Raw genomic sequence first — 57,671 nt, 5'->3', positions numbered from 1 at the left:
CCAAAGAAACAGGAACACCAGTTTTATTAATTGGGCATATTAATAAAGACGGGCATATCGCAGGACCCAAAATTTTAGAACACATGGTCGATGTTGTTTTACAATTTGAAGGCGATAGAAATCATACGTACAGAATTTTACGCTCTCAAAAAAACCGATTTGGTTCCACTGCCGAGTTAGGAATTTACGAAATGTTATCTACAGGATTGCGAGAAGTATCAAATCCATCAGAAATATTAATATCTAAAAAAGATGCCGATTTAAGCGGAACCGCAATTGCTTCAACCCTAGAGGGAATCCGCCCGTTAATGATTGAAATTCAAGCTTTGGTAAGCACCGCAGTTTATGGAGTTCCACAGCGTTCTACCACAGGATATAATTTAAAAAGATTACACATGATTTTGGCTGTTTTAGAAAAACGAGCAGGTTTTAAATTAGGCGCAAAAGATGTGTTTTTAAATGTTACCGGAGGAATCCGTGTCGATGATCCCGCAATTGATTTAGCCGTTGTTGCCGCAATTATTTCTTCCAATCAAGACATGGCAATAAACCCGAATGTGTGTTTTGCTGCCGAAGTTGGTTTATCAGGAGAAATAAGACCTGTTTCAAGAATCGACCAACGTATTTTAGAAGCCGAAAAATTAGGATATAAAACTTTAGTAGCATCAAAATATAACAAAATATCTTCAAAAAATCACTCTATAAAATTGCTTTTAGTCGGTAAAATTGAAGAAGCTTTTGCTACGTTGTTTGCGTAGAGGTTTGGTAACATACTTTTAATTTAGGATTGTAACTAGCAAGGTATCAGGTTTATTTACCTGTCTTAAATATTGAGAAAAGATTTCATGAATGATTTTATTTAAAATAATATCAAATTTGATATTATTTTTTTGTATATTTGTAGCAATAGAACTCGCCACGCTTCTTTAGCGCACCCAGGCGGGTCTTTTTTTTTACAAAGTGAATAGAGAAGGCTACCCTAAAAAAATATTGACTTTAGATAATCAAATTATACAGCTAAAAGAAAGAGGCTTAGTAATTGATGATGATGATATCGCTAAAGGCTATCTTAAGAATATTAGTTATTTTAGACTTCAAGGCTATTGGTGGGAATTTCAAATTGATAAACAAAATCATACATTTAAAGAAGGAACAAATTTTAATGATATAATTAATCTTTATACTTTTGATAGAAAATTACGTTTACTTCTCTTCGATGCAATAGAACGTGTAGAGATTGCTTTAAGAACCAAAATGGTTTATTACCCTTCTTTAGAATTAAATCAATGGTGGTTTGAAGATCAAAATAATTTTTTCAATGTAGATTATTTTAATAATTCAATCAGTGAAATTGAAAAAGAACTAGGAAGGACTAAAGAGTTTTTTATTCAAAAGCATTATCAAAACTATGGAAACAGACATAAACCACCAGCGTATAAAACATTAGAAATAGTATCTTTTGGATGTTTATCAAAATTATATAGTAATCTAAATAATAATATAAAATCTAAAAATAGAATTGCAACTGAATTTGATTTACCTAATTCTAGTTTTTTAAAAAGTTGGTTACAATCTTTTAATACAATAAGAAATATTATAGCTCATCATGGTCGGTTATGGAATAGAAAACTTCATTTTTCTCCAAAAATTTTAGGAAATCCAAAATCAGATTTTATAAGTGAACCAGAAGATAAACAATCAATGTATTATTTAATTTCTTGTTTGTTGTATGTATTGAATAAGGTTTCACCAGAGCATAGTCTAAAGAATAAAATAATAAATTTATTAGAGGAGAATAATTTTATTATTTTGAGTGAAATGGGTTTTCCAAATAATTGGAAAAAAGAATTTTTATGGAAAAAATAACTCAGAAAATAAGCCGAAAAATTAGGATATAAAACTTTAGTAGCATCAAAATATAACAAAATATCTTCAAAAAATCACTCTATAAAATTGCTTTTAGTCGGTAAAATTGAAGAAGCTTTTGCAACGTTGTTTGCGTAAGAATAAGGTTTTATTTTTTTACGATAAAATTAGTCTAAGTTCGGTTTTTTTCGGAGCGATTTTTTTAACTTTTGTCGTTTTTTATTTTCATGTTTTCTTAGTACCGAATTTCGACTAGGTTTGGTTGCACGTCTTATTTTAGGTCTTTTTAAACCGTCTTTGATAAGTGCTAAAAAACGTTTGATCGCTAATTCTTTATTTCTGTGTTGTGAGCGAGTTTCATCAGAAAAAAGTATTAAAACCTGTTCTTTTGTTAGGCGAGAAGCGAGTTTTGTACAAAGTATTTCTTTTTGATTTTCTGATAATTCCTTTGAATTTAAAACATCAAAAGAAAGTTCAATTTTAGAAGATACTTTATTTACATGTTGCCCGCCTGCACCAGAACTTCTAGTGGCTTTAAAATGTAATTCTTTAATTATTTCGGGGATATTCATCGTTTAAAAGAGTAGAAAAAGAATATAAATCTTTTTTATTAGCAAGTAATTTATCAATTATTTCAACGGCTTTTTTAAGACGTGTTTCTTTATCGCCTTTTAATAAAACATACGGACGTTTGTATTTTATCAACGTATTTTCAAAAGCGGTAAACATTTCTAAGCGTTCACCAGGTTTATCACGCAAATCATCGGCTTCCCAAGGTGTATCAATATAGGTTAAAAAATAGATGTCGTAGGTGTTTTTAATGGCTGCTTCATCTAAATTAGCATCTACAAAACCACCGTAATATTCTTCGGAATATACTTTTGTTTCAAGTAAATCGGTATCGCAAATTAATATTTTATCGGCTTTTTTTGATAATTCATTTTCTAGTTTTATCTGTCCTTCGGCAATGGGAATAATGTCTTTTTGTTCGCAAATTTTACGCTCGTTATTCCATTTATCTTGTAAATATTCACGGGCAAATTCAGGTGTCCAAACGGTATTGTAATGTCGTGCTAATTGACCAGAAAGAGTAGTTTTTCCAGTTGATTCAGGCCCAAATAAAACAACTTTTACAAGATTGCTTTTTTGTTGTTTAAGTCTTTTTTCCATGCTAAATAACCGCTAACGGCAATAAAAGTAAATATTAAATATTGAAAACTTGTAAATGTAAATCCTTTGTAAAAATAAAGGGGAACGGAAATAATATCGCCAATAATCCAATAAATCCAATTCTCGATTTTTCGCTTTGCCATAAGCCACATTCCTACAAAGAAAATTGCGGTCGTAAAAGTATCAACGTAAGCAGTCCAATTGTTCCATTTATCAAAATAAGTATAAACTGCATACACGAAAATTAATGTTGCTAAAAAGATGAAAATACTGGTTTTCTGCTCTTTTTTAGTCGTTTTTGAAATCGGGTTTACTACTGAATTATCTACAGTTCTTGTCCAAAGATACCAGCCGTAAATACTCATTATAAAATAGTAGGCGTTAATCATCATATCGCCTAATAATTGCCATTTTAAAAGTAAATAGACAAAAATAAGCGTGCTAATCATCCCTGTTGGAAACACCCAAATTTTATTCTTTTTAGAATACCAAACAGATAAAAAACCGAAAATAACAGCAATAATTTCAAGCCAAATATCTAAAGAATCATAACTGCTGTATTGGCTAAAAAGAAAATCAAAAACAGTATTAGAATTAAAAACTAGGCTCATACTTGCTACGGTCAGATTTTACAATTTTCAACAAAATTATTCCGCTGTCTATTAATTCAAAAGTATCTTTTATTTCCGAAGTTAATAATTGCATTACAGTATCATAATCGCCATAAACTTGTGTGCTTAATGGGTTTTCAAGAACTGTTAAACCTGAAGTTCTTAGTTTTTTTATAAAATTTATAATCGGTGCTTCAAATTCATTTTGAAGTGGCATTAAGGTAAGTTCTACTGATATTTTCATGTGTTTTTTGATGTTTTTCTGTGTTTTTGATATACTTTATAATAAAAATTTAAAAAAACAAAGATACTTTAAATAGCATAGACACAGGTAAAACCTTCGGTTTCTAAAAAGTGAATTTGATATTCATCAGTAATTCCCTCGTATAAAATTTTCCCTGTGGTTTTGTTAGTTTCGTTGCTTTCAAACGAGAAATCATCAATATAAATATTTTTTAAAAAGTGTAATTTCTTTTTTCCGTAAATTTTATATAAACTTTCTTTTGCCCCCCAAACAATGGTTAATTTACTAACCAAAGCACTATGATTTGCTATAGATTTATAGGCTTCAATCGGCGTAAATTTAGGGGCTATTTTTACAATTTTATCACGCTGTTTTTCAATATCAATTCCAACAGGTTTATCATCAGAAATAATAATAGCCGAAAAAATAAAGGAATGTGTAATTGAAATAAATTTTCCATCTTTTAAATGTGGCTTTCCAAATTCATCATAAATTAAATCATCATCAGTATAATTAGCCTGTTTTAATAACTGACGAACACTTAAAAAACCTTTACGATGTAAGTCTGATTTCATACTCTTAAGCCTGTTAATACTTCGTTTATTAAGGGTAATATTTTCAGATAATTCATCAAAAGATTCTTCAATCTTCCAAATCAATACGTTAGTGTTTGAATTTATTGTTATTGTTTTGTGAACAGGCATAAGTTAAAAAGTTATTTCGTAATTTTGCTAGATAAAAATTTAGATACATAAATATACATAAATATGAGCACAAAAACCGCTGCATACGTTCCTTTTAAGGTAAAAGATATTTCTTTAGCCGATTGGGGAAGAAAAGAAATTAGATTGGCAGAAGCTGAAATGCCAGGATTAATGAGTTTACGTGAAGAGTATAAAAACGAACAACCATTAAAAGGCGCAAGAATTGCAGGATGTTTACACATGACCATTCAAACTGCGGTTTTAATTGAAACTTTACAAGCTTTAGGTGCGGAGGTTACTTGGAGTTCTTGTAATATTTTTTCTACACAAGATCAGGCTGCTGCTGCAATTGCTGCTGCTGGAACTCCTGTGTATGCTTGGAAAGATATGACAGAAGAAGAATTCGACTGGTGTATTGAGCAAACATTATTTTTTGGTGAAGATAAAAAACCATTAAACTTAATTTTAGATGATGGTGGTGATTTAACCAACATGGTTTTAGATCGTTACCCTGAATTAGCTGCTGGAATCAATGGTTTATCTGAAGAAACTACTACAGGAGTTCACCGTTTATACGATAGAGTAAAAGCAGGAACGTTACCAATGCCAGCAATTAACGTAAACGATTCTGTAACAAAATCGAAATTTGATAACAAATACGGATGTAAAGAATCGGCAGTTGATGCAATTCGTCGTGCAACCGATATTATGTTAGCAGGAAAACGTGTAACTGTTTGTGGTTATGGTGATGTAGGTAAAGGTACAGCGGCTTCTTTTAAAGGTGCAGGTTCTATCGTTACGGTTACTGAAATTGACCCAATTTGTGCGTTACAAGCAGCAATGGACGGTTTTGAAGTTAAGCGTTTAGAAACTGTTGTTGGTAATTCTGATATTATTATTACCACTACTGGAAACAAAGATATTATTCAAGGGCGTCATTTTGAGGCAATGAAAGATAAAGTTATTGTATGTAATATTGGTCATTTCGACAACGAAATTGACATGGCTTGGTTAAATAAAAACCACGGAAATACAAAAGATACTATTAAGCCTCAGGTTGATAAATATATGATCGACGGGAAAGATATTATTGTTTTAGCAGAAGGACGTTTAGTAAACTTAGGATGTGCAACAGGTCACCCAAGTTTTGTAATGAGTAATTCATTTACAAACCAAACGTTAGCACAAATCGAACTTTGGACAAACAAAAAGGCTTACCAAAACGAAGTTTATATGTTACCAAAACATTTAGATGAAAAAGTAGCAAACTTACACTTAGCTAAAATAGGCGTAGAGCTTACTGAATTACGTGAAGACCAAGCTTCTTATATTGGTGTAACTGTTCAAGGGCCATTTAAGCCAGAGCACTACAGATACTAATAAATAGTATTTAATAGTTTTAAAAACAGAAAAGGTTGCTATGAAAATAGCAACCTTTTTTATGTATATATTATAAAACTATTTTTAAGCAGTAGGAATACGCTCGTCAATCATTTTTAAAGGCATATCACCCATTAAACTAATCATGTCTAAAATATCTCTTACTTTTTCTTCTTCTTCAGCTTGTTCGGTAATAAACCATTGTAAAAATATTTCTGAAGTAAAATCGCTGACTTTTCTAGCGGTTTTAAATGTGTGATGAATAGCGTTAGTTACTTCAATTTCAGCATCTAAAGAAGCTTCAAAAACAGCTTGTAAACTTTCATATTCATGAGTAATTTCTGATACCGTAGGAGACTGTGCGTTTCCTCCGTTATCATTAATAAACTTAAATATTTTCATCATATGAGTTCTTTCTTCTTCTGCCTGATTGTAAAAATAAGTAGCACTATTTCTAAGTTCTCTTTGATCGCACCATGATGCCATAGCTAAATATTTTGAAGAAGCTTGTTGCTCCATCATTACTTGATTATTTAGTAAATCGACAACTTCTAGATTCAAAATTATATCTCTTCTTACTGAAATTTCCATAGTGGTTTTTTTTATTTATTAGGTACTATAAAGATACTCAATAAAGCGATTCAAAAGCATTGAGGTTGTAATTTAAAAACAATCTTAGTAAACTGTTAAAGCTTATTTAAAGGTAGATAATAAAGCCTCTTTTAGTGCTAATATTTGAGGAACATCAAGTAATAATACATGGTTGTTATCTGCAACAAAAATTAGTATAAAATTATCTGTTGCTATGATGTTTTCTAGTGCTAGGCAAGAAGAATTGTCTAGTATTTTTTTTCGAAAGGCTAATAGTTGACAAAAAGTAAAATCAATTACTTTATAGCCCAAGTTTAACCGATAGCTATTCCTAGCTTTAGATACTAAAATTTGAGAGGAGGTATGTTTAATGGTACAATTCACGCTGCAAAGATACTTATTTTTAATCAATCTAAAGAAAAATAGTTTGTTTTTATGAAATTTAACCAAAAAATCCTGCAACTTAGTTACAGGATTTTAGCGGTAAATAATATTTTTTTTAGATGAAAAAAATTAAATTTTCAAAGAATCGAATAAGGTAATTAATTTAGGGTTAGAAGGTCTTGGTGCATTTGCATCTACAATATTTCCTTGTGGATCAATTAAAATAAAACGAGGAATACTGTTTACTTTATAAGCTACTGAAAAAGTTTTATCACCTTTTGCATACAATTGAATTCCGCTTAAATTTTTATCACTAACCATTTTTTTCCACTTTTCATAATCTCTTTGATCATCTACAGAAATACTTACAAACTCAATTTTTTTACCATGATATTTTTTCTCAACTTTTTGTAAAAAAGGAATTTCTTGTTTACAAGGATTACACCAAGTTGCCCACATATCAATATAGACATATTTTCCTTTTAAATCATCTAAAGATATATTTCCACCTTTATGATTTTCATATGTAACAAACTTAGGCGATACTGCTCCTTTTGCTAATTTTGTTGCCGAATATGATTTATCAGCATAGGTTTTGTTTAAATACTTTGTTAATCCTGTAATATTTTTTTCTTGAAAAGAAACAAATGCGCTATCTAAAGTTGTACTTTTCATGTTAGCGTTAAAATCATTGACAAAATTATTTACTTTGGTATCAAATTTTTCTTTAGATAAGTTATATAAGTTTTTATCTTTAAAAAAATCCTCTTGTAATAAAATTACTTTTGCTAAAAAATTATTTTCATTAGCACCTTCTCCTGTAAATTTAGCCGTCTTTAAAAAATCGTTAGCATCGATATTTAAGATAATATCGTCGCCATTTTTTAGGTATAAGGTTGTTATTTTTTGTCCGTTAGAAAGGCGGTAAAAATCACTTTTAACATTCATTGTATCGCTAAAAGCACCATTTTGGTCAAGTTGAATGATTTTTTTAAAATTGAATTGTGGATTAGAGAGCGTAATTGATTCGGCATTTTTATTGTCTATTTTTCCTGAAAAAGTAACAAAATTATTCGGTTCTTTTTTACAAGAAATCATGGTAATGGCAATTGCCATTAAGTAAATTATTTTTTTCATTTTGATTGTTTTGATTATTTTTTGGTAAAATTAATAATTTACTAAATTACTGTTTTTTTTTATCCTAGCCATCCATCTCTGTCTAAGCTTCGGTATTGTATTGCTTCTGTTAAGTGTTCCGATTTTATATTTTCTTCGGATGCTAAATCGGCAATAGTTCTTGAAACTTTTAAAATTCGATCATAGGCTCTTGCCGACAGGTTTAGTTTTTCCATGGCAATTTTGAGTAGGGCATAGCTTTGTTCTGAAAGTTTACAGTATTTACGTTGTTGTTTTACATTCATTTGTGCGTTATAATGAACTGTTTCGGAGTTGCTAAAACGAGCGGTTTGAATTTCACGAGCTTTGGTAACACGTTTTCTAATTTCAACACTTGATTCTCCTTTTCTTTCTTCGGATAATTTATCAAAAGGAACAGGAGTTACTTCAATATGAATATCAATTCTATCTAATAATGGCCCTGAAACTTTACTTAAATAGCGTTGCATTTCAGCAGGTGATGAGGTCATTGGTGAGTCAGGATCATTAAAAAAACCTGACGGACTAGGGTTCATACTTGCTACTAACATAAAGCTACTCGGGTAATTTACGGTGAATTTTGCTCTTGAAATTGTTACTTCTCTATCTTCTAAAGGCTGTCGCATTACTTCTAAAACCCCGCGTTTAAATTCGGGTAATTCATCTAAAAAAAGTACGCCATTATGGGCTAACGAAATTTCACCAGGCTGTGGTAAACTATTTCCGCCACCAATAAGTGCGATGTCTGAACAACTATGATGTGGTGCTCGAAAAGGACGAGAATATTGTAGCCCTGTATTTTTTACTTTACCAACAACCGAATGTATTTTGGTGGTTTCAAGTGCTTCTTCTAAGGTCATTGGAGGTAAAATAGAGGGGAGTCTTTTTGCTAGCATTGTTTTTCCAGCTCCAGGAGGACCAATTAAAATAATATTATGACCACCAGCGGCGGCAATTTCCATGCAGCGTTTAATGCTTTCTTGTCCTTTTACATCAGAAAAATCAAATTCAGGAAAATCTATATGTTTATAAAATTCTGCTCGGGTATCTACAATAGTAGGTTCAATTATTTTTTTACCTTCTAAATGATTAATAACGTCCATAATATTATTGACCGCCAATATATTTAGGTCGTTAACAATTGCGGCTTCTTTGGCATTTTCTTTAGGTAATATAAAATTTTTATAGCCTTCTTCGCGGGCTTTAATGGCAATTAGCAAAGCACCTTTAATGGGTTGCAGACTTCCGTCTAATGAAAGTTCGCCCATAATTACATATTCTTCAATATTTTTAGCGTCAATTTGTTTAGATGCCGATAAAATCCCAACAGCAATGGTTAAATCATAAGAAGCACCTTCTTTACGAATGTCAGCAGGTGCCATGTTTATAATTATTTTTTTACCAGGAAGTTTGTAGCCGTTATTATTAAGGGCGGCAGAAATTCGATAGGAACTTTCTCGAACCGCATTATCAGGTAAACCTACCAAATGATAACCAATTCCTTTATCTATATTTACCTCTACGGTAATTGTAGTTGCATCAATGCCAAAAACAGCAGATCCATACGTTTTTATCAACATAACTTTCTCTTTGTGTTAAAGATAGCTAAAAAAAACAGCTAATTATAAATTAGCTGAAAAATAGTTGGCGTTTTCTTTTAAGTTAAAACCAAAAAAAAGCCTCTTTATAAAAGAGGCTTTTTTTAATAGGGTATGCTTGTTTATTTTTTATTAAAATTATCTAATCCTGTTTTTAACCAATTAGAATATTCTGAATGACTGCTATATTGTTGAGGTGAATTTAGTAATTCTAAATTAGGGCTCATTAATACATAAAATGGCTGAGAAGCTGTTTTAAAGTTTGCAACTTGTAGTGTAACCCATTTATCACCATAGGTTCTAATTCTTTTTACTTTACCGTTTGGTTTAATAAAATCGAACTGTTCTTCTTCAGGCAATTGTCTTTGATGATCATCAACATATAATGAAATTAATACATAATCATTATTAATCATATTGTAAATTTCTGGTTTAACCCAAATGTTTTCTTCCATTTTACGACAGTTTACACATGCCCAACCTGTAAAGTCTAATAAAACAGGTTTGTTTACTGATTTTGCATGCGCAATACCTTCTTCAAAGTCTTTAAAACAATTTAAGCCTAACGGACATTGATTGTCTTTTACGTAAATACTATGAAATTTAGGCGGTGCAAAACCACTCAATAAATTATTTTGATTCCATGTAGGGTTTTTTAAAACCCCTGGTGCTAAATAGATTGATAAAGCTAAACAACTTCCTCCTAGTAAAACTCTAAAAAAAGATATTTTACCATATTTTTTACCCATCAGTCCTAGTAAATATAATGACATCAATAAGGCTATTACTGACCATATTCCGATAAAAATTTCTCTTTTGAAAAAGCCCCAATGCCCAACTAAATCAGCATTTGATAAAAATTTAAAAGCGAATGCTAATTCTAAGAATCCTAAAACAACTTTAACGGTATTTAACCATCCACCAGATTTTGGTAAAGTAGTTAACCAGCCAGGAAACATAGCAAATAAGGCAAAAGGCATAGCTAAAGCAAGCCCAAAACCAATCATACCTGCCGATAATTGCATAGCTCCACCATTAGCTCCTAATGATCCTGCAAGTAAAGAACCTAAAATAGGACCTGTACATGAAAAAGATACAATTGCTAAGGTTAACGCCATAAAAAATATCCCAATAATACCACCAATATTCGATGCGGTATCTGCTTTGTTACCCCAAGAACTAGGTAGGGTTAATTCGTAAAATCCGAAGAAAGACCCTGCAAAGAAAACCAAAATGGTAAAGAAAAATAAGTTCAACCACATGTTGGTAGAAATACTATTTAAAATTTCTGGATCTAAGGTGTCTAAATAATGAAAAGGTAAACTTAATAAACCGTAAATTAAAATGATAAAAGAACCATATAATATAGCACTTCCAATTCCTTTACCTTTTTTTTCGGTATGTTTTGTGAAAAAAGATACTGTTAAAGGCACCATTGGAAATACACAAGGTGTTAAAAAAGCTAATAAACCACCAACAAACCCAAGTAAAAATATACTTAATAAAGAGCTGTCTTCTTCTTGGTTATCTGCTTTTTTTGCGGTATTTTTTAATAGAACTGTGTTTTTTAAGTTTAAGTTTAATGATTGTGACATTGCTTGACTTTTATCATCAACTTCGGTAACGGTTTGTGATACTTTTTCACCAGTTAATGAAAAGGTGAAGTCTTCATCGAAAGGTAAACAGTATTCTTTACAAACTTGCGCGTCTAGGTTTAAGGTTATTTGTGTTAAACCAGTGTTTGAAACAGTAATTCTTTGGGTTAAAAGACCTTCTTCAGCAAAGAAAACTTCATCTTTTCCCCAAATTTCACTAAATTCAGTATGGGTTTCTCCTTCTTTGGCTTTTCCTTTAAGCGCATAACCACTTTGTCCTTCAGCAGGAGATATAGTCATTGGTAAAGAAGCGTCTTCAGGATTATATTGCGAATATAAATGCCAGTCTTCTGCAATTTCAATATTGAAAATTAAGTCGTATTCTGTCTCCGAAATTTTTTCAACGGTAGGTGTTATAACAATAGGATTGTCATCAGATTGAGAGAAGACCATTAAACTTAAGAATAATAAAAATAGCGTAAATAATTTTTTCATTCGATTTAGTTTATAAAGGGTTGTTTTTAATTAATTATTCTTAATAATTCTGTTGCTTCATTGCTTGGTAAAAAACGCCTGTCTTGACGCTTTCCAATAATCCATATAATTTTATTATCATTTGTACAAAGCAACCAAATGTTTTTTTTATCAAAAAGAGAAAGCTTTTCATCTTTAAAATATTTACTAACTTTTTTCTTACCTAGCATACCTGTTGGGTAAAAATAATCGCCAGTTTCCCATCTTCTGATAGTAAGGGGGTAATTTAATAAAATTTTATCAACAAAAATAGTGTTTTTATCAAAACTTGTTTTTTTACTAACTTGTGTAAGTTGCAGATTGATAGGGCTTGTTATTTTGTTATTTTCTTTATCTATGCTAAATTGTTCCTTTTCTAGAATTTCGGTTTTATCTATGTTTTGTAGCAATAAAAAACCCCTATTTTTTAATAAAACATGTGAATTACTGCTAATTTTTTTACCTGATTGTCCATATATTAACTGGTAAACATCGTCCCATTCTGTAAATTGATAGTCTTTTAAAAGTTGGTATAAATAAGCTTTTGGGTTTGATAATTTTAAGACTTCTGAAATGTCTATTTTAAGTAAATCCCCTTGCTTACAAACGGTTTTTAAAGCGATTTCATCGACTTTGTCAGTAATGATTTGTTGTGATTGCTTTAAAAAATCGGTTGTTTTTAGATGTGCTTTTAATAAACTAGGGTTTAATTCTTTTAAAATAGGAATTACTTGGTGCCTTATTTTATTTCGAAGATATTTTGTTTCGGCATTGCTAGCATCTTCTCGCCATTTTATATTATTTTCTAGGGCAAAATTTTCAATTTTTTCTCTTGAAAAAATTAACAACGGACGCACAATAGTTCCGTTTATAGCAGGAATTCCTGTTAAACCGTCCAAACCAGTTCCTCTTGTGAGGTTAATTAACACGGTTTCTAAGTTGTCATCGGCATGATGCCCTGTTAAAACATAATCAAAATGATGTTTTTTAAGCAATTCATCAAACCAATTATAGCGTAATTTTCGTGCAGCTAATTGCGTTGATAATTTATTTTGGTTAGCATATTTACTCGTTTCAAAACGTGTTGAAAAAACAGGAATTTCTAATTCTTTACCTAAATTTTTAACAGATTTTTCATCTAAATCACTTTGATCACTTCTTAATTGAAAATTACAATGCGCTAATGAAATATCGTATTTTAATTGATGCAATAAATGTGTTAAAACCACACTATCGACACCGCCAGAAATAGCAATTAAGAGTTTTTTATCTTTTAAAAATAAAAAATTACGGTCTATATGTTTTGCTAATTGTTGTAGCATTTTTATTTCTGTGCTTTTTTTAGTTGATTTTCTAACCAATGAATCACATCTTTTAGCATTTCATCTTTGCATAAATCATGTTGCAATTCATGATAAGCACCTTTGTAAAGCTTTAAATTTGCGTTTTTTGTTGCGTTTGCAAATTCTTGTGAACCTTTGTAATCAATAATTTTATCGGCAGTTCCGTGTAAAATGAACATTGGAATTTCTAAGGATTTTGCATTATCAATCGCCCATTTTCCAGCATCTATAAACGATAAAGAAAAATTAGGGCTAATTTTATCGTGAACTAGAGGATCGTTTAAATATTTTTGAACTTCAACTTCATCTCTAGAAATATCGGCGATATCTAGTTCATTACTCAAGGTAATTGACGGCGCAATTTTTTGCATAATTTTACCCAATTTAAGTTTCCAAGCAGGTGGATTAAAAGCTAATTTTAGCATTGGGCTTGTGGCAATAACACCTATTAGCTGCTTGTTTTTTTGCATATTTTTTTTGCGCAGCGCATAATTAACAACCGCATTTCCACCCATAGAATGTCCGTATAAAAACTGCGGTTTATCGCCAAAAACTGCGGATGCTTTTTCAATTAATTGAGAAATACTTGTTAAAACGGTATCAAAACCAGGATTATGCCCTCTTTTTCCTGTGGTTTTTCCGTGACCGAAATGATCAAAAGCAATCACACCAAAATTAGCATCCGTTAAATTTTTTGCAACCGATTGATAGCGCCCCGAATGTTCTCCCATTCCGTGAACAATAATCACGACAGCTTTCACTGAATTTGGGTTTTTAGGTTGCCAAAACTGCCCGAAAAAATTCGTATTATGATACTTAAAATGGAACTCTTGATGTGTCATTTTTGATTATTTTATTGTTTTTGCAACCACTGTCTGATATCTTTACGTAAAGAAACTTCAGGTTTTGGTAAAGGTATTGTTTTTCCAAATTGTTTACTTCTTTTAAATTTAGAAAAGGTAATTTTATGTTGTTTCCAAGCCTCAGGATATAAGTCTAAAAAAGCATTAAAAAAGCTTTGTTCATTCACGTTTCCTTCTATAGTTGGAAGTACTGCTTTAAATTTTTCTTCTTGGTCGATAATCATTAATTCTATTGTTTTAGGTATGTTTTTGTAAGCGTTTTGTTCTTGATTTATTGAAATATAAGCAACTATTTTGAATGAAGTAACACATATTTCATTGCTTTTGCTTTTAGCAAACATTCTTCATATTCTTTTTCAGGAATTGATTTTGCAGTAATTGCGCCACCCACCGAAAAAGACACATATTTACTGTCTGAATTGTATAAAATACTTCGGATAATTACATTAAAGTCAAAATCGCCGTTCGGTGTAAAATACCCTACAGTTCCTGAATATAAACCCCGTTTTGTTTGCTCTAAATTTTCCATTATTTTCATTGCCGATACCTTAGGAGCGCCCGTCATACTGCCCATTGGAAAGGTATCTTTTATAACATCAACAGGATGTGTATTTGGTGTAATTTCCGATACAATGGTCGAAATCATTTGATGTACCTGTTTAAAAGAATGGATTTTACAAAGTTCCGCTACCTGAACACTTCCTTTTTTAGCCGTTTTTGATAAATCATTGCGTACCAAATCGACAATCATAATGTTTTCGGCGCGTTCTTTTTCATCTCTAGCTAAATCGAAGGCAATTTTTTGATCTTCAATAGGATCAATTAAGCGTTTTGCAGTTCCTTTTATGGGTTGCGAAATTATTTTATCACCTTCTTTTTTTAAATATCTTTCAGGTGTTGCCGATAATAGATATAAATTTTCATGTCTGAAAAAAGTAGCAAATGGAGGTGTTGATATATCGTTTAAATGCGAATATATTTTATACGGATTGATGCGTGTATTTTCGGCATAAAATTCTTGACAAAAATTAGCTTCATAAATATCGCCTCTATGAATATGTTCTAAAACTTTTGTTACTTTTTGGTGATATTCTTCCTTGTGAATTCGAAGTTTTATTTTAATGTTATCTTCTTTTATTTCTTCGGATGTTTTTTCCGCTTCTTTTTTTAGAGCATCAGAAAGAGTAGTGGAATTATTAATATTACTGATAATATCTTCAAAATCTTCTTCAATTTCATCATCAATCATTTGCAAATACTCAAATTCAATGGTATTTCCTTTGATGAAAATTAATTTTTGAGGCTGAAAAAAGTACAAATCAGGAAAGTTTAAACCATCAAAATTAGTAGAAGTGAGCTTTTCAACGTCATTTTTTACATCATAAGAAATATAGCCAAAAATATAATCTTTGGTGTAAGATTGATATTCTTTTAGCTTTTCAAAAGCATTTTGATAATCTGTTTTTATTGCCGTAAATTCTTCGACAGCCAAGCAGGCATCAAAACAAGAATAGGCTTGTTCGTAATTATTAGAATCTAGCCAAATAGCGGTTTCAAACTGTTTTGCCCAAGCAAATAATTTTTGCTTAAAGCTTGTTGAATCGTCTATTTTAAAATTACGTTTGGTTCTTTTAAACATTTTACAAAAATAAGAAACCCAATATAAATACGAATATAAATACAGGTATTTGTACGGGTTTTAAAAATGAAAAAAGCCATTTTAGCATATACTAAATGGCTTTTTTTGATAAGAATTTTTTAAATTAAAACTTAAAATTAAGTTTAATTATATTTTAAAATCTCCTTTTGCTTTGTGCTCGCTATCTTCATAACGTTTGATACAAGTATCTAAAATTTGGTATGCTTGATCAGCATTTCCCCAATCTCCAATAATTACTTCTTTCTTTTCTAAGTCTTTATAAACTTTAAAGAAATGCGTAATTTCGTCTTGTAAATGAGCGTTTAAGTCCGATAAATCATTGTATTTATTCCAAATAGGATCTGAAACAGGTACACAAATAATTTTTTCATCTGGTCCTTTTTCATCCGACATATGGAAAACACCAATTGGTTTTACTTCCATAACACACATTGGAAATGTTGGTTCTGCACTTAAAACTAACACGTCTAAAGGATCATTATCTAAGGCTAAAGTTTCAGGAATGAAACCGTAATCACCAGGGTACATCATTGATGAAAACAACATTCTATCGAAACGGATTTTTCCTAAATCAAAATCGTATTCGTATTTATTTCTACTTCCTTTAGGTATTTCTATTAAAACATCAACTGTCTTTTTCTCTTTTGAAGTCATATATATATCTTTTCTTCGTTTCTAAAAATCGGATTGCAAAAGTAATAATTTATTGTCATTTTAAATAAAAAATAACGTTATCTTATTATTAAATCGATTTATAAAAGGTATTACTGTATGTTTTTAAAGGCTTGGTTTTATTGCCAAACGTATTGAAAATTTTGGTGTTGGGGCTATTATTGAACCCGCTGGTGGCGTGTAATTGCTTCTCCAAATAGCATCGATTCGTAAAAAACGTAAGTTTCCGTACCCAATATTGTCTAATCCAACGCCATATTCATAATACACTTTATTAGGAGCGTTGTAATTAATATTCGATTTGTTAGCGGCAATATTTTTATCAGAAATAGTTCCGTAAGCGGCTCTAAAAGTAAGTAAACTTCGAAGTTTTAATTTATTTAATAACGGAATTCTATTTAAAATAAAACCGTTAAAATTGTGTTCAAAATGCGATGCTACATATTTATCTGTCACAAAATCGTAGTAATTTAACAAAGCAAAGGTATTTTCAACCAAGGTAAAAGTTTGATTTGCCGGAATAACATTTAGCAAGGCGATTGGCACAGTTCCGAATGTTTTTCCAGCTTCAAAAGTAGCGTTAAAAATACCGAATTTACCTAACAATACAGGCTGATTGTATTTGAATTGCAGCTTGTCATAATTATGAGATCCGTTAAAAAAACCTTTATATCCTCGGCGATAATTTAGAATAAAAGTAGGGTAGATACTTCCTCCAAAACTCCTTTGAACACCTAGTCCGTACACATATCTTCCGGGTGTAAATGAAATATAAGGGCTTGAGGTTACGTCGGTTATTTGAGACTGTATGATGTTATTTTCATCCTTATAATTGATTGAAAAATCAACAGGAGAAGCCGATTGTATTTTCGAGTGGGCAAAATTAATACCGATATGCAGGTTTTTTTGTAGCTGATAATCAAAATTAGTGGCTATTTTTTCAACTTTAGATAAAAAGAAATTATCACCTCTTGAAAGCAATCCACCCGTCCCGATACTTCCTCCTAAGAGTTGCGAAGTATTTAGTAAAACGCTTCCTAATTGCTCAATATCTTTTTGATATGCCACTCCTACCGAAATTCGTGGTGTGTATGACAAAAGATAGCGTGCTTCTGCGCCGTATTTTATTTTTTTATCTTTAAAACCATAAGCTAAGTGTGCTTTTAAACGAAACCTATCTTCTCTTGATTTATAGGTTCTAAAGCCAAATTTTACTCGATATCCTTCCACCTGATTGTTTCCTAGAATGTTCCATAACGAACCGAACTGAATACCATATTTAGTATCAACATAGCCACTTGCAAGCATGTTAATAAGCCCTGTAATATTTTTTATTTGCTTTATTTCTTTAACCTCTTGAATTAGTTTATAGGTTGATTTTTTATCATCATTTTGTTTTGAATTCCAGTAACTAGCTTCCTTTTTATATTGATTTGGCTTTATTTTTAGGCGTTTTTGTAGGTAAAAACTTTCCGCTAACGGTTTATTTAATACGTGTTTATTTAGGATAGTGTTTTTTTTAACCGTTAATCCTTTATTTTTATCACTTTTATCGATGACCGTAAAATCACCTTCGTATCCATTTTTAGTGGAAATATAAATACTATCATTTTTTACTTTAAATTCTTTTTCAAAAGATAAACTTCGCACAAAATTAAGATTGATACTTTCGTGGACTTTCATTTTTATTTTGTTGATAGAAAAAGCGGTATCGGTAACCCAAAAATTTCCTTGAAAAGCCAAATCACCATCTCTAATAGGAAAGAAATAAATATTGTATAATTTTTTATTGTTTTTAACAATACTGTCGTATAAAACGTAATCGTAGGTAGCAAAACCATCGCTAGACAAAGGGCTAACAAATGATTTATCTAACAGAGTGATGTTATTTTTAAAGATGTCAATTTCTTCAAAAGTATTGGCAATTCGATTAAAAACAAAGCCTTCTGCGCCTAAGCCTTCTATTTTTTCGGCTTCAATATCTTCTCTAAGTGTTTTGTTTTTATTGTTTCCATAAACCTTTGAAACTTGTTCTTTGATATAAATAGGAATGTAGTAATTAACACCATCACTATCATATTTTACCTTATTTAGCGTTTCTTTATATTGTTTTTTAAAGATTCTTTTTAAAAAGGTGGTATCTAAATTATTCAGTCCAATTTCGGTGGTACTGTGTTTTTTATATTGATAATAATCGACTAAATCAAGCCCGTTTTTTCGTTTTCGTTTCCAAATTTCTTTTAAAATTTTATATGCAGGATTTTCTTTTTTCTTTAAGCGTTTTTTAGGTTTGGTAACAATAATGACCTCATCAAGTTCGTTAGCGTCTTCTTTGATGATAATTTTTAAGTTTTTTGTTTGCTGATTGACTGGTAAGGTTTGGGTTTGAAACCCAACAAAAGAAATTTCTAATACGCCTTTTTTCTTTTTTGTTTTCAGATAAAATTCACCGTTATTATTGGTTGTAGTTCCTTGAACAGTGTTTTTTAAATAAACACTAACAAAAGGCATCGGATTGTTAAATTCATCAATAACTGTACCTTGTAATGTAAGTTGTGCGTGTAAAATATTGGTTGCGAGTAGCAGTAGTAGTAATAGCTTTTTTTTCATCTTTTTCTTTACTAAAAAATCCTTTTGACAGCAGCCAAAAGGATTTATTTATTATTCAAATATACCTAAAAAGGTATTGAATTTATCAACAATTATTTGTTAATATATAATACATCTTTTACCGCTTTAATAACATCGTTAGCATTTGGCATCCATTCCGCTAATAAAACAGGAGAATATGGCGCTGGAGTATCAGCAGTGGTAATTCTTTTGATAGGCGCATCTAAATAATCAAATGCTTCATCTTGTATTCTAAAGGTAATTTCTGAAGAAATACTTCCAAAAGGCCATGCTTCTTCTAAAATAACCAATCTGTTAGTTTTCTTTACCGATTCTAAAATCGTTTTATGATCCATCGGACGAACGGTACGTAAATCAATAACTTCAACAGAAATACCTTCTTTTGCTAATTCATCAGCAGCTTTATATGCTTCTTTAATGATTTTTCCAAAAGAAACTACAGTAACATCAGTACCTACTCTTTTAACATCAGCAACACCAATAGGAATAATGTATTCTCCTTCAGGAACTTCCATTTTATCACCATACATTTGTTCTGATTCCATAAAAATTACAGGATCGTCATCACGAATTGCTGCTTTTAATAAACCTTTTGCATCGTAAGGATTCGAAGGAACAATTACTTTTAAACCAGGAGTGTTTGCAAACCAGTTTTCAAAAGCTTGTGAATGTGTTGCTCCTAATTGACCCGCAGCACCTGTTGGTCCACGAAAAACGATAGGACAATTAAATTGACCACCTGACATTTGACGAATTTTAGCTGCGTTATTGATAATTTGATCAATACCAACTAAAGAGAAATTGAAAGTCATGTATTCAACAATTGGGCGGTTTCCATTCATTGCCGATCCAACTGCAATACCTCCAAAACCTAACTCAGCAATAGGAGTATCAATAACTCTTTTTGCACCAAATTCATCTAGCATTCCTTTAGAAGCCTTGTAGGCTCCGTTATATTCAGCTACTTCTTCACCCATTAAGTAAATGCTTTCATCTCTTCGCATTTCTTCACTCATGGCCTCACAAATAGCCTCTCTAAATTGTATAGTTTTCATACCTTATATTCGTAGTTGTTTATCAATATAGCAAAAATAACAAAAATAGAAATAACAAATAGGTTTTTAAGGATAAACAAATCATTGTTCTATCTTTAACTTGTTATTTGAAATATACTATTTGTAATTTTTTATCTGAATATGATGATATATATATTCGTGTAAAATTTAATTATTCAAAAACATAATAATAAAACTGAAGCTTTTATAGTAAAATATGAATTACCAAAAAGTAATCTAAATGATTTTTCTTCTGTAAAACTAACAATTGATAAACTTAAAAATATTCCTTTTTTAGGTAATAAACATGCTCGTGTCCCCGAAGCTTGTATAATAATTACAACTATTACAGACACATATTGTAAAAATCATGGTGAAGCTCAATATGATAACAGTAGGTGTAAACATAATGGTTCAGGTCCTGATATTTCAACAGAATCATTATGTTCTGGTGGTGGAAGTTCTTCTAGTTATGGTTATTCATCAACAAATCAAAATTCTCCTTCTATTGGAGGAGGTGGAAGTGGTGGCAAATCGATTACCTCAGCAATACGTCCAGAATTATTAGAATGTGGCGATGGTTATGAAAGATATTTTGATAAAGATTTAGGTCCTAGAGGTATGAGTATTTGTGTACCGATAGAGGATGATATTGATGCAACTCAACTTACTGGTAAGGCGGATTGTTTTAATGGCAAGCTAACTGAAAATGGAAGTACATTTATTAAAAATATTCTTAAAAAATTTCAAGGAGTTTCTAAATTTGACATAAACATTAAATCAGTAGATAAAATATTTAGAAAGAATACAACTATAGAGCTTAATGGGAAAACAACATATACAAAAGGCTCTTCTTTAATTAACATTAAAATTAGCACAAATAAATTATCTGGTATGTCAGCTTTAGCCTCAGCAAGAACACTAATTCATGAATATATTCACGCAGATATGTTTAGAAAAATAAATACGACAAATTATGATGGTGATTTAGATTTTAAAACTACTTATGAAGAATATAAGCAAAGTGAATTTGAAGCTAGTCCACAACACAATACAATGGCTGATTTATATGTAAATTCAATTAGAGATGCTTTAAAAAGTTTTCATAAAAATGTATTAACTGACGATTACAATAAATTTGTTAATTATTTTGGAAGCTCACCTTCTGATACTTTTTACGAATCCTTAGCTTGGCAAGGATTAAAAGACGATAACGTAGAGGCTTACAATAACTTATCTGATCTTAAAAAAATATCACTTAATAACGAAGCAAATAAAATAGGTTTACTAACAAAAAAATGTCCTAATTAATTATGAAAAATATTTTATATATCCTAATGATTTTTTCAACTTTTTATTCTTTTTCTCAAAAAAAACAAGAAAGAGATACATTATTTATTAAATATGATAGTTCTCTATTAAGCAGAGAATACGACTCTATCGAAAAAAACTTCTTTTATATAATAAAAGGAACTGAAAATCAAGCTGATTTAACATACTTTGAAGAAGTAAAAAGATATACAAACTTAAAGCCCAAAAAAGTTTTATGTTTCAAAAATATTTTAAAAAACTCTAATTCATATTATAAAAGAAATAAAATAAGAAATGAAGTATTAGCAAATTATCTTGGGAAATATTTAGTTTTTCTAAAAAAAGAAAAGGAATACATTCAAGTAGATATTATACAAGAGATAGAATAAACACAATCACGTATATAAAAAATAACAGCAGTTAAGCACAAAACATAGTTCTTAACTGCTATTTTAAATTCAGTGTTTTTTTACTCCGCTACTTTTTAGCTAATAATTGCCATTATTATACCGACATTTATCTAAAATTTTTTAAACTAAGATAGAAATCAACTTAAAAATTTATTATGCACGCATAGTAAATTTTTAAAAAAAAAGTGTAACTTGTCAGCTCAAAATTAAGTTTCTTAAAAACAACGATATATGAAAATATTAGTTTGTATTAGCCATGTACCTGATACTACCTCGAAAATTAACTTTACTGATAACGATACAAAGTTTGATACAAACGGCGTTCAATATGTTATAAATCCTTACGATGAATTTAGTTTAACTCGTGCCATGTGGTTTAAAGAAAAACAAGGCGCAAGTGTAACGGTTGTAAACGTTGGAGAAGCTTCAAGCGAGCCAACCTTACGTAAAGCATTGGCAATTGGTGCCGATAATGCAATTCGTGTAAACGCAGTGCCAACCGATGGTTTTATGGTTGCTAAAGAATTAGCCGAAGTGGTTAAAAATGGAGCCTATGACTTGGTTTTAGCAGGAAAAGAATCTGCTGATTATAATGGGCAAATGGTACCGGGAATGTTAGCGGCTTTGCTTGATTTTAATTTCGTAAATTCTTGTGTAGGTGTTGAAATTGAAGGAACAAACGTAACTTTAAATAGAGAAATCGACGGAGGAGAAGAAAAAGTTTCTTCAGTATTACCAATGGTAATTGCTGGTCAAAAAATGGTCGAAGAAAAAGACTTACGTATTCCTAATATGCGTGGAATTATGATGGCTCGTAAAAAACCATTAACAGTCGTAGAAGCAACAGGAGCTGTGGCAAGTACAGTAACCAAAAACTTTGAAAAACCTGAAGCAAAAGGCGCTGTAAAATTAGTAGATACTGTAGATGCTTTAATTGATTTATTACACAACGAAGCAAAGGCAATTTAAATATCTATTTGAAGTAAAGAGTCATTTTAAAAATCAAGATTTAAAACCATATTGTTGCAAAATTATTTTTTGTGATAATTTAAAAAACATAAAAATATGTCTGTATTAGTTTTTGCCGATTCATCGGAAGGGAAATTTAAAAAAACTGCTTTTGAAGTAGTTTCATACGGAAAAAAAGTAGCCGAACAATTAGCTAGTGATTTGGTTGTTTTAACAATAAATGCAGGCGATGCTTCTGAATTATATACCTATGGAGCTGAAAAAGTTGTAGAGGTAAAAAATGATGTAGCATCATTCAATGCCAAAGCATACGCATCAATAATAACACAGGTTGCCCAAGCAAAAAATGCCGATACGGTAATTATAGATTCAAGTATTGACGGTTTTACCGTAGCGCCTTTAGTAGCGGTAGCCTTAGAAGCAGGATATGCTTCAAATGTAGTTGCTTTACCAAGTAGCACAAGTCCGTTTACAGTAAAAAGAATCGCTTTTTCGAACAAAGGATTTAATAATACTGAAATTTCTACGGATAAAAAAGTAGTTGGTGTTGCTAAAAATTCTTACGGAGCACACGAAAATCCAGTAAGCGGAGCTACCGAAAGTTTTGATGCTGTTGTACCCGAATTAACTGTAAAATCAGAAAGCATTAACAAAGCTAGCGGAACAGTAACCATTGCCGATGCTGATATTGTAGTTTCAGCAGGTAGAGGATTAAAAGGTCCTGAAAATTGGGGAATGATTGAAGAGTTATCAGCTGTTTTAGGAGCGGCAACCGCTTGTTCTAAGCCAGTTTCTGATTTAGGATGGCGTCCTCATAGTGAACACGTAGGGCAAACAGGAAAGCCGGTAGCCTCTAATTTATATATTGCGATTGGTATTTCTGGAGCAATTCAGCATTTAGCAGGAATTAACGCATCAAAAGTAAAAGTGGTTATTAATACCGATCCTGATGCACCTTTCTTTAAAGCAGCAGATTACGGAATTGTTGGTGATGCCTTTGAGGTAGTACCACAATTAATAGAAAAATTAAAAGCATTTAAACAAGCATAATTTTAAGAGAAAAATTTTCTTTTTATAGAAATTAGAAATCAATTCATAATTTTTAGTAAATTGCACCCGTTTAAAATGGCTGTCTAAAATTTGAAGCATATCGCCAAAAATTTAGACAGCCTTCTTTTTATTTATTACAATCATACATGAGTTTAATTAAACTGAATATTAAAGGAATTTCGTATAGCCAAACTCAAAGTGGTGCGTATGCGTTAGTGCTAAGTGAAACAGGCGGAGAGAGAACTCTGCCTATAATTATTGGTGCTTTTGAAGCCCAATCTATAGCGATTGCTTTAGAGAAAGAAATTCGTCCCCCACGACCACTTACCCACGATTTATTTAAAACATTTTCTGATAGATTTTCGATCAAAATAACCCAAGTTATTATTCATAAATTGGTAGACGGCGTTTTTTATTCGAGCTTAATTTGTGAGCGAGATGGATTTGAAGAGGTTATTGATGCCCGAACTTCGGATGCAATTGCGTTAGCCGTTCGTTTTGATGCTCCTATTTTTACCTACGAAAATATATTAGACAAAGCAGGTGTATTTTTAAAAATGGATGAAGAATTAATTATTGAAGAAGATTTAGAATCGGATGAAATAGCGTTTTCTTTAGAAGATGAATATGATGATGACGATAATGATGAACAAGGATATTCAAACCTGTCTTTACAGGAATTAAACGAGCAGCTTAATGAGGCTGTAGCGAATGAAAATTATGAATTAGCTGCGGAAATTCGCGACGAAATTAGCAAACGTTCTTAATAAACCACATACAATGAATAAATTATTTAGCCTCCTGATGCTTTTTGCATCTGTAATTACTTTTGGGCAAAACATAGAGAAAAATTGGAATTTCTCATCAATTACAACAATAAAAGGAACATCTTTAGTATCACCAACAGACGCTAAAGATGTTTTAAATTTATCAAAAGGTGAATTTAACTATTCGGTATTTGCTAAAGATAGTTTACACTTTTCAGGAAGTTACATACATCAAAACAATTTATTAATTTTTAATTATAAACAGCCAAAAGACACGGTTCGTTATTATAATATTACCCAATTATCAGACAGTTTATTAACTTTTTCTGAAAATAATGTGCTATATAATTTTAGCTCAAATTCTCAAAAAGTGATATCGGAAGTTGCGGTTTTAAAGGCATCCGAAGAAAAAAATAGTAGCAGTGAAATAATTCCAAGTCAAGGGTTTTCTATACAAAGTTTATGGCGTGGTGTTTTAGGGATGTTTTCATTATTGTTAATTGCATTTTTATGTAGCGCTAACAGAAAAGGAATTGATTGGAAAATAGTTGGGCTAGGGCTTGTTTTTCAATTGGTAATCGCAATTGGTGTTTTAAAAGTACCTTTTGTACAATCAATTTTTGAATTTATAGGAAAAGGGTTTGTTAGTATTTTAGGGTTTACCCGAGCAGGAAGTGAATTTTTATTTCAAGGGTTAATTTCTGACATGGATACTTTCGGATTTATTTTTGCCTTTCAAATATTACCAACAATTATTTTCTTTTCGGCATTAACATCTTTATTATTTTATTTAGGAGTGATACAAAAAGTGGTAAAAGGCTTGGCGTGGTCATTAAGTAAGGTGTTAAAAATATCAGGTGCAGAAAGTTTATCGGTAGCAGGAAACATCTTTTTAGGACAAACCGAAGCGCCTTTATTGATCAAGGCATATTTAGAAAAAATGAATAAGTCGGAAGTCTTATTGGTAATGATTGGCGGTATGGCAACTGTTGCTGGAGCAGTTTTAGCAGCTTATATAGGGTTTTTAGGTGGCGATGATGAAACGTTAAAATTGTTTTATGCAAAGCATTTATTAGCAGCCTCAGTAATGGCAGCGCCTGGAGCAATTGTTATTTCTAAAATTTTATATCCGCAAACCGAAGAAATTGTTACCGATATAAAAGTATCGCAAGACAAAATAGGTTCAAATATATTAGATGCTATTGCAAACGGAACTACCGAGGGCTTACAATTGGCAATGAATGTAGGTGCAATGTTATTGGTTTTTGTTGCTTTTATCGCTATGATAAATGGTGTTTTAGGAACTTTTGGAGGCTTTGATGGAATCAATTATTTAGGTTGGGAATTTACTTCTCTAAATACCATAATAGCAAGTTCAACTCCTTTTAAAGCACTTTGTTTAGAGTTTATTTTAGGCTATGTTTTTGCACCTTTAATGTGGTTAATCGGTGTTGCAAAACAAGATATGGCTTTAATGGGACAGCTTTTAGGAATTAAATTAGCAGCGAGTGAATTTGTAGGATATATTCAATTATCAGAACTTAAAAATGCAGCAAACTTAACGCATTTAACCTATAATAAATCAATTATTATGGCTACTTATATGTTATGTGGTTTCGCAAATTTCGCCTCTATTGGTATTCAAATTGGTGGAATTGGCTCGTTAGCGCCAGGGCAACGTAAAACATTATCAGAATTTGGGATAAAAGCCTTAATCGGTGGAACAATTGCTTCTTTAATGTCAGCAACGATTGCTGGTATGATTATTGGGTAATAGCTAAGTTAAATAATAGTATATCATTTAAAAAGTTTCAATACTAAAAATTGAAGCTTTTTATTTTATCAGCAGGGTATTTAGAACAACAACAAATGAAGCAATATTTAGACTTAGTACAACAGGTTTTAGACAACGGAAACGAAAAAGGAGATAGAACAGGAACAGGTACAAAAAGTGTTTTTGGGCATCAGATGCGATTTGATTTAAGTAAAGGTTTCCCGATGGTAACCACTAAAAAGTTGCACTTAAAATCGATTATTTATGAATTACTTTGGTTTATAAAAGGCGATACAAATATTAAATATTTACAAGAAAATGGTGTTAAAATCTGGAATTCTTGGGCAGATGAAAATGGCGATTTAGGGCCTGTTTATGGGCATCAATGGCGCAACTGGAATAGCGATGAAATTGATCAGTTAAAAGAGGTAATTGATACATTAAAGAACAATCCGAATAGCCGTAGAATGTTGGTTTCTGCTTGGAATCCTTCTGTAATGACCGATACTTCAAAATCATTTTCAGAAAATGTAGCCAACGGAAAAGCCGCTTTACCGCCCTGTCATGCGTTTTTTCAGTTTTATGTAGCTGATGGAAAATTATCATGTCAATTATACCAACGAAGTGCCGATATATTTTTAGGAGTTCCTTTTAATATTGCTTCTTACGCTTTATTTACTATGATGATTGCACAGGTTTGTGGCTATCAAGCAGGGGAGTTTATCCATACTTTTGGTGATGCACATATTTATAATAATCATCAAGAGCAATTAGCTTTGCAGGTTTCTCGCACCCCAAAACCACTTCCGACGATGAAAATAAACCCGGCAATTAAAAATATTGAAGATTTTACCTTTGAAGATTTTGAATTAGTTGGTTATGATTCGCATCCGCACATAAAAGGTGTGGTGGCGGTGTAATTTTTTATATCTTCGGAAAAGAAAAAATAAAGCGGCATAAAAGCGTAAGAAAATAGCCGTTTATTAAATTAAAATCTATGATTACAATAATTGCAGCAATAGCAAAGAACAATGCTTTAGGGAAAGGAAACGATTTAATCTGGCATTTACCTGCCGATTTAAAACGCTTTAAAAAAGTAACTTCGGGGCATCATATTTTAATGGGACGAAATACCTTTGAAAGCATCGGGAAGCCTTTGCCAAACCGTACTTCTGTTATTATCAGCAGAAATAAAAATTACGTTAAAGAAGGCTGTTTAATTGCTGATTCTATTGAGAAAGCTATTGATTTATCAAAAGATGAAACCGATATTTTTATTATTGGAGGTGCACAAATTTACAAGCAAGCACTTGAAAATAATTTAGTAGATAAGCTAGATATTTGTTTGGTACATCAAGAGTTTGAAGCAGATGTTTTTTTCCCTGAAATTGATTTGAATATTTGGAAACAAACCGCTAGAGAAGATTTTAAAGCGGATGAAAAAAACAAATATGATTATAGTTTCGTTTCTTATCTAAAGAAAAAATAATAGATTGGTTTAATTTTTTTGATAAAAATATAGCGATAAAATGTCAATACAACTTACCGAAATTTCTAAATTTTATGGCAGTCAAAAAGCCGTAAATAATATTTCTTTTGATGCTCAAAAAGGAGAAATCGTTGGTTTTTTAGGACCAAATGGTGCTGGGAAATCAACGAGTATGAAAATTTTAACAGGTTTTATTCTCCCAAGTGAAGGAACTGTTTTTGTAAGTGGCATCGATGTGCTTAAAAATCCTATTGAAGCGCAAAAAAAAATTGGTTATTTGCCAGAGCATAATCCGTTGTATTTAGAGATGTATGTTCGGGAATATTTGCAATTTCAAGCAGGTATTTACAAGGTTTCAAAAACCAAAATAGCCGAGGTAATTGAAAAGGTTGGATTAACTTCTGAAGCCCATAAAAAAATAGGGCAATTATCAAAAGGATATCGTCAAAGAGTAGGCTTGGCAGCGGCTATTTTACACGACCCTGAAGTGTTAATTTTAGATGAACCAACCACAGGTTTAGACCCAAATCAGTTGGTTGAAATCCGTGAATTAATTAAAGAACTTGGTAAAGATAAAACAGTTTTAATTTCTACGCATATTATGCAAGAAGTAGAGGCGGTTTGTGCCCGAGTAATTATTATTAATAAAGGTAAAATAGTTATTGATAAACCTATTGCCGAACTTAAAACAAGCAAAGAACAAATTATAAAAGTAACCTTTGATTATAAGCTAGAAGAGCAGTTTATTCAGCGTTTACCAAATATTGTACATTATAAAAATACGGTTGAAAACAACTGGATACTGACTTTTGAAACATCCGAAGATATGCGTCCTGTAATTTTTGATTTCGCTCAAGAAAATGGCTTGAAAATACTAGGTTTAAATACCGAAAATAAAAATTTAGAGAGTTTATTTAGAGAGTTGACCAAGGAGTGAAAAAACGTTATTATTTTGTTTAATGCTTGAAAATAATGATTTTAAAGTAATTTTAAACCAACAAAAAACCCTTAATTCGAAAGAATTAAGGGTTTTATAATTAAAGTATGGGCAGAGAGACTCGAACTCTCACAGCTTGCGGCACCAGATCCTAAGTTTAAAAACCTTAGAAACACACGCAAAAAGCCATTAATAATCAATGCTTTAAATAATTATGAAAACCAATTTTTAATCGTTTATAGGTTCTTTTAAAGGTACTTCTTTTCTTTTCAAAATTCTATTTATATAGTCTTATCAAAAACTTATCACTTAGCTTTAAATTTCCCTTAATCATAATGTCATTCTGTTCTAAATCGAATTTTAAATTTATAATTGAATAGTGCTATTTAATTTTAATTTCATTAAAATAATATTATTATCTGTTATATCTTTTTTAAAAATGCAATCCATAATTGTACCAAATGATTTTTGATATTTTTTTCAAGAACCTCTGAATTTCGTTCTAAAATAGCATCATTCTTAATATTATCAATTGTATTGCTCTGAATTTAAAATTTCAAATAAATAATTTCTAGTCTTTTATAAACAGCAATTAAAGTAAACGTCATAATTTAGATTTAACTGCTGTTTTTTATATGTGTGGTTATAATTTATATTTTATTTAGGCCTGTTTTCTTTTATCCATTTTTCTAAATCTCCAATTTTATTTCTAACAAACAAATCCCAATCAGTTATATCATGTGTTAAACCTAATTCGTTTAATTTTGATTTATACCATTTTGTTGATCCAAATTCAACCATTGCATAGAAATCTGGAAATTCAGCACCTTCAAACCAAATTTCATCAATATGTTTGATGATTTCATCTGTTGTTAAATTTTTGTTTTCCAATTCAGGTTTTGCTATCCATTCAATTACTTCTAGAATATCTAGGTCTAATACTTTTTTCAAAATATGAAGAGTTCTATTTTTTAATATAGATTGATCTTCATGGTCTTCTATGTAGAATAAATGAGGTAAATATTCGACAATTTCAGATGTAACAGCAAAAGAGTATTTTTCTTCAAAAATATTTATATTTTCCATTCTATTTAGTGAATTTAATAATTGCAGGTCTTTTATTAATTAACAATTTAGAAAAATTAAACTCTAATGTTGCTGGAAAGCCAGAAGCAGAAAAGGTTCTATAAATGATGTAATCTCCATTATCCATATTAGCAATAATAACTCCTGGTTTAGGAGTCTTGTATGCTCCAATTCTATTTTTAGTATTTACAAAAACCTCTTAATTCATTTGAAAATTCTTGTTTTAAAAAAACGTTAATATTCGTCTCCTTTTTTAAGTGTAATGAATATGTTTTAATTCCATTTCTACTGGTAACAATAGTTGCTTCAGGTTTAAAAAAACGATTTAAGGCTTCCTTTTTTAAAGTAGCACCTTTTCCTCTATATGCTGTTTTAGATAGTGAAAATATTTTATTTTTAAGTTCTTTAGGAAAAGCATCAAAAGAAACTATTTCTATTTTTGCTTTGTTTACTTGTTCTGTATCTTTTTCTTGTGAAATATTAATTTCATCATTACAATTCCATAACAAGGAACATCCAAATAAAAGAAGCCCTAATTTTAATAAGTTTACCGTGTTTTTAATCCTAACCCTCATATCTTTTAAGTTTTTCACGAATATATATATATTGTTTTTTTGCTTAAAATTACAAATTCTTTAAAAATAATGCCTTTTTAAGTTTTATTCAATAATAATTTAATCGCAGATAATTTGATTATATTCTCGGGTTAAAAAAACTATTTCAACCAACAAAAAACCCTTAATTCGAAAGAATTAAGGGTTTTTTAATTGAAGTACGGGCAGAGAGACTCGAACTCTCACACCTTGCGGCACTAGATCCTAAGTCTAGCGTGTCTACCAATTCCACCACGCCCGCGTACCTAGGTAATTGTGGGTGCAAATATAAACAATACTTCGAAACTACAAAGCAGAAGCACCAAAAATTTATTATTTTTGTGAGATATTAAATAACAACAGATGGAAAACGTACAAAAATACATTGAGCAACATAAAGATAGGTTTATAAATGAACTTATCGATTTATTAAAAATACCTTCAGTAAGTGCCGATCCTGCCTACAAAAAGGACGTGTTAAATACTGCTGACTTTGTAAAAGAAAGCTTGGAAAAAGCAGGTTGCGATAAAGTAGAAATTTGTGAAACTCCAGGATATCCTATTATTTATGGTGAAAAAATAATCGATTCTAGCTTACCAACTATTTTGGTGTATGGTCATTATGATGTACAACCAGCCGATCCTATCGAATTATGGACTTCGCCACCGTTTGAGCCTGTTATTAAAAAAACAGATATTCATCCTGAAGGAGCAATTTTTGCTCGTGGTGCTTGTGATGATAAAGGACAGATGTATATGCACGTAAAAGCGCTAGAATACATGACAAATACAGGGAATTTACCTTGTAATGTTAAATTTATGATTGAAGGTGAAGAGGAAGTTGGTTCAGAGAGTTTAGCTTGGTTTGTTCCTAGAAATAAAGAAAAATTAGCCAACGATGTTATTTTAATTTCTGATACAGGAATGATAGCCAAAGATGTACCTTCTATTACTACAGGTTTACGAGGATTGAGTTACGTAGAGGTTGAGGTTACAGGTCCTAATAGAGATTTACATTCAGGTTTATATGGTGGAGCTGTGGCAAATCCTATAAATATATTAACAAAAATGATCGCTTCTTTACAAGACGATAAAAACCAAATTACGATTCCTGGTTTTTACGATAATGTAGAAGAATTAAGTTTGGAAGAGCGTGCAGAAATGGCGAAAGCTCCTTTTTCGATAGAAGCTTACAAAGAAGCTTTAGATATTAAAGAAGTACATGGTGAACAAGGCTATACGACAAACGAACGTAACTCAATCCGCCCAACTTTAGATGTAAATGGAATTTGGGGAGGCTATACTGGCGAAGGTGCAAAAACGGTAATTGCGTCAAAAGCTTATGCCAAAATTTCTATGCGTTTGGTACCACACCAAACTCCTGATGAAATTACAGAGAAGTTTACTACGTACTTTAAAAGTTTAGCTCCAGATTCGGTTACAGTAAAAGTAACTCCGCATCACGGAGGGCATGGTTATGTTACGCCAATTGACAATATTGGTTATAAATCGGCAAGTAAAGCTTATACAAAAACCTTTGGGAAAGCGCCAATTCCGCAACGTAGTGGAGGAAGTATTCCTATTGTTTCTTTGTTTGAAGAAGAATTAAATAGTAAAAGTATTTTAATGGGCTTCGGATTAAATTCGGATGCCATTCATTCGCCAAACGAACATTTTGGTGTTTGGAATTACCTAAAAGGAATTGAAACAATTCCTTATTTTTATGAGTATTTCACCGAATTATCAAAGTAAAATATCTTTTAATTATAAAAATAGCCTTGATTTATTTCAAGGCTATTTTTTTTATCAATACTTTTAATGCTAGCTACTATTCATTTAATAGCGCTTATTTATAAATAAGATTATAATTTAGCGATTAATTCTTTAAATAATACAATCATTTTTGGTTCTGCTTTACCCGCCACAGCAATAATATCAGCAATATTTACAGGCTGTAAATTTTTAGGATCACACTCATCGGTTAAAACAGAAATAGCAGCACAAGGAAGGTTTAATTGCTTTGCTACAATCACTTCAGGAACGGTACTCATCCCTACAGCATCTGCTTCTAAAATTTGTAACATTCGGTATTCTGCTCTAGTTTCTAATTGCGGACCTACAACACTTGCATACATTCCTTCATGTAATTCTATGCTATTATTACTTGCAATTTCTTTTAATAAATTATTGATTTTTTTAGAATATGGTTCAAGCATATCTGCAAAAATATTACCGAAATTTTTAGCACCTTTAAAAGCTAGGGGAGAACCGCCTTGTAAGTTTAAATGGTCTTCTAAAAGCATTAAATCGCCTTTTTTATAGGTTAAATTAATTGCTCCAGCGGCGTTTGAAATTAGTAAGTTTTTAATTCCTAAGCTGTGCATTGTTCTAATTCCGTAGGTAACTTCCCATAAATTATAACCTTCATAAACATGAAAACGCCCCGCCATTACAAGTACTTTTTTTCCTGATAAAGTTCCATAAATTAATTTCCCTGAATGAGATTCAACTGTTGCTTGTGGAAAATGAGGAATATCGGCATATAAAATTTCTTTTTCAATATCAATTTCGTTGATTAATTTCCCAAGTCCTGTTCCTAAAACAATTCCTATTTCGGGGTTTGTAATTCCGTTATCGATTAAATATGTAGTGGTTTCTTGTAAGTGTTGTTTTTTCATTTTTGATGATTTAAGAAAACAAATTTACGGTTACTTTTTGATATTTTTTTGTTAAAAAAAACGTGAGATGTAAGAAGCTGTTTGAAATTTATTGGTAATTAAATTGATAAACTTTCAACTTTCAATCATTTAAATAAAAGACAATAAAAAAGCCTTAACAAATAAATGTTAAGGCTTAGTACTGAAGGCGGGACTTGAACCCGCACGACCCAAGGGTCATTGGATTTTAAGTCCAACGTGTCTACCAATTCCACCACTTCAGCAAGTGGATTTTTATATTTAATTTTTTGACTCTTTCTTAAAATAAACCTCGCTAATAAAAGCGAGGCTTAGTACTGAAGGCGGGACTTGAACCCGCACGGCCCAAAGGCCATTGGATTTTAAGTCCAACGTGTCTACCAATTCCACCACTTCAGCGTGTTTGATTGTAATCAATCAAATTGGAATATTTTTTAAGAAAGTCTCAGAGCGAAAGACGGGATTTGAACCCGCGACCCCCACCTTGGCAAGGTGATGCTCTACCCCTGAGCTACTTTCGCGTAGTCAAAAATTATTTTAAAGATCGTTTGCATGTGTTGCAATGCGGGTGCAAATCTACAACCTTTTATTAGATAAAAAAAACTTTTTTCATTTTTTTTTAAAATATTTCAATTAGCCCCCTTTTTTATGGTCGTTAAGTAAGAAAGAAATATCTTTGCAAAAATAAAATAACCATCGCATTGAATTCAAAATCACCCGTACATAATAAAGTATCTTTAAAATCATTGTTCAATGATTTTAAACAATTAACCAAAGTAGGTTTGTCTATAAGTGTTGTTTTTACTTCTATTACTGGGTACTTATTAGGGGCTGAAACAATCGATTATACCATTGTACTTTTACTAGCCTTTGGAGGTTATTTAATGGTAGGAGCGTCAAATGCTTTTAATCAAGTAATTGAAAAAGATATTGATGCTTTAATGCAGCGTACTAAAGATCGTCCTTTACCAGCAGGCAGAATGAGTACAACTGTAGCATTAACTATTGCGATTATTTTTACCATAGTCGGTATTGGTGTTTTATACGCCATTGATCCTAAATGCGCTTTGTTTGGAGCGGTCTCTATTTTTTTATACACCAGTGCTTACACGCCTTTAAAAGCCGTAACACCTTTGGCTGTATTTGTAGGTGCGATTCCTGGAGCGATTCCTTTTATGTTAGGTTGGGTTGCTGCAACAGGTCATTTTGGTATTGAAGCAGGATTTTTATTTATGATTCAGTTTTTCTGGCAATTTCCTCATTTTTGGGCAATTGGTTGGTTGCAATTTGAAGAGTATAATAAAGCAGGCTTACACATGCTTCCTATGGATAAAAAAGACAAAGGAGCAGTTATCCAAATAATTTTTTATACCTGTATTATGATTTTAATGTCGGTAGCACCGGTGTTAAAAGTAACAGGTAACTTTTATATTTATCCATTAACCGCTGTAATAGTATCATTATTAGGAGTGTTAATGTTGTATTATGCTTTTCAATTATATAAATCAGAAAAAAATACTGACGCACGAAAATTAATGTTAGCCAGTGTTTTTTATATAACAATCGTACCTATAATTTATGTGGTCGATAAATTTTTACACTAATAAAAATGAGCGCACAAACTTTACAAGAAGAATTAAGGGCTGGTAAAAGAAAATCAGCTAAACCAATGTTATGGATTTCGATGATTAGTATGGCTATGTTTTTTGCCGGGCTGACAAGTGCTTACGTGGTAAGTCAGAAACGAGATGATTGGGTTACTTTTGATTTGCCACAAGCATTTTACATCAGTACCGTTTTAATTATACTAAGTAGTATTACCTTAATAATATCGCAATTATTATTAAAAAAAGATAATTTAAAAGCATCGTTGCTCTTTTTGTTGGCAACTTTAGTCTTAGGAATTGGTTTTGTATGGTTCCAATATGTAGGTTTTAATGAATTAAGAGCTGTAGGTTTATTTTTTACAGGACCTGAAAGTACCGTTTCTACCTCGTTTGTTTTAGGGATAACATTCATGCATATTTTACACCTTTTAGCGGGTATAATTGTACTGTTAGTCGTTATTTATAATCATTTTAAAAAGAAATATTCATCAGCTGATACGCTTGGCTTTGAGTTAGGTGGAATCTTCTGGCATTTTGTAGATATTTTATGGATTTATCTATTTTTCTTTTTCTATTTCATAAGATGATGAAAATTGCGTAATTTTGGCACACTGTTTTAACAAAAATTAACAAAAAAAGATTTATGGAAGCAAATATTGCTGTAAATTCTGACAAGAAAGAAGCCTGGGGCGGCGGTGGTGAAAAACCATTTGGTGCTACTTATGGTAAAATGATGATGTGGTTTTTCATCGTTTCAGATGCGTTAACCTTTTCAGGTTTTTTAGCCGCTTATGGATTAACTCGTTTTAAATTTATTGATTCATGGCCAATCGCCGATGAAGTGTTTACTCACTTTCCGGGCTTACATGGTGTGCATGCACCGATGTATTATGTAGCCTTAATGACATTTATTTTAATCATATCATCAGTAACAATGGTGTTAGCGGTTGATGCGGGTCATCAAAAGAAAAAAAATAAAGTTGCTTGGTATATGTTTGCAACGATCATTTTCGGAATTATTTTCGTAGGATCACAAGCATGGGAGTGGAAAAACTTTATCAACGGTTCTTATGGAGCTGTTAAAACGACTAACAATCATATTTTGCAATTTGCAAAACAAGATGGTGTTGATGCTGAAGGAAATCCTAAATATCATCAAATAGCTTTAGCTGATTTTGTACACGCGCAAAGAAAAGATGATAGAATTCAGCACACACGTGAAAACGGGTTGTGGTTTGAAAAAGAAGCAACAGTTTCTGAGTATTCAGTAGCACAAATTCAAGAAGCTTTTAAAGCAGATCCTTCTTTATTAATAAGAACGGAAAAATTAGACCTTGCTACAAAGCAAAAAATAGTTTTATCAAGAGCTGAAAGTTTAGCTAAATTACCTTTAATAACCAAGGTTGTTGAAGGAGCTAATTTACATGAAAATGAATATGGGAATCCTATTTTTGCAGATTTCTTTTTCTTTATTACAGGTTTCCACGGTTTTCACGTATTATCAGGAATTATCTTAAATATTATTATATTTTTCAATGTAGTTTTAGGTACTTACGAACGTAGAGGACACTATGAAATGGTTGAAAAAGTAGGTTTATATTGGCACTTTGTAGATTTAGTTTGGGTATTTGTATTCACCTTTTTCTATTTAGTATAATTAAAAAACGATATTAAAATGGGTCACGCACACGAATCAAATAAAAAAAGAATCTGGATTGTTTTAGCAATTTTAACAATGCTGACAACTGTAGAAGTAATACTAGGTATTATTAAGCCAGATTCATTACATTTAAACGGAGTAGGTACTAGTTGGTTAAACTGGATTTTCATCATTTTAACCCTTGTTAAAGCATATTATATTGCTTGGGCATTTATGCACTTAGAAGGCGAAAAAACATGGTTTAGAAGATCAATTGTTTGGACAGCGGTATTTTTAGTTTCTTATTTACTATTTATTATTTTAATAGAAGGTAATTATTTACATGAAACATTAGCGCCATTAGTAAAATGGTAATCAAATAAAATTTTTAGAAAAAAGGTGGTTTTAACCACCTTTTTTTGACTTTAATTAGAACTGAATTAGATTTAAAATGAAAAATTTTAAAAAATTTACGGTATTATTTGCACTATTTATAGTGCCATTATTGTTTTATATATTACTACAATTAGGAACGCATAATTTTGGAAAGTTACCAATCGTATCTAAAAGTGTTATCGATATTTCGCTAATTGATAAAAGTATTTCTTTTGACAGAAGAGTATCGGTAGTTACTTTTTTAGGAAACGACATCGCCTTGGCAAAAGGAGAAGTGTATAACTTAAAGGAAAAAATTTACAATAAGTTTTCTAATTATGTAAGTTTTCAAATGATTTCTTTGGTTGATAAAAGCCAGAAAGAAGAAATAGAAGCTCTGAAAAAAATGCTAAGTGTTAATACTGATTTAAGCAGGTGGGATTTTATTTTTGCTTCATCCGAAGAAATGCAAGCCTTACACGAAAGCTTTAAGACTCCAAATCTTTTAGATAAAAATATTCATTCACCAAAAGCCTATATTATTGATAAAGAACTTAATTTAAGAAGAGGTAAATCAACCATTAAGAGTTTAGAAAACGAAAATTTATTTGGTTATACGATGAGTTCTGTAGCCGAACTTAAAAATGATATGATTGATGATATCAGCGTTGTTTTAGTCGAATATAAAATGGCATTGAAAAAGAATAATAGTAGTGACGACCGAAGAAAAAACAGTATTTCAAATGAAAAAAAATAACTATTCATACGTTGGAATTTCGTTTATAATTTTATTATTTGGTATTTATTCGGTACCAAAAATTGTAAAACATTTTCAAACTTCCGATTTACATACTTTTAATAAAGTACCAAGTTTTGAGTTTATCAATCAAAATGGTAAAACAATTAGCAACAAAGATTTTGAAAATAAAGTATATGTTGTAGAGTTTTTCTTTGCTAGTTGCCCAAGTATTTGCCCTATAATGAATGCTCAAATGGTTACGATTCAAAATGAATTTATAGGGAATCCTAACTTCGGAATTGCTTCTTTTTCGATTACTCCCGAAATTGATAGCCCAAGGCAATTAAAACAATATGCACTTCAAAATGGCATTAATCATAAAAACTGGCATTTATTAACAGGTAAATCTGAAGATGTTGTGTATGATTTATCGAATAAAGGATTTAAACTATTTGTAGGAAAAGGAGAAGTTTCGCACGGAGGTTTTGAACATTCAGGCTTGTTTGCTTTGGTCGATAAAAACGGAAATATCCGCTCTCGTTATGACGAACACGCAAATCCTATTATGTATTATCGAGCCTTAGATGAACACGGTTTTGGAAATCAAATTAAAGAATTAAAACAAGATATTAAGTTATTATTAAAGGAATAATTTAAACAAGTATTATGAATACAAAAGAACAAAAATATAAAAAATTAATCAGCATTGTATCTATTGTAATTCCAATAGCTGTGGCGGCATTGTTTGGAATTAAAATTCCTAATGTTGAGCCATTATCGTTTTTACCACCAATATATGCGAGTATAAACGGACTAACCGCTGTATTATTAATAGCATCAGTAATTGCGATTAAAAAAGGAAATAAAAAATTACACGAACAGCTAAATACTACAGCAATTGCTTGTTCGGCACTGTTTTTAGTACTGTATGTGGCATATCATATGACTTCAGATTCTACCTCATTTGGAGGGCAAGGAATTGTGAAATATATCTATTTATTTATTCTGATAACACATATTATATTATCAATAATTGTAATTCCTTTTGTATTGATTACCTTTATGAGAGCTCGCTTAGGTGATTTTCCTGAACATAAAAAAATAGCAAAAATTACGTTTCCTTTATGGCTATATGTTGCTGTAACAGGTGTAATTGTGTATTTAATGATATCTCCATATTATGTATAAAAAACTTTTAATAATTTTAGTATTAATTATTTCTGCGGATGTAAATGCCCAATGCGCCATGTGTAAAGCAGTTGTAGAAGGCGGAAATGAAACCATTGCCGAGGGCGTTAATAACGGAATTACCTATTTAATGATATTTCCTTATATTTTAGTAGGAGTATTATTTTACTTTATCTATAAACATAAAAAATCATCAAAAAAGTATTAAAAAATGAACACTCTAAATAAGAGTGTTTTTTTTTGTAACATATATCCATTTTAGTCGTCTTATAAAAAAAGAAAACACTGGTTTTTTCATTATACTTAAAAATAAAAAAGAAGCCTGTTTAAAAACGCATCGTTTAGTAATCAATAACTTAGTAATTTCATTTTATTGATGATTTCTTTGAATTAGCTAACTATATATTAAAAACATTCGTCTTGAAAACAAAAATTGTAATACTCGCCGCTTTATTTACTTCGATAGCTGGTTTTTCTCAAAAACAATGGACACTAAAACAATGTGTTAATCACGCATTAGAAAATAATATTACTATTAAACAAAATAAGCTACAAATTAAATTAGCTGAAAAAGATACAGAAATAGCAAAAGGTAATTTTTTACCCAACCTAAACGGTTCTGCAAGTACCAACTTAGGTTTTGGTTCTACTTTACATCCTGTTACAAGAAATTTAGTGTCACAAAATACCTTTGGAAACTCATATAGTTTAAATACAGGGGTAACAATTTTTAATGGTTTTAGAAATTTAAACACTTTAAAACAAGCGAAATTAGGTGTTCAAGCACGTAAATTAGAGGTAGCCAAAATAACCAATGATATTTCTTTAAACGTTGTAAATTACTATTTAAATGTACTGTTTGCAAAAGAAAACTTAAAGGTCGCTAAGGTGCAATCTGAAATTAGTAAAAATCAAACAGCACAAGCAACTATAAAATTTGAGGCAGGTGCAATACCAAAAACTGACTTATTAAATGCAAAAGCAACTGCTGCTAATGACCAACAAAAGTTAGTGCTACAAGAAAACACCTTAAACTTAGCCTTGTTAAATTTAAAGCAAGTATTGCAAGTTTCTAGCCCTAATTTTGATGTAGCAGCTATAAAAATTGACGCACCATCTGCTGCTTTATTGTATGATTCGGCGCAAATTGTTTACAGCAAAGCGCTTACAAACAGACCTGAAATAGCCAATGCTAAATTGAATATTAAAAATGCAGATTTAAGCATTGAAATGGCAAAAGGAGCATATTTACCAACACTAACAGCCTCAGCAAATGCCGCCACAAATTTTGGGCATAGTTTTGATTTACTTCCAGGGCAAAAACCCAACACTTACTTTTTTAAACAATTAAAAGATAATTTAGGCTATGGTATTGGACTTTCATTAAATGTGCCTTTATTCAATCGTTTTCAAACTAAAAATAGGGTTGCAAAAGCTGCAATTAACAAAGAACAAAGTACTTTTAATTTACAAAGCAAACAATTACAATTAGAACAAGAAATAACAACGTCATTTTTAGAAGCCAAAGCAGCAGCAAAAACATTTGAAGTAGCAAAAATATCATTAGAAGCACAACAAGAAGCCTTTAAAAATGCACAAGTAGGTTATAATTACGGATCAATAACACAATTTGATTTTGACCAAGTACGCAATAGGTTGGTAACAGCTCAAGGCGTAATGATTCGCTCTAAATACGATTATGTGTTTAAAACAAAAGTCTTAAAATTCTATTTTGGAGAAGCTATTGTTGATTAATAATCACATTATTTTATACTAAAAAACGGCGTTATGTAAAAACTAACGCCATTTTTTGTTTATAATGTATCTTTGCAAAAAATTTGTAATAAATAAATAGATTTCAATTGGCAATAATTTTAAATATAGAAACAGCAACCAAAAATTGTTCGGTATGCTTAGCAGAAAATGGCGAAATTATCGCTATTAGAGAATTAAACGACGGTAATTACTCTCATGCAGAAAAATTACATCCATTTATTCAAGAACTTTTAACCCAAGCAAAGATAACAGCTCCTAATATTGATGCCGTAGCGGTTAGTAAAGGACCAGGTTCATACACAGGGCTTCGCATTGGTGTTTCGGCAGCAAAAGGAATTTGTTTTGCCATAGATAAACCGTTGATTTCTATTGAAACATTAAATTCATTAGCACATAGTATTTCTGTAGATCAGGGTTTAATTGTACCGATGTTAGACGCTCGAAGAATGGAAGTATATTCAGCAGTTTACAACTCAAAATATGAAGATGTACGTGAAATTCAAGCTCAAATTATTGATGAAAACTCTTTTAAAGAAGAATTAGCACAAGGAAACGTTTATTTCTTAGGCGATGGAGCAGCCAAATGTAAAGAAGTATTACAGCATGATAACGCTATTTTTATTGAAGATAAATTTCCGTCGGCAACACAAATGGCAGTATTAAGTGAGGCTAAATACAAAAAAAACGACATCGAAGATGTCGCTTATTTTGAACCTTTTTATTTAAAAGATTTTGTTGCTGGTGTTGAAAAAAAGAAAGTTTAAGCTTCTTTTTGAATTTCAACAGCATGTGGATAAGGAATTTCAATTCCAGCCTTGTCTAATGCTATTTTCATATTTTCAATAATATAAAAATGAGCCGTCCAATAATCGGCAGATTTCACCCAAGTTCTTGTGGTAAAATTAACAGAACTATCTGCTAATTCACTAACCATAACAGCAGGTTCAGGATTTTTCAAAGCATAAGGAGTATTGTTTAAAACACTTAACAATACCTCTTTTGTTTGTTTGATATCAGCATCATAAGAAACGCCAAAAACCAAATCAACACGCCTGTTTTCTTCCGAAGAATAATTAACAATATTTCCGTTAGATAATATCCCGTTAGGAACAATTACTTCTTTATTATCAACAGTATTTAATTTTGTTGTAAAAATTTGAATCTCTTTAACAGTACCTTGTTCACCTTGGGCTTCAATATAGTCACCAATTTTAAAAGGCTTAAAAACCATAATTAATGCACCACCTGCAAAGTTAGATAAAGCACCTTGTAATGCCATACCAATAGCCAAACCTAAAGCGGCGATAATTGCTGCAAAAGAGGTTGTTTCTATCCCTAATTGACCTGCAACAGTAACGAATAAAAATATTTTTAAACCCCAGCCAATTAAACTAGCTAAAAAACCTTGTAAAGAGGCGTCTAAATTACGTTTTAGCATTAATTGATTTACTGCTTTTGTTACAATTTTAATAACCCAAAGCCCTACAAATAAAAGAATTAATGCCGAAATTACTTTTGGGCCAAATTCAAATAAAAGGTCTTTTAATTTTAGGATGTTTTGTTCCATTTTATGATTTTTTAAATTAGAGTGTAAAAGTAAAGTATAAATTTAAAAATATCTGTAAAATTTATTTAAATGAAAAAATAAATATACGACACTAAAACTCTAAAAATAGGAACTATATAAAGGTATTTAGAGTTTTGTTTTGTTGTTTTATTTTGAAGCAATTTCCCGCTTTCCGCACTCGCTTTTTTTATTTTTTCAAAAAGAAAAATAAAAAAGAGCTCAAACAAATGCTTCAATCGGGGCTAGGCATTGTTACTAATCGTCAACTATTTTACAAAATAGCTTGTATCTTCTTTTAAAAAAGAGGCGCAATTGTATTCAGGTTCACATCCTTATTTTCCGTAAGTTTTTAGCTTTTTTTTGATGATTCTTGTCAATTTGAGTGTTTTCTTGAAGCTATTTTGATTCTATGTGTTTGTTTTTTTGCTAAAAAAAAGCAGTTTTGCTTTCACAAAACCGCTTTTATAATAGTAAATGTTTATAAAATTACTTTACTTCAAAAGTAATCTTTAAGTTGACTCTAAATTCGGTAACATCATCTCCATCAACCACTGCACTTTGCGATTGTACAAATACCGATTTAATATTTTTTACCGATTTAGAAGCTTGTTTTACTGCTTTTCTTGTTGCTTCTTCCCAGCTTTTATCAGAATTAGATAAAACCTCAATAACTTTCATAACTGCCATATTATTTTTGTTTAAAATAGTTAATACGCTGTGAATATAGTGATTATAAAATAAATTTAAGAATTAAATAATACGACAGAAAACCCCAATGTTAAATTAATGTTACGTAAATGGTTGTTTTATGTAAATTTTTTTGTATATTTGTAATATCGAAAGAGAATATTAATTTAAAAAAAACATACATGAAAAAATTTATATTAGTTGTTTGCATATTATCTATATCATTATTGCAAGCTCAGGGTACAGAAACAACGTTTGAAAAAGAAAATGATTTAGTAAAAGCTACTTACTTTCATGAAAATGGTCAAGTAAAAGAACAAGGCTTTTTTAAAGATAAAAAATTAACAGGAACTTGGATTTCTTTTAATGAAAAAGGCATTAAAACTACGATTGCACATTATGAAGCAGGAAAAAAAGTAGGGAAATGGTTTATGTGGAAAGAAGATGGTTTAAAAGAAATTGACTACAATAATAATGTTATTGCAAGTGTTCAAACCTGGAAAGAGGAAACAAAAATGGCTATTAAATAGTTTTCAATAGCTATAGTGTGTTAACAATAATTTCTTATTGTTAATAAATTGGAAATAACCAAGTACAAATTTGTACTTGGTTATTTTTTTGTTATTTTATTTCCTGCCAAAATCGGCAGGTATTTCACCCCAAGCCTTGGTTTCCCATTTTAATATTGGGTTGTTATAGGTATTTTCTTTGAGCCATTTTTCGGCGCGTTTTATTAAAGCTAGCACATCATTATTGCTAGGGTCAAAAACAATATTGGTTCTGCATTGTTTTTTTTGAACCCAACTCATCGCTGTTCTAGAATCAGAATAAATAGGGTAGGTGTCCATTTTTTTATTCTTTAAAAGAGCAATTCCGTGTACTAAAGCTAAAAATTCACCAATATTATTGGTGCCTTTTTTAAAAGGACCTAACCTAAAAATTTCTTTTTTGCTTTTTGTTAAAACACCCCTGTATTCCATTGCACCGGGGTTTCCTGAACAAGCTGCATCTACTGAAATACTTTCTAAATTTGGTATTCCGTAGCTTGCTTTTTCTTTATCAGATAAAATAACTTTTTTGGTGTCTTTTCCTTTATAGTCATCGTAACTTTTGGTAAAAGCGATTTCGGCTTGTTTTTGATCGATAAAAGCCTTGTATTGGGCTCCTTGAAAATTGGTGATGTGCTTTTTACAAACATTCCAGGAAGTAAAAACTCCTGTTTTTTGACCTTTCCAAACGACGTAATATTTTTTTTTAGCCATTTTTTGATATTACTTCTTCAAGTCTTCTTCAATAATTTTTTCAATGACCTGTTCAATAACTTGAGGAAAATTATCCTGCTCTAAAATATGAATTTTAGCGGCTATATCATCCGAAGAATCCGAAGGAATTAAAGCTGTTTTTGCCTGAAAAATAATAGCCCCTTCATCGTAATTTTCATTTACATAATGAATGGTAATACCTGTTTCAGCCTCCTTATTTTCTTTAACTGCCTTATGAACATTATTCCCATACATGCCTTTTCCACCGTATTTTGGCAGTAAAGCAGGGTGAATATTGATGATTTTATTAGGAAAAGCAGCAACTATTTTAGCAGGAATACGCCATAAAAAACCGGCAAGTACAATTATGTCAGCTTCTGCTTGTAAAAAAGATAAAACAGTGTCATCTTCTGTAAAACTCTCTTTATCAAACAATGACGCGTCAATTTGTAGGCGTTCACACCTGTCAAAAACTTTGGCATGTTCATTGTTAGATAGTACATGAGTAACGGTGGCGGTTGTACTTTTTTGAAAGTATTTAATAATATTTTCGGCATTACTACCCGAACCTGAAGCAAAAATTACAATACGTTTCATGTTAAATTTGATTATTTTGTTACTACAAAAAAAAGAATAATTATTAACAACGACGGTGTTTGTAGCAAAAGATTTAGAATTATTTTTATATAAAACATCACATTTTTGTGCAAAAGTTAGTATTAATAGTTAAGATTTGTATTTTTGCCTCGACTTTAAATTTAAAAACAAACAAATTATGTCAGACATAGCATCAAGAGTAAAAGCAATTATCGTAGATAAATTAGGAGTAGACGATAACGAAGTAGCTAACGAAGCAAGCTTCACAAATGATTTAGGAGCAGATTCATTAGATACTGTTGAATTAATCATGGAATTCGAAAAAGAATTTGATATCCAAATTCCAGACGATCAAGCAGAAAACATTGGAACTGTTGGACAAGCAGTTAGCTATATTGAAGAAGCTAAAAAATAATTTTATATAAAATTCATATGCAATTAAAACGAGTTGTAGTAACTGGACTTGGCGCATTAACGCCAATAGGAAATAATAAAGAAGAATATTGGAATAGCTTAGTTAACGGAGTTAGCGGAGCAGCGCCTATAACGTATTTCGATGCTGCCAAGTTCAAAACTCGTTTTGCATGTGAGTTAAAAAACTTTACGGTAACAGATTTCATTAACAGGAAAGATGCCCGTAAAATGGATCGCTTTACCCAATATGCAATGGTTGCTTCTGATGAAGCTATTACCGATTCAAAATTAAACCTAGACCAAATTAATAAGTTTAGAGTAGGTGTAATTTGGGGAGCTGGTATTGGAGGTTTAGAAACCTTTCAAAACGAAGCGATGAATTTTGGTGCTGGAGACGGTACACCAAGGTTTAATCCATTTTTTATCCCTAAAATGATTGCTGATATCGCACCAGGGCATATTTCTATTAAAAATGGATTTATGGGACCTAATTATACAACGGTATCTGCTTGTGCATCATCGGCAAATGCAATGATCGACGCCTTAAACTATATCCGATTAGGACACTGTGACGTTATTGTAACAGGTGGTAGTGAAGCTGCAATTACATACGCAGGTGTTGGAGGTTTTAACGCAATGCATGCACTTTCAACAAACAATGAAAACGCAACATCGGCATCAAAACCTTTTGATAGCCAACGTGACGGTTTTGTTTTAGGTGAAGGAGCAGGCGCAATTGTTTTAGAAGAGTACGAACACGCAAAAGCTCGTGGAGCTAAAATTTACGCAGAAGTTTTAGGTGGAGGTATGTCGTCAGACGCTTACCACATGACTGCACCACATCCTGAAGGAATTGGTGTTATTGCTGTAATGAAAAACTGTTTAGAAAATGCCGGTTTAAAACCAGAAGATGTTGACCATATTAATACACATGGTACTTCTACGCCATTAGGAGATGTTGCCGAATTAAAGGCTATTTCTAAGGTTTTTGGTGAGCATGCTAAGAATATCAATATTAATTCAACAAAATCAATGACAGGGCATTTGTTAGGTGCAGCTGGTGCTATTGAATCTATTGCGGCTATATTAGCAATGGAACACGGCATTATCCCGCCAACAATTAACCATGTTAATGTTGATGAAAATATTAATCCTGAATTAAATTTAACGCTAAATAAACCTCAAAAAAGAGACGTAAAAGTTGCCATGAGTAATACGTTTGGTTTTGGAGGTCATAACGCTTGTGTCGTTTTTAGAAAATTAGATTAATAATATATGAATTTTCTTCGTAGAATAGTTAAGCCCCAAAATAAAGAGGATGAAATTTTTTACTACGAGTTAAAAAAACTGCTTAATTTTAAGCCAGTAAAGCTTTCTCATTATAAAAAAGCCTTTACACACAGGTCTTTAAAATTAGTAGATAAAAAAGGACGTCCTATTAATTATGAACGTTTAGAGTTTTTGGGTGATGCAATTTTAGGATCTGTAATGGCATCTTATTTATACAAAAAAGCACCTGAAGGCGATGAAGGTTATTTAACACAAATGCGCTCTAAAGTTGTGAGTAGAGAGCATTTGAATACTTTAGGGAAAGACTTAAATTTAATCCGTTTTGTAAAAAGTAATGTTGCGCCAGAACATATAAGCAATAACCTTTATGGTAATATTTTTGAAGCTTTAATTGGCGCTATTTATTTAGATAGAGGCTATAATTATTGCCTTGAGTTTATTTATAAAGAAGTGGTATTGCCCTATGTTAATCTTGAACGATTAGAGGGCAAAATATCTAGTTACAAAGGATATGTTATTGAGTGGTGTCAAAAAAACAAGAAAAAGTATAAATTTGAATCTTTTGAAGATTCAGGAAACCAAGCGAAAAAACACTTTAGTGTAACACTTCATATTAACGATAAAGTTACTGGAAAAGGAAGGGCTACTTCAAAAAAGAAAGCGGAAGAAATAGCCGCAAAAAGAGCTTATTTTGCACTGCAAACACAAATGGAAAAATCTTAACATAACCAGGTAAAGGTTTTCTTGAAATTCACATTATATTTAGATACATTCAGTAATTTAGCCATAAGCAAATAATTGTTTTATGGTTACTTATACATTAAATATTAATGAATTATCTATTAATGACTATACATTAATAGGTGTTCAAACAGTACTAGATGAATATAAACTAGCCTACTTACTAAATAAAAACTTAGGTACAAAGTTTAGTAAAGCAGTTTATAATTTAGACTTCACAGAAAAAAATCATACATTTCTTTATGCTGTATATGAATATAAAGATACAGCATTAGGCTATGATTGGTTTTTAATAACCAACACTTACAGGCCTACTGATAAAACAGAAATAACAACTATTTTTAATAAAAATAACGTTGTTAAATATCTTGTTCCAGAAAAAAAAAGAATAGATTATTTTTTAAAAATAGAAAGTGGTTTTGATACTGAACAGATTGTGAAAACAATTGAAAAAATAAATAAAATACCTCAAATTATAACCTCATACGAAGTAGAGGTTGAATCCTTAAAGTCGAAAGATTTTTTAATATTTTAAATTATGCCACACAACAAAAAAACAAAAATTGTAGCAACCTTAGGGCCTGCAATTAATACGAAAGAAATTTTAGCTGAAATGGCAGCTGCTGGAGTGAATGTTTTTAGAGTTAATTTTTCACATGCCGATTATGATAACGTAAAAGATCGTATTCGTGAAATCAGAGAAATTAACGAAGAAAAAGGTTATAACCTGGCAATTTTAGCCGATTTACAAGGTCCTAAATTACGCGTAGGTGTTATGAATGACCATATTGAGTTAAAAGAAGGTGCTGCTTTTACCTTTACAACCCAAGAATGTATTGGTACAAACGAAAAAGCATTTATGACCTATCAACGTTTTCCTAAAGATGTAAAAGCAGGAGAACATATTTTAGTAGATGATGGAAAATTATTATTTGAAGTAGTTTCTACAGATAAAGACAAAGAAGTAGTTACCAAAGTACTTGTAGGCGGTGTTTTAAGTTCAAAAAAAGGAGTTAATTTACCAAATACGAACATTTCATTACCGGCCTTAACAGAAAAAGATAAAAAAGATGCAATTTTCGCTTTACAACAAGAGGTAGATTGGATTGCGTTATCATTTGTTAGAAATCCTGAAGATTTAAGAATGTTACGCGATTTAATAGCTCAAAATTCTACGTATAGAGTTCCTGTAATAGCTAAAATTGAAAAACCAGAAGCTGTTGAAAATATCGATGCTTTAATTCCTTATTGTGATGGATTAATGGTAGCGCGTGGTGATTTAGGTGTAGAAGTGCCAATGCAAGATGTTCCATTAATTCAAAAAATGTTGGTTCGAAGAGCTAAGCAAGCAAGAATTCCTGTAATTATTGCTACCCAAATGATGGAAACCATGATTGAAAATGCGGTTCCAACAAGGGCAGAGGTAAACGATGTTGCAAATTCAATTATGGATGGAGCAGATGCTGTAATGCTTTCTGGTGAAACATCTGTAGGAAAACACCCATTAAAAGTGATCAAAAAGATGACGGAAATTATTGGAAGTGTCGAGTTTTCAAACCTAATAGAAGTACCACAAGAAGCACCACATATTCGTACCAATAGATTTATTACAAAATCAGTATGTCATCACGCTGCTTTAATGGCAGACGATATGAAAGCATCAGCAATTACAACCTTAACAAATAGTGGTTATACCGCTTTTCAGGTTTCTGCATGGCGACCAAAATCGCATGTATTAGCTTTTTCATCAGAAAAAAGAATCCTTGGTAAATTAAATTTATTATGGGGTGTTCGTGCTTTTTATTACGATAGAGATTTAAGTACTGATGATACCTTAGAGGATATCAATGAAATAGCCAAAACAAAAGGTTTTGTAAAACCAGGCGATTTTATGATTAATTTATCGTCAATGCCTGTACAAGCAAAAGGAATGGTAAATACTTTGCGTGTATCTCAAATAGCATAGTTTTTTAATAATAGTATTAAAAAAGCGTTTTACTACTAAAGTAAAACGCTTTTTTTAATCTTGTTTAACTAATAAATAAAGTTCGTTTTCGAGTACTAAATATCCTTGGTCATATACATAAAAATAGGTATTTCCTGTTTTTGTAGTATATATTGATGTAATAAATTTAAAGTCAAATCCTTTGTCAAATAATGTGCGCCTGCTCACTTTTGTTTTCCCTGAAATATTTAGTTCACTTAGTGTTTTATAGTTTTTTCGCAAGCGATTATTCGTGTTTCTAATCAGGTTTTTACTCTGTTTATTAACCTTGTTATTATAGGCATTTCTACAATAATCAGAACAGAATTTTTTATCAATTCGACCGATAACCTTGTTTTCACATTCTAAGCATTTTTTATATTCCATAAGGTCTCGTATATTTATAAGTTGATGTTACAAAATAGTGTATTCTTAGAAGTATTACAACATTAGAACTTCTCAAAATAATTTTTAAATAAAAGAATATCCTTTTAAAATTCTGAAAATCGTAATGCTTTACCATCGTTAAAAAAAAGATACATTTTGCTATTAATTTTTTTTAAATATTCTAATTGTAAATTATTAGTACTATCTATTTCTTCTATTGGTAAATTTGAATACACGCATTTTTCATTAATAAGTTTTTTGTTATTGTCAAATTCTCGATACGTTATTTGGTATAAATAAGTTGTTCTATGAGTACTTACGATACCAAAGCCATTTTTATTTTTGACTATGATTGAAGAATATTTATTGTAATGGTGATTTACTGGGATAAATTGTTCGTTTACTTTTTTTAAATCAAGACTGTATGTCCATATATTAATTTTTGGATTTTTACCACTATTATAATAGTCGTCATCTTGGTTAATAAACTGAATTAAATTAGAAGATTGAATAGCCGTAAATTTATCTTGAATTTTTGATGAAACTTTACTTAGACTTATATTATTTAAATCGCTATTCATTTTTATAATATAATAATTAGTATGACTTCCAAAGGCGGTAATAAAATATTGACTAGTATTACTTCCGTAGTTTAATCTAGCAATTGAACTGTTTTTTTTATCATATTTAATATCAACTCTTTTTGTAAGCTCGGTAATACTTTTTATCGCTGTGGTTTCTCCGTTTTTAGTCTTTAGACTTACGATGTAAATTTCTTTTGTATCTTCTGTTTGAAACGTAAAAAACATATTAGTAAGATTTGTATAAGTTTGGTCAATAGGAGGTCTTTTTTTGTTTTTAGTGAATTTAGGAGGAAGAATATCCTTTTTAGAAACCAAATCATAGTTATCAGTTGCTGTATTTAGTTTATAATGAAACCATTTGAAATGCTTATTTATTAAATATAAGTGATCATTATTACTTTCAATTGCTTTAATGCCATTAGGGATATTTTTGGGATTAAATTTTCTTTTAAACTCTTTTCCTTGCTCAAGGTCAAAAGCTAAAATTTGTTTGTTTTGATACTTTTTGTAGTTAGGATTTACTTCTATTCGTAAAATTTGATTATTACTTGAATTAAGATTAAATTTTGCTGGGTCTCTAAAGTTGTTATTGAAATATGAAGGTTTATTCCAGTTTTTTGAGTTGCAGTCTTTCAGTGTTTTAAGTTCGGTATTTATGGTGTTTTCAAACCATTCTTGCCACTGTTTTTTAGTCCAATTATCTCTATCGATTTCCCTAAATAAATTTGCGACATAATGTAATTGTTGCTTTGCTAAATGGGAAATTGATTTTTTATAAAAAACAGATTTTGATTCAAATTCTCTTAGATATTTACCTGTTATCCCACAATTCCTAGAGCTAGTTTTAATGACGACTTCTTTTGGGTTATCAATATTTTCGATCCATTCTTTGGTGTAGGTTAGTTTATGCTGATTGCCTTTTACCTGCCTGTATTCAATGGTATCTTTGATTGTTGTGATTTTAAAAAACTCCTTGTTTATATCGTTTGAAATTATATCGTTTTTAATGCAGTAAACAAACGGATTATCAGGAGTGAGTTGGCATACTTTTAGATTAAGAATTTTGCCTTTGCTATCATTAAATTCATACCCATGTTTTGAGGGAATTATTACTAAATATTTTCTCTCGTATTTTATTGCATCTTCTTCTGTAAGCATTAAAATAAACCCATATTCAGGCAAAACAAAATGTCCTTTTGTCTTTATAAATAATACTCTTTGAACTTCTTTACTAATATATAAAGTACTGTTTTGTTCCATAAATTTTCCAGAAACAGCAACTACTTTCTCTTGAGCAGAAAGATTTCTTAAACAACTAAATAAAATTAAAGTAAAAACTATTTTTATATTCATTTTACATTAGTTATAGCGTTTATATATAAGATTAGTTGCGTGTTTTAAGCAATAAAGTTAGTAAATAAATCACGGATAGAAAGTCTGCAAGGACTTTCGTAAATTGGCTAAAATCAGCAATTAATCTTATACTGTACTAGCTATCAGTGTTTTGTTTTTAGCCTTCGTTTTTCGGCATTAATTTACTCTAAAACACTAATTTATATTCATAAAAGTTATTTGTATGTCAACTATTCTTTACTTTCTGATTGTACTTTGTATAAATAATCCAGCCTACATATGTTAATATTGAGGTAAACCACCCAGGAAAACAAAAAATAATGGCAACCATAGGTGTAGGCAACAAACAATTCCTTGGATATCTAATTCTTCCTTCAGAATCTGCGATAGGTTCGGGTTTGTTCATTTCAAAAATAATTTGGAAAAACACAAAATAAAACAATAAACTTAAAAACAATATGAACCCATTTGTCATTTTATTTCCTTTATATTTATGTAGTACTAATTGTATTAAAAGTATTAGAAAATAAAATACTATCAAAATATATGACATAATTCTTTTTTATATTAAGTATGCAACTACAAATTCTTGTTTATTCAAATATTAATTGTAAAAAGGTTTATCATTCCATTGCTTAAAAAAATTTATAATGTTTCGTTGTTCAGTATTTCCTTTTTAGTTTAATATTCCCATCGTTGCTCTTATATTCTAACTAAACGTTAGCATAAAGTAATTATTTTATTTCCCGAAAAAAGGGGGAATTGTAGCCAACTTTCTGATAAAACACAAATAATTAAAAAACAATTAAACGTTTACATTCATTTACAAACGAAAACAAACGATTACTAACCGATTAGAGGTTCAATACTGTTTCATCTTTGCAGTGTCAATTTATTTGAAAGGCAATTTAAAATTATTTAACTATAAAAACAAACACGATGAACGCATTAAAAAACAAAGTACAGTTAGTAGGAAATTTAGGAAATGATCCAGAAATAATTACATTAGAAAGTGGTAAAAAGTTAGCGAAATTTTCATTAGCAACTAACGAAACCTATAAAAATTCGGCAGGTGAAAAAGTAACAGATACACAATGGCATAATTTAATAGCCTGGGGTAAAATTACTGAGCTTATTGAAAAATACCTAAAAAAAGGCAAAGAAGTAATGGTTGAAGGTAAATTAACCTATCGTTCTTATGAAACTTCGGAAGGTGAAAAACGATATGTAACTGAAATAACTGTAACTGAATTTTTAATGTTGGGGGCTAAAAAGTAACTATATTTTGAAATAGAAACAATAAAAATATGAAATGTAAATAAACGGTGCGTTAAACTTAATTTTCGGTTAATTTTACTCAAATAAATAACATTAAAAACACTCTTACTTTTTAATATTAGAGGTATTTTTGCCCCCTAAAAAAATAAAATAATAAAAAATGAATATTATAAAATTAAAAAATGAGTTAAAAAATTATTTTTTTATACTCAGTGGTAGTTTAATTTTAGCGATTGGTGTTGTTGGGTTTTTAGCACCAAATAAAATTGCAACAGGGGGTACTTCAGGTTTATCGATTGTATTGAATTATATTTCCAATATCCCGATAGGGATGTTGTTGTTAATTACAAACGCTCCTCTATTATTAATAAGTGTAAAATACATCGGAAAACGTTTTGCTTTTAGAACCATGATCTCTATTGTTTCCTTGGCTTTATATATTGATTTATTTAGAGAGGTTTTTAAATTTCCTGCATTAAGCGACAATACATTGTTATCGACTATTTATGGTGGTGTTTGTGTAGGCTTAGGAATTGGAGTTATTTTTAAAGGAGATGCATCGGCAGGTGGTGGTGCTATTATAGCACGTATTTTAAAAGATAAATACAATTTTAAACCAGGAACGGTAATTTTAACTTTAGATATTTTAATAATTATTTTATCAGCTCTTGTTTTTAAAGATTTAGAACTTGCTTTGTGGGCGATGCTAAGTATTTTTGTAGCAAGTAAATTTATAGATTTAGTAGTTACAGGACGTAAGCAAAATAAAATTGTACATATTGCTTCGGAAGATTTAGAAGCACTTAAAAAGATAATCGCTTCGAAAATGGGGGTTTCAGGAACATTGATACAAGGAAATAATTTGTCTCAAAGCAATCAGCGAAACATCATTTTTTTATCAATCAATAAAAATAGGATTATGACCCTTAAAAATTTGGTTGAAAAGCATGATCCAGAAGCTTATATGATTGTTTTAGAAGCAACCGAATTATTAGGTTCTTCAAATGCAGTTAAGTAAAATATTTAGAATTAGACCTCACAGGTTTTTAAAACCTGCGAGGTCTGTTTTGTTATTTCGAGAAGATTAAATAAACGTTATGCGGAACTAAATTCGCGTTGACAGATACAGTTTCTTCTTTTTCTGTGGTGTTTCTATTTGATAACTTATAATTTTAAAATTATCTAATAATTAAAAAATATGTACAAATTTCTAGCCCCGATTGTAGCATTTGTTTGAGCTCTTTTTTTGATTTTTCTTCAAAAAAAAGCGAGTGCGGAAAGCGGGAAATTGCTTCTAATAATTAGTTGTTTTATCTTTAAAAAATTACTTAAAATTCATAGAAAGTTGAATGCGTTTTCTTGTTATATCGACCTCTAAAACCTTTACTTGTACGTGCTGATTTAAGGTAACATGTTCATTTATATCTTTCACAAAAATATTTGAAAGATTAGAAACATGCACTAAACCACTTTCTTTTACGCCAATATCGACAAAACAGCCGAAATTGGTAATATTATTGATAATTCCTGGAAGAATCATGCCTGTTTTTAAATCATCAATTTTTTTAACATGTTCGTTAAAACTAAATTCTTTCGCTTTTTCTCGAGGATCTAATCCAGGTTTTTCTAATTCTTTTACAATATCTTGAAGCGTTGGTAATCCGTAAGAATCGGTAATATATTGCTGTAATTTCAATTGTTTTAAAACCGAGTTATTTCCTATTAAATCGATAATTTTATTGCCAGAATCTTTAGCCATTTGTTTGACCAAAGCATAACGCTCAGGATGAACAGCAGAATTATCTAAAGGATTATCGCCATTTTTAATACGTAAAAAACCTGCGGATTGTTCAAAAGCTTTTCCACCTAAACGAGGAACTTTTTTTATGGCAGTTCTGTTTTTAAAAGCGCCATTTTCATTTCGATAATTTACAATATTTTCGGCTAGTTTTATTCCAATTCCCGAAACAGCACTTAACAACGAAACACTAGCCGTATTTATATTTACGCCCACTTTATTTACACAATGTTCAACAACAGTATCTAATGATTTTTTTAGTTTATTTTGGTCAACATCGTGCTGATATTGCCCAACGCCAATCGATTTTGCATCAATTTTAACCAATTCGGCAAGCGGATCAGCCAATCTGCGACCAATAGAAATTGCACCACGAACGGTAACATCGTAATCAGGAAATTCATCTCTAGCAATTTTTGAAGCCGAATAAATTGATGCTCCAGCTTCACTAATAACAAAAACTGAAATATTATTTTTAAAAGATATTTTTTTGATAAACTGTTTCGTTTCTCTCGATGCAGTTCCGTTACCAATTGCAATGGCTTCAATATTATGTTTTTCAGCTAAAGCACTTATTTTTTGTATTGCTTCGTCAGATTTATGTTGCGGTGCATGTGGATAAATAGTATCGTTTTGTAATAAATCGCCTTGTTTATTTAAACAAACTATTTTACAACCCGAGCGAAAACCTGGGTCAATTGCTAAAATTCGTTTTTCGCCTAACGGAGCACTTAATAATAGTTGTTGTAAGTTTTTTGTAAATACTGTTATGGCATTTTCATCAGCTTTTTCTTTAGCAATTACCATTGCTTCATTTGTTAAAGCGGGTAATAATAAACGTTTATAAGCATCGGCAATAGCTAATTCAATCTGTTCACTACAATTATTTTGAGAACGAATAATACTGTTTTCTATTTTCTGAATAGCTCTTTCGTTATCTATATCAATTTTTATTCTGATAAAACCTTCCTTTTCGGCGCGAAGAATAGCTAAAAATCTATGAGAAGGAATTCTATTAAAACTTTCATTCCAATCAAAGTAATCTTTAAATTTTTGAGCGTTTTCTTCTTCTTTTTTTGTTTTTACAACTTTAGTATTGATGACAGAAAAACCTGCTAATTCTTTACGAATATTATTTCGAACATCCGTGCGTTCATTTATCCATTCAGAAATAATATGTCGTGCGCCTTCTAAGGCTTTTTCTTCGGATGAAACTTCTTTGTTTTTATATTTTGATGCTGTAAATTCTAAGTCATTTATACGTTGACTTAGTATCATTTTTGCCAAAGGTTCTAATCCATTTTTACGAGCAGTTTCGGCTTTTGTCTTTCGTTTCTTTTTATAAGGAAGATAAATGTCTTCTAAAGCAGTAATATTTTCTGTTTTATCAATCTTATTTTTTAGTTCATCAGTTAAAGCATCTTGTTCTTCAATGGCTTTGATGATTGTTTTTTTTCTTTTTTCAAGGATTTCAAATTGCTCTTTTAATTCGACTATTAAACCGATTTCAATTTCATCTAAATTACCAGTTTTTTCTTTTCTGTAACGAGCAATAAAAGGAATAGTACAATCTTCATTTAATAATTCAATAGTACTTTGAATCGATTTTAAAGAAATTTGACAGCGAGAAATTATATAATTGATGAGTTGCATAGCGTAGTTATTTGAGATAAAAAAACCTCACTTTTTAAAGTGAGGCTACGAATATACTAAAATGTTATTTTTATTTAAGATATAAACTCTCCGTTTGTTACCTTTTCAGAAGGTTGTGCAAAGGCTAATTTACCATCAGGAGTATCAATCATTAAAATCATTCCTTGACTTTCGATTCCTTTTAATTTACGTGGAGCTAAATTACAAACTACAGAAACTTGTTGCCCGATAATATCTTCAGGTTTAAAACTTTCAGCAATACCCGAAACAATTGTTCTAGTATCAAGCCCAACATCAACAGTAAGTTTTAATAATTTTTTAGTTTTTGCTACTTTTTCCGCTGCTGTAATAGTTCCTACACGGATATCTATTTTTGTGAAATCATCAAATTCAATGGTTTCTTTTTGAGGCTCAAGAACTCTGTTCTCAGCTTCGTTTGCTTTTTTAGTAGCTTCTAATTTTGCTAATTGTTTTTCAATTTCAACATCTTCAATTTTAGAAAACAATAATTCTGCTTCATTAATTTGATGATTATCTGAAATTAAAATGTCTTTTTCGGATACATCATTCCAAGTTAAAGCGGTATCAATATTTAAAATTCCTTTTAATTTAGTAGATGTAAAAGGTAAAAAAGGTTCTGATAAAATAGCCAACCCAGCAGCAATTTGTAACGCTACATTCATAATTGTTTTGGTGCGTTCTGCATCAACCTTAATCATTTTCCAAGGCTCTTCATCAGCTAAATATTTATTACCTAAACGCGCTAAATTCATTAATTCTTGAGACGCTTCTCTAAAACGGTAACGCTCAATTGATTTCGCAATTACATTAGGAAACTCTTTTAAAGTAGCTAAAGTATCTTCATCAACTTCAGAAAAATCACCAGCAACAGGTACTTTTCCGTCGTAATATTTATTGGTTAAAACAACGACACGGTTTATAAAGTTTCCGAAAATTGCTACTAACTCATTATTGTTTTTTGCTTGAAAATCTTTCCAAGTAAAATCGTTGTCTTTACTTTCAGGAGCGTTTGCCGTTAAAGTGTAACGTAAAACATCTTGCTGATTAGGAAAATCTTCTAAATATTCGTGCAACCAAACTGCCCAGTTTTTAGAGGTTGATAATTTATTTCCTTCTAAATTTAAAAATTCGTTTGCTGGTACATTTTCTGGTAAAATATAATCTCCATGCGCTTTTAACATCGATGGAAAAATAAGACAGTGAAATACAATATTATCTTTTCCGATAAAATGTACTAATTTAGTATCGTCTTTTTTCCAATAATCTTCCCAATTTTTACCTTCACGAGCAGCCCATTCTTTGGTTGATGAAATATATCCGATAGGCGCATCAAACCAAACATATAATACTTTTCCTTCGCCTCCTTTTACAGGCACAGGAATTCCCCAGTCTAAATCACGAGTTACTGCTCTAGGACGTAATCCGTCATCAATCCAAGATTTACATTGTCCTAAAACGTTTGGTTTCCAATCGCTTTTATGGCCTTCTAAAATCCATTTACGTAAAAAATCTTCGTGTTTATCTAAAGGTAAAAACCAGTGTTTCGTTTCTTTTAAAGAAGGAACATTTCCTGTAATTGCCGATTTCGGATTGATTAAATCTGTAGCGTTATGG

At 30.8% G+C, this 57,671-nt stretch carries 60 protein-coding genes and 4 tRNA genes (2 of these 64 cut by a window edge); 31 read left to right on the top strand and 33 right to left on the bottom strand.

The features are described 5' to 3' along the window. Positions 1 to 758, top strand: the 3' portion of a protein-coding gene (gene radA / locus DPIF8902391_RS08070; RefSeq protein ID WP_058885984.1) for a DNA repair protein RadA. The gene continues 604 nt to the left of window position 1, outside the view; only the last 758 of its 1,362 coding nucleotides appear in the window; the start codon falls outside the window, past its left edge; its stop codon occupies positions 756 to 758. 202 nt (positions 759 to 960) lie between these two features. Next, positions 961 to 1,866, top strand: a complete 906-nt coding sequence (locus tag DPIF8902391_RS08065) for an Abi family protein (protein WP_172505517.1) — start codon at positions 961 to 963, stop codon at positions 1,864 to 1,866. Between the two features lie 167 nt (positions 1,867 to 2,033). Here DPIF8902391_RS08065 and arfB read toward each other — a convergent pair whose 3' ends face one another. The 5 genes from arfB to DPIF8902391_RS08040 all read right to left on the bottom strand — a co-directional run bounded on the left by arfB (position 2,034) and on the right by DPIF8902391_RS08040 (position 4,595). After that, entirely contained in the window at positions 2,034 to 2,438 is a 405-nt protein-coding gene (gene arfB / locus DPIF8902391_RS08060; protein ID WP_172505516.1) for an alternative ribosome rescue aminoacyl-tRNA hydrolase ArfB, read from the bottom strand. Next, positions 2,416 to 3,036: an AAA family ATPase gene (locus DPIF8902391_RS08055; protein ID WP_172505515.1), complete on the bottom strand. Its 621-nt coding sequence runs from the start codon at positions 3,034 to 3,036 to the stop codon at positions 2,416 to 2,418. The genes arfB and DPIF8902391_RS08055 overlap by 23 nt, the downstream gene beginning before the upstream one ends. Continuing rightward, the gene (gene pnuC / locus DPIF8902391_RS08050) at positions 2,997 to 3,647 is read right to left on the bottom strand and encodes a nicotinamide riboside transporter PnuC (protein WP_172505514.1); all 651 of its coding nucleotides are present in this window, start codon (positions 3,645 to 3,647) and stop codon (positions 2,997 to 2,999) included. The genes DPIF8902391_RS08055 and pnuC overlap by 40 nt, the downstream gene beginning before the upstream one ends. Next, complete coding sequence (locus tag DPIF8902391_RS08045) at positions 3,631 to 3,891, bottom strand: hypothetical protein (RefSeq protein ID WP_172505513.1); 261 nt, start codon at positions 3,889 to 3,891, stop codon at positions 3,631 to 3,633. Before DPIF8902391_RS08045 ends, pnuC begins: the two co-directional genes overlap by 17 nt. Before the next feature lie 68 nt (positions 3,892 to 3,959). Further along, positions 3,960 to 4,595 carry a 4'-phosphopantetheinyl transferase family protein gene (locus tag DPIF8902391_RS08040; protein ID WP_172505512.1) on the bottom strand — a complete coding sequence of 212 codons (636 nt, stop codon included), beginning with the start codon at positions 4,593 to 4,595 and terminating at the stop codon, positions 3,960 to 3,962. 63 nt (positions 4,596 to 4,658) lie between these two features. Here DPIF8902391_RS08040 and ahcY point away from each other — a divergent pair, with 63 nt between their 5' ends. Beyond that, complete coding sequence (gene ahcY, locus DPIF8902391_RS08035) at positions 4,659 to 5,975, top strand: adenosylhomocysteinase (protein WP_058885977.1); 1,317 nt, start codon at positions 4,659 to 4,661, stop codon at positions 5,973 to 5,975. A gap of 84 nt (positions 5,976 to 6,059) precedes the next feature. On the opposite strand, the gene DPIF8902391_RS08030 is transcribed toward ahcY, so the two are convergent. The 12 genes from DPIF8902391_RS08030 to DPIF8902391_RS07975 form a co-directional block, all read right to left on the bottom strand. Next, entirely contained in the window at positions 6,060 to 6,566 is a 507-nt protein-coding gene (locus DPIF8902391_RS08030; protein WP_058885976.1) for a ferritin, read from the bottom strand. 102 nt (positions 6,567 to 6,668) lie between these two features. After that, a complete protein-coding gene (locus tag DPIF8902391_RS08025; RefSeq protein WP_058885975.1) occupies positions 6,669 to 6,878 on the bottom strand; it encodes a hypothetical protein in 210 nt (69 codons plus the stop codon). 201 nt (positions 6,879 to 7,079) lie between these two features. Beyond that, positions 7,080 to 8,087, bottom strand: coding sequence for a TlpA family protein disulfide reductase (locus DPIF8902391_RS08020; protein ID WP_172505511.1), 1,008 nt, complete (start codon positions 8,085 to 8,087; stop codon positions 7,080 to 7,082). A gap of 59 nt (positions 8,088 to 8,146) precedes the next feature. Further along, positions 8,147 to 9,685, bottom strand: a complete 1,539-nt coding sequence (locus DPIF8902391_RS08015) for a YifB family Mg chelatase-like AAA ATPase (RefSeq protein WP_058885973.1) — start codon at positions 9,683 to 9,685, stop codon at positions 8,147 to 8,149. 140 nt (positions 9,686 to 9,825) lie between these two features. Continuing rightward, on the bottom strand, positions 9,826 to 11,793 hold the full coding sequence (locus DPIF8902391_RS08010; RefSeq protein WP_058885972.1) for a protein-disulfide reductase DsbD family protein: 1,968 nt from the start codon (positions 11,791 to 11,793) through the stop codon (positions 9,826 to 9,828). Between the two features lie 26 nt (positions 11,794 to 11,819). Then, positions 11,820 to 13,133, bottom strand: a complete 1,314-nt coding sequence (gene tilS, locus DPIF8902391_RS08005; RefSeq protein ID WP_058886318.1) for a tRNA lysidine(34) synthetase TilS — start codon at positions 13,131 to 13,133, stop codon at positions 11,820 to 11,822. A 2-nt stretch (positions 13,134 to 13,135) separates the two neighbouring features. Continuing rightward, on the bottom strand, positions 13,136 to 13,996 hold the full coding sequence (locus DPIF8902391_RS08000; RefSeq protein ID WP_058885971.1) for an alpha/beta hydrolase: 861 nt from the start codon (positions 13,994 to 13,996) through the stop codon (positions 13,136 to 13,138). An 11-nt stretch (positions 13,997 to 14,007) separates the two neighbouring features. After that, on the bottom strand, positions 14,008 to 14,358 hold the full coding sequence (locus DPIF8902391_RS07995) for a hypothetical protein (protein ID WP_232121711.1): 351 nt from the start codon (positions 14,356 to 14,358) through the stop codon (positions 14,008 to 14,010). Continuing rightward, the gene (locus tag DPIF8902391_RS07990; protein WP_172505510.1) at positions 14,307 to 15,656 is read right to left on the bottom strand and encodes an anthranilate synthase component I family protein; all 1,350 of its coding nucleotides are present in this window, start codon (positions 15,654 to 15,656) and stop codon (positions 14,307 to 14,309) included. The genes DPIF8902391_RS07995 and DPIF8902391_RS07990 overlap by 52 nt, the downstream gene beginning before the upstream one ends. Positions 15,657 to 15,803: 147 nt before the next feature. Then, the gene (locus DPIF8902391_RS07985) at positions 15,804 to 16,331 is read right to left on the bottom strand and encodes an inorganic diphosphatase (RefSeq protein ID WP_058885968.1); all 528 of its coding nucleotides are present in this window, start codon (positions 16,329 to 16,331) and stop codon (positions 15,804 to 15,806) included. A gap of 123 nt (positions 16,332 to 16,454) precedes the next feature. Continuing rightward, positions 16,455 to 18,959, bottom strand: coding sequence for a DUF5686 family protein (locus DPIF8902391_RS07980; protein ID WP_058885967.1), 2,505 nt, complete (start codon positions 18,957 to 18,959; stop codon positions 16,455 to 16,457). A gap of 92 nt (positions 18,960 to 19,051) precedes the next feature. Continuing rightward, the gene (locus DPIF8902391_RS07975) at positions 19,052 to 20,035 is read right to left on the bottom strand and encodes a pyruvate dehydrogenase complex E1 component subunit beta (protein ID WP_058885966.1); all 984 of its coding nucleotides are present in this window, start codon (positions 20,033 to 20,035) and stop codon (positions 19,052 to 19,054) included. A 621-nt stretch (positions 20,036 to 20,656) separates the two neighbouring features. Here DPIF8902391_RS07975 and DPIF8902391_RS07970 point away from each other — a divergent pair. The 9 genes from DPIF8902391_RS07970 (at position 20,657) to gldA (ending at position 28,742) form a co-directional block, all read left to right on the top strand. Next, the gene (locus tag DPIF8902391_RS07970) at positions 20,657 to 21,346 is read left to right on the top strand and encodes a hypothetical protein (protein ID WP_172505509.1); all 690 of its coding nucleotides are present in this window, start codon (positions 20,657 to 20,659) and stop codon (positions 21,344 to 21,346) included. Between the two features lie 2 nt (positions 21,347 to 21,348). Next, positions 21,349 to 21,735 (top strand): hypothetical protein, encoded by a 387-nt coding sequence (locus DPIF8902391_RS07965; protein WP_172505508.1) that lies wholly within the window; start codon positions 21,349 to 21,351, stop codon positions 21,733 to 21,735. Positions 21,736 to 21,987: 252 nt separating this feature from the next. Beyond that, positions 21,988 to 22,725 (top strand): electron transfer flavoprotein subunit beta/FixA family protein, encoded by a 738-nt coding sequence (locus tag DPIF8902391_RS07960; protein ID WP_172505507.1) that lies wholly within the window; start codon positions 21,988 to 21,990, stop codon positions 22,723 to 22,725. Between the two features lie 96 nt (positions 22,726 to 22,821). Further along, entirely contained in the window at positions 22,822 to 23,775 is a 954-nt protein-coding gene (locus tag DPIF8902391_RS07955; RefSeq protein ID WP_172505506.1) for an electron transfer flavoprotein subunit alpha/FixB family protein, read from the top strand. A 146-nt stretch (positions 23,776 to 23,921) separates the two neighbouring features. After that, positions 23,922 to 24,542, top strand: a complete 621-nt coding sequence (locus DPIF8902391_RS07950; protein ID WP_058885961.1) for a bifunctional nuclease family protein — start codon at positions 23,922 to 23,924, stop codon at positions 24,540 to 24,542. 13 nt (positions 24,543 to 24,555) lie between these two features. Continuing rightward, positions 24,556 to 26,316 carry a NupC/NupG family nucleoside CNT transporter gene (locus tag DPIF8902391_RS07945; protein ID WP_172505505.1) on the top strand — a complete coding sequence of 587 codons (1,761 nt, stop codon included), beginning with the start codon at positions 24,556 to 24,558 and terminating at the stop codon, positions 26,314 to 26,316. A gap of 95 nt (positions 26,317 to 26,411) precedes the next feature. After that, the gene (locus tag DPIF8902391_RS07940; protein ID WP_058886317.1) at positions 26,412 to 27,236 is read left to right on the top strand and encodes a thymidylate synthase; all 825 of its coding nucleotides are present in this window, start codon (positions 26,412 to 26,414) and stop codon (positions 27,234 to 27,236) included. 77 nt (positions 27,237 to 27,313) lie between these two features. Then, positions 27,314 to 27,805: a dihydrofolate reductase gene (locus tag DPIF8902391_RS07935; protein WP_172505504.1), complete on the top strand. Its 492-nt coding sequence runs from the start codon at positions 27,314 to 27,316 to the stop codon at positions 27,803 to 27,805. A 40-nt stretch (positions 27,806 to 27,845) separates the two neighbouring features. Further along, positions 27,846 to 28,742 (top strand): gliding motility-associated ABC transporter ATP-binding subunit GldA, encoded by an 897-nt coding sequence (gldA, locus tag DPIF8902391_RS07930; RefSeq protein WP_172505503.1) that lies wholly within the window; start codon positions 27,846 to 27,848, stop codon positions 28,740 to 28,742. Between the two features lie 657 nt (positions 28,743 to 29,399). On the opposite strand, the gene DPIF8902391_RS07925 is transcribed toward gldA, so the two are convergent. The 3 genes from DPIF8902391_RS07925 to DPIF8902391_RS07915 all read right to left on the bottom strand — a co-directional run bounded on the left by DPIF8902391_RS07925 (position 29,400) and on the right by DPIF8902391_RS07915 (position 30,683). Next, entirely contained in the window at positions 29,400 to 29,828 is a 429-nt protein-coding gene (locus DPIF8902391_RS07925) for a hypothetical protein (protein WP_172505502.1), read from the bottom strand. Positions 29,829 to 30,007: 179 nt separating this feature from the next. Beyond that, the gene (locus tag DPIF8902391_RS07920; RefSeq protein ID WP_058885955.1) at positions 30,008 to 30,421 is read right to left on the bottom strand and encodes a hypothetical protein; all 414 of its coding nucleotides are present in this window, start codon (positions 30,419 to 30,421) and stop codon (positions 30,008 to 30,010) included. A gap of 180 nt (positions 30,422 to 30,601) precedes the next feature. Continuing rightward, positions 30,602 to 30,683, bottom strand: a tRNA-Leu gene (locus DPIF8902391_RS07915). 101 nt (positions 30,684 to 30,784) lie between these two features. Here DPIF8902391_RS07915 and DPIF8902391_RS07910 point away from each other — a divergent pair. Then, the gene (locus tag DPIF8902391_RS07910; RefSeq protein ID WP_101914974.1) at positions 30,785 to 32,173 is read left to right on the top strand and encodes a dipeptidase; all 1,389 of its coding nucleotides are present in this window, start codon (positions 30,785 to 30,787) and stop codon (positions 32,171 to 32,173) included. A gap of 110 nt (positions 32,174 to 32,283) precedes the next feature. Here DPIF8902391_RS07910 and DPIF8902391_RS07905 read toward each other — a convergent pair whose 3' ends face one another. The 4 genes from DPIF8902391_RS07905 to DPIF8902391_RS07890 all read right to left on the bottom strand — a co-directional run bounded on the left by DPIF8902391_RS07905 (position 32,284) and on the right by DPIF8902391_RS07890 (position 33,638). Further along, complete coding sequence (locus tag DPIF8902391_RS07905; RefSeq protein WP_101914973.1) at positions 32,284 to 33,099, bottom strand: purine-nucleoside phosphorylase; 816 nt, start codon at positions 33,097 to 33,099, stop codon at positions 32,284 to 32,286. A gap of 179 nt (positions 33,100 to 33,278) precedes the next feature. Next, positions 33,279 to 33,362: transfer RNA gene (locus DPIF8902391_RS07900), tRNA-Leu, on the bottom strand. A gap of 70 nt (positions 33,363 to 33,432) precedes the next feature. Continuing rightward, positions 33,433 to 33,516, bottom strand: a tRNA-Leu gene (locus tag DPIF8902391_RS07895). A gap of 50 nt (positions 33,517 to 33,566) precedes the next feature. Continuing rightward, a tRNA-Gly gene (locus tag DPIF8902391_RS07890) sits at positions 33,567 to 33,638 on the bottom strand. A 180-nt stretch (positions 33,639 to 33,818) separates the two neighbouring features. On the opposite strand from DPIF8902391_RS07890, the gene cyoE reads away from it, so the two are divergent. The 10 genes from cyoE (at position 33,819) to tsaB (ending at position 41,205) form a co-directional block, all read left to right on the top strand. Then, entirely contained in the window at positions 33,819 to 34,721 is a 903-nt protein-coding gene (gene cyoE / locus DPIF8902391_RS07885) for a heme o synthase (RefSeq protein WP_172505501.1), read from the top strand. Positions 34,722 to 34,726: 5 nt separating this feature from the next. Next, positions 34,727 to 35,311, top strand: coding sequence for a cytochrome c oxidase subunit 3 (locus DPIF8902391_RS07880; protein WP_101914969.1), 585 nt, complete (start codon positions 34,727 to 34,729; stop codon positions 35,309 to 35,311). Positions 35,312 to 35,367: 56 nt separating this feature from the next. Continuing rightward, on the top strand, positions 35,368 to 36,381 hold the full coding sequence (locus DPIF8902391_RS07875; RefSeq protein WP_172505500.1) for a cytochrome c oxidase subunit 3: 1,014 nt from the start codon (positions 35,368 to 35,370) through the stop codon (positions 36,379 to 36,381). An 18-nt stretch (positions 36,382 to 36,399) separates the two neighbouring features. Further along, entirely contained in the window at positions 36,400 to 36,738 is a 339-nt protein-coding gene (locus DPIF8902391_RS07870; RefSeq protein ID WP_058885949.1) for a cytochrome C oxidase subunit IV family protein, read from the top strand. 76 nt (positions 36,739 to 36,814) lie between these two features. Further along, positions 36,815 to 37,495, top strand: coding sequence for a hypothetical protein (locus DPIF8902391_RS07865; protein ID WP_172505499.1), 681 nt, complete (start codon positions 36,815 to 36,817; stop codon positions 37,493 to 37,495). Further along, a complete protein-coding gene (locus tag DPIF8902391_RS07860) occupies positions 37,482 to 38,129 on the top strand; it encodes an SCO family protein (RefSeq protein ID WP_172505498.1) in 648 nt (215 codons plus the stop codon). Before DPIF8902391_RS07865 ends, DPIF8902391_RS07860 begins: the two co-directional genes overlap by 14 nt. Before the next feature lie 14 nt (positions 38,130 to 38,143). After that, the gene (locus DPIF8902391_RS07855) at positions 38,144 to 38,665 is read left to right on the top strand and encodes a DUF420 domain-containing protein (protein WP_058885946.1); all 522 of its coding nucleotides are present in this window, start codon (positions 38,144 to 38,146) and stop codon (positions 38,663 to 38,665) included. After that, on the top strand, positions 38,658 to 38,873 hold the full coding sequence (locus DPIF8902391_RS07850; protein ID WP_058885945.1) for a hypothetical protein: 216 nt from the start codon (positions 38,658 to 38,660) through the stop codon (positions 38,871 to 38,873). The genes DPIF8902391_RS07855 and DPIF8902391_RS07850 overlap by 8 nt, the downstream gene beginning before the upstream one ends. A gap of 212 nt (positions 38,874 to 39,085) precedes the next feature. Continuing rightward, complete coding sequence (locus DPIF8902391_RS07845; RefSeq protein ID WP_058885944.1) at positions 39,086 to 40,420, top strand: TolC family protein; 1,335 nt, start codon at positions 39,086 to 39,088, stop codon at positions 40,418 to 40,420. A gap of 107 nt (positions 40,421 to 40,527) precedes the next feature. Next, positions 40,528 to 41,205, top strand: coding sequence for a tRNA (adenosine(37)-N6)-threonylcarbamoyltransferase complex dimerization subunit type 1 TsaB (tsaB, locus tag DPIF8902391_RS07840; RefSeq protein ID WP_172505497.1), 678 nt, complete (start codon positions 40,528 to 40,530; stop codon positions 41,203 to 41,205). On the opposite strand, the gene DPIF8902391_RS07835 is transcribed toward tsaB, so the two are convergent. Both DPIF8902391_RS07835 and DPIF8902391_RS07830 read right to left on the bottom strand, forming a co-directional pair. After that, a complete protein-coding gene (locus tag DPIF8902391_RS07835) occupies positions 41,202 to 42,008 on the bottom strand; it encodes a mechanosensitive ion channel family protein (protein WP_101906896.1) in 807 nt (268 codons plus the stop codon). The genes tsaB and DPIF8902391_RS07835 overlap by 4 nt on opposite strands. A 486-nt stretch (positions 42,009 to 42,494) precedes the next feature. Beyond that, entirely contained in the window at positions 42,495 to 42,695 is a 201-nt protein-coding gene (locus DPIF8902391_RS07830; RefSeq protein WP_058885941.1) for a dodecin family protein, read from the bottom strand. 182 nt (positions 42,696 to 42,877) lie between these two features. Between DPIF8902391_RS07830 and DPIF8902391_RS07825 the strand changes: the two genes are divergently transcribed. Further along, entirely contained in the window at positions 42,878 to 43,225 is a 348-nt protein-coding gene (locus tag DPIF8902391_RS07825) for a toxin-antitoxin system YwqK family antitoxin (RefSeq protein WP_058886316.1), read from the top strand. 96 nt (positions 43,226 to 43,321) lie between these two features. On the opposite strand, the gene DPIF8902391_RS07820 is transcribed toward DPIF8902391_RS07825, so the two are convergent. Both DPIF8902391_RS07820 and purN read right to left on the bottom strand, forming a co-directional pair. Continuing rightward, complete coding sequence (locus DPIF8902391_RS07820) at positions 43,322 to 43,957, bottom strand: ribonuclease H1 domain-containing protein (RefSeq protein WP_058885940.1); 636 nt, start codon at positions 43,955 to 43,957, stop codon at positions 43,322 to 43,324. 9 nt (positions 43,958 to 43,966) lie between these two features. Continuing rightward, a complete protein-coding gene (purN, locus tag DPIF8902391_RS07815) occupies positions 43,967 to 44,554 on the bottom strand; it encodes a phosphoribosylglycinamide formyltransferase (protein ID WP_172505496.1) in 588 nt (195 codons plus the stop codon). A gap of 178 nt (positions 44,555 to 44,732) precedes the next feature. On the opposite strand from purN, the gene DPIF8902391_RS07810 reads away from it, so the two are divergent. From DPIF8902391_RS07810 to pyk, 5 genes are all read left to right on the top strand, one after another. Continuing rightward, positions 44,733 to 44,969, top strand: a complete 237-nt coding sequence (locus tag DPIF8902391_RS07810; RefSeq protein WP_058885938.1) for an acyl carrier protein — start codon at positions 44,733 to 44,735, stop codon at positions 44,967 to 44,969. 17 nt (positions 44,970 to 44,986) lie between these two features. Continuing rightward, positions 44,987 to 46,237 (top strand): beta-ketoacyl-ACP synthase II, encoded by a 1,251-nt coding sequence (gene fabF / locus DPIF8902391_RS07805; protein WP_058885937.1) that lies wholly within the window; start codon positions 44,987 to 44,989, stop codon positions 46,235 to 46,237. 6 nt (positions 46,238 to 46,243) lie between these two features. Further along, positions 46,244 to 46,981: a ribonuclease III gene (gene rnc / locus DPIF8902391_RS07800; RefSeq protein ID WP_058885936.1), complete on the top strand. Its 738-nt coding sequence runs from the start codon at positions 46,244 to 46,246 to the stop codon at positions 46,979 to 46,981. Positions 46,982 to 47,063: 82 nt separating this feature from the next. Then, complete coding sequence (locus DPIF8902391_RS07795) at positions 47,064 to 47,534, top strand: IPExxxVDY family protein (protein ID WP_058885935.1); 471 nt, start codon at positions 47,064 to 47,066, stop codon at positions 47,532 to 47,534. 3 nt (positions 47,535 to 47,537) lie between these two features. Then, positions 47,538 to 48,965, top strand: a complete 1,428-nt coding sequence (pyk, locus tag DPIF8902391_RS07790) for a pyruvate kinase (protein WP_058885934.1) — start codon at positions 47,538 to 47,540, stop codon at positions 48,963 to 48,965. A gap of 54 nt (positions 48,966 to 49,019) precedes the next feature. Here the strand turns inward: pyk and DPIF8902391_RS07785 are convergent, their stop codons facing one another. The 3 genes from DPIF8902391_RS07785 to DPIF8902391_RS07775 form a co-directional block, all read right to left on the bottom strand. Further along, positions 49,020 to 49,370 (bottom strand): hypothetical protein, encoded by a 351-nt coding sequence (locus tag DPIF8902391_RS07785; protein WP_058885933.1) that lies wholly within the window; start codon positions 49,368 to 49,370, stop codon positions 49,020 to 49,022. A 104-nt stretch (positions 49,371 to 49,474) separates the two neighbouring features. Next, on the bottom strand, positions 49,475 to 51,307 hold the full coding sequence (locus DPIF8902391_RS07780) for a hypothetical protein (protein WP_172505495.1): 1,833 nt from the start codon (positions 51,305 to 51,307) through the stop codon (positions 49,475 to 49,477). 226 nt (positions 51,308 to 51,533) lie between these two features. Continuing rightward, a complete protein-coding gene (locus DPIF8902391_RS07775; RefSeq protein WP_172505494.1) occupies positions 51,534 to 51,713 on the bottom strand; it encodes a hypothetical protein in 180 nt (59 codons plus the stop codon). A gap of 533 nt (positions 51,714 to 52,246) precedes the next feature. Between DPIF8902391_RS07775 and DPIF8902391_RS07770 the strand changes: the two genes are divergently transcribed. Continuing rightward, positions 52,247 to 52,585: a single-stranded DNA-binding protein gene (locus DPIF8902391_RS07770; protein WP_058885930.1), complete on the top strand. Its 339-nt coding sequence runs from the start codon at positions 52,247 to 52,249 to the stop codon at positions 52,583 to 52,585. 160 nt (positions 52,586 to 52,745) lie between these two features. Continuing rightward, entirely contained in the window at positions 52,746 to 53,603 is an 858-nt protein-coding gene (locus DPIF8902391_RS07765; protein WP_058885929.1) for a YitT family protein, read from the top strand. A 306-nt stretch (positions 53,604 to 53,909) separates the two neighbouring features. Here DPIF8902391_RS07765 and DPIF8902391_RS07760 read toward each other — a convergent pair whose 3' ends face one another. After that, positions 53,910 to 56,036, bottom strand: coding sequence for a Tex family protein (locus tag DPIF8902391_RS07760; RefSeq protein ID WP_172505493.1), 2,127 nt, complete (start codon positions 56,034 to 56,036; stop codon positions 53,910 to 53,912). Between the two features lie 74 nt (positions 56,037 to 56,110). Further along, on the bottom strand, positions 56,111 to 57,671 hold the 3' portion of the coding sequence (gene metG, locus DPIF8902391_RS07755) for a methionine--tRNA ligase (RefSeq protein ID WP_172505492.1). 494 nt of this gene lie beyond the right edge of the window; 1,561 of the gene's 2,055 nt are visible here — the last part of the coding sequence; the start codon falls outside the window, past its right edge; its stop codon occupies positions 56,111 to 56,113.

Source organism: Tenacibaculum finnmarkense genomovar ulcerans (genome assembly GCF_900239495.1).
Taxonomy (GTDB): Bacteria; Bacteroidota; Bacteroidia; order Flavobacteriales; family Flavobacteriaceae; genus Polaribacter; species Polaribacter ulcerans.
Note: the sequence above shows the minus strand (reverse complement) of the source record. Positions and strands in the feature narration are given on the sequence as shown.

Bases quoted from the DNA above. Each gene is read 5' to 3' on its own strand.
- arfB (WP_172505516.1), bottom strand. From the start codon at position 2,438: ATGAATATCCCCGAAATAATTAAAGAATTACATTTTAAAGCCACTAGA.
- DPIF8902391_RS08055 (WP_172505515.1), bottom strand. From the start codon at position 3,036: ATGGAAAAAAGACTTAAACAACAAAAAAGCAATCTTGTAAAAGTTGTT.
- pnuC (WP_172505514.1), bottom strand. From the start codon at position 3,647: ATGAGCCTAGTTTTTAATTCTAATACTGTTTTTGATTTTCTTTTTAGC.
- DPIF8902391_RS08045 (WP_172505513.1), bottom strand. From the start codon at position 3,891: ATGAAAATATCAGTAGAACTTACCTTAATGCCACTTCAAAATGAATTT.
- DPIF8902391_RS08040 (WP_172505512.1), bottom strand. From the start codon at position 4,595: ATGCCTGTTCACAAAACAATAACAATAAATTCAAACACTAACGTATTG.
- ahcY (WP_058885977.1), top strand. From the start codon at position 4,659: ATGAGCACAAAAACCGCTGCATACGTTCCTTTTAAGGTAAAAGATATT.
- DPIF8902391_RS08030 (WP_058885976.1), bottom strand. From the start codon at position 6,566: ATGGAAATTTCAGTAAGAAGAGATATAATTTTGAATCTAGAAGTTGTC.
- DPIF8902391_RS08020 (WP_172505511.1), bottom strand. From the start codon at position 8,087: ATGAAAAAAATAATTTACTTAATGGCAATTGCCATTACCATGATTTCT.
- DPIF8902391_RS08015 (WP_058885973.1), bottom strand. From the start codon at position 9,685: ATGTTGATAAAAACGTATGGATCTGCTGTTTTTGGCATTGATGCAACT.
- DPIF8902391_RS08010 (WP_058885972.1), bottom strand. From the start codon at position 11,793: ATGAAAAAATTATTTACGCTATTTTTATTATTCTTAAGTTTAATGGTC.
- tilS (WP_058886318.1), bottom strand. From the start codon at position 13,133: ATGCTACAACAATTAGCAAAACATATAGACCGTAATTTTTTATTTTTA.
- DPIF8902391_RS08000 (WP_058885971.1), bottom strand. From the start codon at position 13,996: ATGACACATCAAGAGTTCCATTTTAAGTATCATAATACGAATTTTTTC.
- DPIF8902391_RS07995 (WP_232121711.1), bottom strand. From the start codon at position 14,358: ATGTTTGCTAAAAGCAAAAGCAATGAAATATGTGTTACTTCATTCAAA.
- DPIF8902391_RS07990 (WP_172505510.1), bottom strand. From the start codon at position 15,656: ATGTTTAAAAGAACCAAACGTAATTTTAAAATAGACGATTCAACAAGC.
- DPIF8902391_RS07985 (WP_058885968.1), bottom strand. From the start codon at position 16,331: ATGACTTCAAAAGAGAAAAAGACAGTTGATGTTTTAATAGAAATACCT.
- DPIF8902391_RS07980 (WP_058885967.1), bottom strand. From the start codon at position 18,959: ATGAAAAAAAAGCTATTACTACTACTGCTACTCGCAACCAATATTTTA.
- DPIF8902391_RS07975 (WP_058885966.1), bottom strand. From the start codon at position 20,035: ATGAAAACTATACAATTTAGAGAGGCTATTTGTGAGGCCATGAGTGAA.
- DPIF8902391_RS07970 (WP_172505509.1), top strand. From the start codon at position 20,657: ATGAGTATTTGTGTACCGATAGAGGATGATATTGATGCAACTCAACTT.
- DPIF8902391_RS07965 (WP_172505508.1), top strand. From the start codon at position 21,349: ATGAAAAATATTTTATATATCCTAATGATTTTTTCAACTTTTTATTCT.
- DPIF8902391_RS07960 (WP_172505507.1), top strand. From the start codon at position 21,988: ATGAAAATATTAGTTTGTATTAGCCATGTACCTGATACTACCTCGAAA.
- DPIF8902391_RS07955 (WP_172505506.1), top strand. From the start codon at position 22,822: ATGTCTGTATTAGTTTTTGCCGATTCATCGGAAGGGAAATTTAAAAAA.
- DPIF8902391_RS07950 (WP_058885961.1), top strand. From the start codon at position 23,922: ATGAGTTTAATTAAACTGAATATTAAAGGAATTTCGTATAGCCAAACT.
- DPIF8902391_RS07945 (WP_172505505.1), top strand. From the start codon at position 24,556: ATGAATAAATTATTTAGCCTCCTGATGCTTTTTGCATCTGTAATTACT.
- DPIF8902391_RS07940 (WP_058886317.1), top strand. From the start codon at position 26,412: ATGAAGCAATATTTAGACTTAGTACAACAGGTTTTAGACAACGGAAAC.
- DPIF8902391_RS07935 (WP_172505504.1), top strand. From the start codon at position 27,314: ATGATTACAATAATTGCAGCAATAGCAAAGAACAATGCTTTAGGGAAA.
- gldA (WP_172505503.1), top strand. From the start codon at position 27,846: ATGTCAATACAACTTACCGAAATTTCTAAATTTTATGGCAGTCAAAAA.
- DPIF8902391_RS07925 (WP_172505502.1), bottom strand. From the start codon at position 29,828: ATGGAAAATATAAATATTTTTGAAGAAAAATACTCTTTTGCTGTTACA.
- DPIF8902391_RS07910 (WP_101914974.1), top strand. From the start codon at position 30,785: ATGGAAAACGTACAAAAATACATTGAGCAACATAAAGATAGGTTTATA.
- DPIF8902391_RS07905 (WP_101914973.1), bottom strand. From the start codon at position 33,099: ATGAAAAAACAACACTTACAAGAAACCACTACATATTTAATCGATAAC.
- DPIF8902391_RS07880 (WP_101914969.1), top strand. From the start codon at position 34,727: ATGAGCGCACAAACTTTACAAGAAGAATTAAGGGCTGGTAAAAGAAAA.
- DPIF8902391_RS07875 (WP_172505500.1), top strand. From the start codon at position 35,368: ATGGAAGCAAATATTGCTGTAAATTCTGACAAGAAAGAAGCCTGGGGC.
- DPIF8902391_RS07870 (WP_058885949.1), top strand. From the start codon at position 36,400: ATGGGTCACGCACACGAATCAAATAAAAAAAGAATCTGGATTGTTTTA.
- DPIF8902391_RS07865 (WP_172505499.1), top strand. From the start codon at position 36,815: ATGAAAAATTTTAAAAAATTTACGGTATTATTTGCACTATTTATAGTG.
- DPIF8902391_RS07860 (WP_172505498.1), top strand. From the start codon at position 37,482: ATGAAAAAAAATAACTATTCATACGTTGGAATTTCGTTTATAATTTTA.
- DPIF8902391_RS07855 (WP_058885946.1), top strand. From the start codon at position 38,144: ATGAATACAAAAGAACAAAAATATAAAAAATTAATCAGCATTGTATCT.
- DPIF8902391_RS07850 (WP_058885945.1), top strand. From the start codon at position 38,658: ATGTATAAAAAACTTTTAATAATTTTAGTATTAATTATTTCTGCGGAT.
- DPIF8902391_RS07835 (WP_101906896.1), bottom strand. From the start codon at position 42,008: ATGGAACAAAACATCCTAAAATTAAAAGACCTTTTATTTGAATTTGGC.
- DPIF8902391_RS07830 (WP_058885941.1), bottom strand. From the start codon at position 42,695: ATGGCAGTTATGAAAGTTATTGAGGTTTTATCTAATTCTGATAAAAGC.
- DPIF8902391_RS07825 (WP_058886316.1), top strand. From the start codon at position 42,878: ATGAAAAAATTTATATTAGTTGTTTGCATATTATCTATATCATTATTG.
- DPIF8902391_RS07820 (WP_058885940.1), bottom strand. From the start codon at position 43,957: ATGGCTAAAAAAAAATATTACGTCGTTTGGAAAGGTCAAAAAACAGGA.
- purN (WP_172505496.1), bottom strand. From the start codon at position 44,554: ATGAAACGTATTGTAATTTTTGCTTCAGGTTCGGGTAGTAATGCCGAA.
- DPIF8902391_RS07810 (WP_058885938.1), top strand. From the start codon at position 44,733: ATGTCAGACATAGCATCAAGAGTAAAAGCAATTATCGTAGATAAATTA.
- fabF (WP_058885937.1), top strand. From the start codon at position 44,987: ATGCAATTAAAACGAGTTGTAGTAACTGGACTTGGCGCATTAACGCCA.
- rnc (WP_058885936.1), top strand. From the start codon at position 46,244: ATGAATTTTCTTCGTAGAATAGTTAAGCCCCAAAATAAAGAGGATGAA.
- DPIF8902391_RS07795 (WP_058885935.1), top strand. From the start codon at position 47,064: ATGGTTACTTATACATTAAATATTAATGAATTATCTATTAATGACTAT.
- pyk (WP_058885934.1), top strand. From the start codon at position 47,538: ATGCCACACAACAAAAAAACAAAAATTGTAGCAACCTTAGGGCCTGCA.
- DPIF8902391_RS07785 (WP_058885933.1), bottom strand. From the start codon at position 49,370: ATGGAATATAAAAAATGCTTAGAATGTGAAAACAAGGTTATCGGTCGA.
- DPIF8902391_RS07780 (WP_172505495.1), bottom strand. From the start codon at position 51,307: ATGAATATAAAAATAGTTTTTACTTTAATTTTATTTAGTTGTTTAAGA.
- DPIF8902391_RS07775 (WP_172505494.1), bottom strand. From the start codon at position 51,713: ATGAACAAACCCGAACCTATCGCAGATTCTGAAGGAAGAATTAGATAT.
- DPIF8902391_RS07770 (WP_058885930.1), top strand. From the start codon at position 52,247: ATGAACGCATTAAAAAACAAAGTACAGTTAGTAGGAAATTTAGGAAAT.
- DPIF8902391_RS07765 (WP_058885929.1), top strand. From the start codon at position 52,746: ATGAATATTATAAAATTAAAAAATGAGTTAAAAAATTATTTTTTTATA.
- DPIF8902391_RS07760 (WP_172505493.1), bottom strand. From the start codon at position 56,036: ATGCAACTCATCAATTATATAATTTCTCGCTGTCAAATTTCTTTAAAA.